At 69.5% G+C, this 55,523-nt stretch carries 56 protein-coding genes, 2 pseudogenes and 1 riboswitch; of the genes and pseudogenes, 23 read left to right on the top strand and 35 right to left on the bottom strand.

The annotated features are described in order from the left end of the window. The first annotated feature begins 104 nt into the window (after positions 1-104). Both ACWCP8_RS25845 and lnt read left to right on the top strand, forming a co-directional pair. The gene (locus tag ACWCP8_RS25845) at positions 105-602 is read left to right on the top strand and encodes a nuclear transport factor 2 family protein (protein WP_352268986.1); all 498 of its coding nucleotides are present in this window, start codon (positions 105-107) and stop codon (positions 600-602) included. A 104-nt stretch (positions 603-706) separates the two neighbouring features. Further along, positions 707-2,353 carry an apolipoprotein N-acyltransferase gene (gene lnt, locus ACWCP8_RS25840; RefSeq protein WP_352268985.1) on the top strand — a complete coding sequence of 549 codons (1,647 nt, stop codon included), beginning with the start codon at positions 707-709 and terminating at the stop codon, positions 2,351-2,353. A gap of 13 nt (positions 2,354-2,366) precedes the next feature. On the opposite strand, the gene ACWCP8_RS25835 is transcribed toward lnt, so the two are convergent. From ACWCP8_RS25835 to ACWCP8_RS25825, 3 genes are all read right to left on the bottom strand, one after another. After that, the gene (locus tag ACWCP8_RS25835; protein WP_352268984.1) at positions 2,367-2,714 is read right to left on the bottom strand and encodes a hypothetical protein; all 348 of its coding nucleotides are present in this window, start codon (positions 2,712-2,714) and stop codon (positions 2,367-2,369) included. A 165-nt stretch (positions 2,715-2,879) separates the two neighbouring features. Next, positions 2,880-3,779 carry a Gfo/Idh/MocA family protein gene (locus tag ACWCP8_RS25830; protein ID WP_326608391.1) on the bottom strand — a complete coding sequence of 300 codons (900 nt, stop codon included), beginning with the start codon at positions 3,777-3,779 and terminating at the stop codon, positions 2,880-2,882. A gap of 34 nt (positions 3,780-3,813) precedes the next feature. Next, a complete protein-coding gene (locus tag ACWCP8_RS25825) occupies positions 3,814-5,022 on the bottom strand; it encodes an FAD-dependent monooxygenase (protein WP_352268982.1) in 1,209 nt (402 codons plus the stop codon). A gap of 76 nt (positions 5,023-5,098) precedes the next feature. Between ACWCP8_RS25825 and ACWCP8_RS25820 the strand changes: the two genes are divergently transcribed. From ACWCP8_RS25820 to ACWCP8_RS25810, 3 genes are all read left to right on the top strand, one after another. After that, positions 5,099-5,743: a TetR/AcrR family transcriptional regulator gene (locus ACWCP8_RS25820; RefSeq protein ID WP_451118431.1), complete on the top strand. Its 645-nt coding sequence runs from the start codon at positions 5,099-5,101 to the stop codon at positions 5,741-5,743. Between the two features lie 40 nt (positions 5,744-5,783). Then, a complete protein-coding gene (locus tag ACWCP8_RS25815; RefSeq protein WP_352268980.1) occupies positions 5,784-6,296 on the top strand; it encodes a DinB family protein in 513 nt (170 codons plus the stop codon). Between the two features lie 173 nt (positions 6,297-6,469). After that, positions 6,470-6,925: a hypothetical protein gene (locus ACWCP8_RS25810; protein ID WP_451118428.1), complete on the top strand. Its 456-nt coding sequence runs from the start codon at positions 6,470-6,472 to the stop codon at positions 6,923-6,925. On the opposite strand, the gene ACWCP8_RS25805 is transcribed toward ACWCP8_RS25810, so the two are convergent. The 8 genes from ACWCP8_RS25805 to ACWCP8_RS25770 all read right to left on the bottom strand — a co-directional run bounded on the left by ACWCP8_RS25805 (position 6,913) and on the right by ACWCP8_RS25770 (position 13,723). Beyond that, positions 6,913-7,368: a hypothetical protein gene (locus ACWCP8_RS25805; RefSeq protein ID WP_052190127.1), complete on the bottom strand. Its 456-nt coding sequence runs from the start codon at positions 7,366-7,368 to the stop codon at positions 6,913-6,915. The two genes, ACWCP8_RS25810 and ACWCP8_RS25805, sit on opposite strands and share 13 nt — an antisense overlap. Positions 7,369-7,618: 250 nt before the next feature. Next, positions 7,619-8,302: a uracil-DNA glycosylase gene (locus ACWCP8_RS25800; protein WP_352268977.1), complete on the bottom strand. Its 684-nt coding sequence runs from the start codon at positions 8,300-8,302 to the stop codon at positions 7,619-7,621. A 77-nt stretch (positions 8,303-8,379) separates the two neighbouring features. Beyond that, the gene (locus ACWCP8_RS25795) at positions 8,380-9,960 is read right to left on the bottom strand and encodes an ABC transporter substrate-binding protein (protein WP_352269095.1); all 1,581 of its coding nucleotides are present in this window, start codon (positions 9,958-9,960) and stop codon (positions 8,380-8,382) included. Between the two features lie 118 nt (positions 9,961-10,078). Further along, the gene (locus tag ACWCP8_RS25790) at positions 10,079-10,834 is read right to left on the bottom strand and encodes an SDR family oxidoreductase (RefSeq protein WP_352268976.1); all 756 of its coding nucleotides are present in this window, start codon (positions 10,832-10,834) and stop codon (positions 10,079-10,081) included. A gap of 20 nt (positions 10,835-10,854) precedes the next feature. Beyond that, a complete protein-coding gene (fabG, locus tag ACWCP8_RS25785) occupies positions 10,855-11,616 on the bottom strand; it encodes a 3-oxoacyl-ACP reductase FabG (protein WP_352268975.1) in 762 nt (253 codons plus the stop codon). Between the two features lie 202 nt (positions 11,617-11,818). Then, on the bottom strand, positions 11,819-12,202 hold the full coding sequence (locus tag ACWCP8_RS25780; protein WP_352268974.1) for a DUF3037 domain-containing protein: 384 nt from the start codon (positions 12,200-12,202) through the stop codon (positions 11,819-11,821). After that, positions 12,199-13,113: a HipA family kinase gene (locus ACWCP8_RS25775; RefSeq protein WP_451118424.1), complete on the bottom strand. Its 915-nt coding sequence runs from the start codon at positions 13,111-13,113 to the stop codon at positions 12,199-12,201. The genes ACWCP8_RS25780 and ACWCP8_RS25775 overlap by 4 nt, the downstream gene beginning before the upstream one ends. A 76-nt stretch (positions 13,114-13,189) precedes the next feature. Beyond that, positions 13,190-13,723 carry a tyrosine-type recombinase/integrase gene (locus ACWCP8_RS25770; RefSeq protein WP_352272808.1) on the bottom strand — a complete coding sequence of 178 codons (534 nt, stop codon included), beginning with the start codon at positions 13,721-13,723 and terminating at the stop codon, positions 13,190-13,192. Between the two features lie 1,198 nt (positions 13,724-14,921). On the opposite strand from ACWCP8_RS25770, the gene ACWCP8_RS25765 reads away from it, so the two are divergent. Then, positions 14,922-15,407 carry a hypothetical protein gene (locus ACWCP8_RS25765; RefSeq protein WP_451118422.1) on the top strand — a complete coding sequence of 162 codons (486 nt, stop codon included), beginning with the start codon at positions 14,922-14,924 and terminating at the stop codon, positions 15,405-15,407. Between the two features lie 72 nt (positions 15,408-15,479). Then, a complete protein-coding gene (locus ACWCP8_RS25760; RefSeq protein ID WP_352272651.1) occupies positions 15,480-16,199 on the top strand; it encodes a hypothetical protein in 720 nt (239 codons plus the stop codon). Positions 16,200-16,338: 139 nt separating this feature from the next. Here ACWCP8_RS25760 and ACWCP8_RS25755 read toward each other — a convergent pair whose 3' ends face one another. Together ACWCP8_RS25755 and ACWCP8_RS25750 are read right to left on the bottom strand one after the other, a co-directional pair. Beyond that, on the bottom strand, positions 16,339-16,947 hold the full coding sequence (locus ACWCP8_RS25755; RefSeq protein WP_352272653.1) for a DJ-1/PfpI family protein: 609 nt from the start codon (positions 16,945-16,947) through the stop codon (positions 16,339-16,341). A 46-nt stretch (positions 16,948-16,993) separates the two neighbouring features. Further along, positions 16,994-17,470, bottom strand: a complete 477-nt coding sequence (locus tag ACWCP8_RS25750; RefSeq protein WP_451118419.1) for a winged helix-turn-helix transcriptional regulator — start codon at positions 17,468-17,470, stop codon at positions 16,994-16,996. Positions 17,471-17,612: 142 nt separating this feature from the next. Between ACWCP8_RS25750 and ACWCP8_RS25745 the strand changes: the two genes are divergently transcribed. The 3 genes from ACWCP8_RS25745 (at position 17,613) to ACWCP8_RS25735 (ending at position 20,343) form a co-directional block, all read left to right on the top strand. Then, positions 17,613-18,494, top strand: a complete 882-nt coding sequence (locus ACWCP8_RS25745; protein WP_352272657.1) for an alpha/beta hydrolase — start codon at positions 17,613-17,615, stop codon at positions 18,492-18,494. Between the two features lie 43 nt (positions 18,495-18,537). Then, the gene (locus ACWCP8_RS25740) at positions 18,538-19,374 is read left to right on the top strand and encodes an enoyl-CoA hydratase/isomerase family protein (protein WP_451118417.1); all 837 of its coding nucleotides are present in this window, start codon (positions 18,538-18,540) and stop codon (positions 19,372-19,374) included. A 144-nt stretch (positions 19,375-19,518) separates the two neighbouring features. After that, the gene (locus ACWCP8_RS25735) at positions 19,519-20,343 is read left to right on the top strand and encodes an MBL fold metallo-hydrolase (protein WP_352272760.1); all 825 of its coding nucleotides are present in this window, start codon (positions 19,519-19,521) and stop codon (positions 20,341-20,343) included. Between the two features lie 75 nt (positions 20,344-20,418). On the opposite strand, the gene ACWCP8_RS25730 is transcribed toward ACWCP8_RS25735, so the two are convergent. Together ACWCP8_RS25730 and ACWCP8_RS25725 are read right to left on the bottom strand one after the other, a co-directional pair. Continuing rightward, a complete protein-coding gene (locus tag ACWCP8_RS25730) occupies positions 20,419-20,586 on the bottom strand; it encodes a hypothetical protein (protein ID WP_451118414.1) in 168 nt (55 codons plus the stop codon). Positions 20,587-20,950: 364 nt separating this feature from the next. Beyond that, positions 20,951-21,076, bottom strand: a pseudogene (locus ACWCP8_RS25725) (HipA family kinase); the annotation flags it as partial. A 373-nt stretch (positions 21,077-21,449) separates the two neighbouring features. Here ACWCP8_RS25725 and ACWCP8_RS25720 point away from each other — a divergent pair. Together ACWCP8_RS25720 and ACWCP8_RS25715 are read left to right on the top strand one after the other, a co-directional pair. After that, a complete protein-coding gene (locus ACWCP8_RS25720) occupies positions 21,450-23,603 on the top strand; it encodes a prolyl oligopeptidase family serine peptidase (protein WP_451118412.1) in 2,154 nt (717 codons plus the stop codon). 65 nt (positions 23,604-23,668) lie between these two features. After that, complete coding sequence (locus tag ACWCP8_RS25715) at positions 23,669-24,136, top strand: Rieske (2Fe-2S) protein (RefSeq protein WP_451118410.1); 468 nt, start codon at positions 23,669-23,671, stop codon at positions 24,134-24,136. On the opposite strand, the gene ACWCP8_RS25710 is transcribed toward ACWCP8_RS25715, so the two are convergent. Continuing rightward, positions 24,120-24,773 carry a cysteine hydrolase gene (locus tag ACWCP8_RS25710; RefSeq protein ID WP_352271006.1) on the bottom strand — a complete coding sequence of 218 codons (654 nt, stop codon included), beginning with the start codon at positions 24,771-24,773 and terminating at the stop codon, positions 24,120-24,122. The genes ACWCP8_RS25715 and ACWCP8_RS25710 overlap by 17 nt on opposite strands. A gap of 136 nt (positions 24,774-24,909) precedes the next feature. Here ACWCP8_RS25710 and ACWCP8_RS25705 point away from each other — a divergent pair, with 136 nt between their 5' ends. Further along, entirely contained in the window at positions 24,910-25,380 is a 471-nt protein-coding gene (locus ACWCP8_RS25705; protein ID WP_352271004.1) for a pyridoxamine 5'-phosphate oxidase family protein, read from the top strand. Positions 25,381-25,440: 60 nt separating this feature from the next. Here the strand turns inward: ACWCP8_RS25705 and ACWCP8_RS25700 are convergent, their stop codons facing one another. Beyond that, positions 25,441-26,370 (bottom strand): LysR family transcriptional regulator, encoded by a 930-nt coding sequence (locus tag ACWCP8_RS25700; RefSeq protein ID WP_451118407.1) that lies wholly within the window; start codon positions 26,368-26,370, stop codon positions 25,441-25,443. 38 nt (positions 26,371-26,408) lie between these two features. Between ACWCP8_RS25700 and ACWCP8_RS25695 the strand changes: the two genes are divergently transcribed. Continuing rightward, complete coding sequence (locus ACWCP8_RS25695) at positions 26,409-27,488, top strand: DMT family transporter (RefSeq protein WP_451118405.1); 1,080 nt, start codon at positions 26,409-26,411, stop codon at positions 27,486-27,488. Positions 27,489-27,678: 190 nt separating this feature from the next. Here the strand turns inward: ACWCP8_RS25695 and ACWCP8_RS25690 are convergent, their stop codons facing one another. Next, positions 27,679-29,010: an aminotransferase class I/II-fold pyridoxal phosphate-dependent enzyme gene (locus tag ACWCP8_RS25690; protein ID WP_451118403.1), complete on the bottom strand. Its 1,332-nt coding sequence runs from the start codon at positions 29,008-29,010 to the stop codon at positions 27,679-27,681. 35 nt (positions 29,011-29,045) lie between these two features. On the opposite strand from ACWCP8_RS25690, the gene ACWCP8_RS25685 reads away from it, so the two are divergent. Beyond that, the gene (locus ACWCP8_RS25685) at positions 29,046-29,741 is read left to right on the top strand and encodes a pyridoxamine 5'-phosphate oxidase family protein (RefSeq protein ID WP_352270997.1); all 696 of its coding nucleotides are present in this window, start codon (positions 29,046-29,048) and stop codon (positions 29,739-29,741) included. 85 nt (positions 29,742-29,826) lie between these two features. On the opposite strand, the gene ACWCP8_RS25680 is transcribed toward ACWCP8_RS25685, so the two are convergent. The 3 genes from ACWCP8_RS25680 to ACWCP8_RS25670 form a co-directional block, all read right to left on the bottom strand. Further along, positions 29,827-30,783, bottom strand: coding sequence for a DMT family transporter (locus ACWCP8_RS25680; RefSeq protein WP_451118400.1), 957 nt, complete (start codon positions 30,781-30,783; stop codon positions 29,827-29,829). Between the two features lie 159 nt (positions 30,784-30,942). Beyond that, complete coding sequence (locus tag ACWCP8_RS25675; protein ID WP_352270994.1) at positions 30,943-31,998, bottom strand: EamA family transporter; 1,056 nt, start codon at positions 31,996-31,998, stop codon at positions 30,943-30,945. A gap of 81 nt (positions 31,999-32,079) precedes the next feature. Continuing rightward, on the bottom strand, positions 32,080-32,610 hold the full coding sequence (locus ACWCP8_RS25670; RefSeq protein WP_352270993.1) for a Clp protease N-terminal domain-containing protein: 531 nt from the start codon (positions 32,608-32,610) through the stop codon (positions 32,080-32,082). 245 nt (positions 32,611-32,855) lie between these two features. Between ACWCP8_RS25670 and ACWCP8_RS25665 the strand changes: the two genes are divergently transcribed. Both ACWCP8_RS25665 and ACWCP8_RS25660 read left to right on the top strand, forming a co-directional pair. Further along, complete coding sequence (locus ACWCP8_RS25665; protein ID WP_451118397.1) at positions 32,856-33,050, top strand: hypothetical protein; 195 nt, start codon at positions 32,856-32,858, stop codon at positions 33,048-33,050. A gap of 78 nt (positions 33,051-33,128) precedes the next feature. After that, on the top strand, positions 33,129-33,560 hold the full coding sequence (locus tag ACWCP8_RS25660; protein WP_352270989.1) for a type II toxin-antitoxin system Rv0910 family toxin: 432 nt from the start codon (positions 33,129-33,131) through the stop codon (positions 33,558-33,560). 67 nt (positions 33,561-33,627) lie between these two features. On the opposite strand, the gene ACWCP8_RS25655 is transcribed toward ACWCP8_RS25660, so the two are convergent. After that, the gene (locus tag ACWCP8_RS25655) at positions 33,628-34,245 is read right to left on the bottom strand and encodes a PadR family transcriptional regulator (protein ID WP_451118395.1); all 618 of its coding nucleotides are present in this window, start codon (positions 34,243-34,245) and stop codon (positions 33,628-33,630) included. A 129-nt stretch (positions 34,246-34,374) separates the two neighbouring features. Between ACWCP8_RS25655 and ACWCP8_RS25650 the strand changes: the two genes are divergently transcribed. Further along, entirely contained in the window at positions 34,375-35,196 is an 822-nt protein-coding gene (locus tag ACWCP8_RS25650) for a class I SAM-dependent methyltransferase (RefSeq protein ID WP_451118393.1), read from the top strand. An 86-nt stretch (positions 35,197-35,282) separates the two neighbouring features. Further along, on the top strand, positions 35,283-36,104 hold the full coding sequence (locus ACWCP8_RS25645; protein WP_352270985.1) for a PhzF family phenazine biosynthesis protein: 822 nt from the start codon (positions 35,283-35,285) through the stop codon (positions 36,102-36,104). Between the two features lie 58 nt (positions 36,105-36,162). Here the strand turns inward: ACWCP8_RS25645 and ACWCP8_RS25640 are convergent, their stop codons facing one another. Then, positions 36,163-36,942: a CPBP family intramembrane glutamic endopeptidase gene (locus tag ACWCP8_RS25640; protein WP_352270983.1), complete on the bottom strand. Its 780-nt coding sequence runs from the start codon at positions 36,940-36,942 to the stop codon at positions 36,163-36,165. 200 nt (positions 36,943-37,142) lie between these two features. Between ACWCP8_RS25640 and ACWCP8_RS25635 the strand changes: the two are divergent. Further along, a pseudogene (locus ACWCP8_RS25635) lies at positions 37,143-38,581 on the top strand (hypothetical protein). 73 nt (positions 38,582-38,654) lie between these two features. Here ACWCP8_RS25635 and ACWCP8_RS25630 read toward each other — a convergent pair. Further along, positions 38,655-40,163, bottom strand: coding sequence for a glutamate-cysteine ligase family protein (locus ACWCP8_RS25630; protein WP_451118390.1), 1,509 nt, complete (start codon positions 40,161-40,163; stop codon positions 38,655-38,657). A gap of 481 nt (positions 40,164-40,644) precedes the next feature. Here ACWCP8_RS25630 and ACWCP8_RS25625 point away from each other — a divergent pair, with 481 nt between their 5' ends. Both ACWCP8_RS25625 and ACWCP8_RS25620 read left to right on the top strand, forming a co-directional pair. Then, positions 40,645-41,238: a hypothetical protein gene (locus ACWCP8_RS25625; RefSeq protein WP_352270979.1), complete on the top strand. Its 594-nt coding sequence runs from the start codon at positions 40,645-40,647 to the stop codon at positions 41,236-41,238. Between the two features lie 320 nt (positions 41,239-41,558). Continuing rightward, positions 41,559-41,765 carry a DUF5999 family protein gene (locus ACWCP8_RS25620; RefSeq protein ID WP_326602416.1) on the top strand — a complete coding sequence of 69 codons (207 nt, stop codon included), beginning with the start codon at positions 41,559-41,561 and terminating at the stop codon, positions 41,763-41,765. 85 nt (positions 41,766-41,850) lie between these two features. Here ACWCP8_RS25620 and gcvP read toward each other — a convergent pair whose 3' ends face one another. Next, positions 41,851-44,736 carry an aminomethyl-transferring glycine dehydrogenase gene (gene gcvP / locus ACWCP8_RS25615; protein WP_451118388.1) on the bottom strand — a complete coding sequence of 962 codons (2,886 nt, stop codon included), beginning with the start codon at positions 44,734-44,736 and terminating at the stop codon, positions 41,851-41,853. Between the two features lie 194 nt (positions 44,737-44,930). Beyond that, positions 44,931-45,028, bottom strand: a riboswitch (glycine riboswitch). Positions 45,029-45,129: 101 nt separating this feature from the next. On the opposite strand from gcvP, the gene ACWCP8_RS25610 reads away from it, so the two are divergent. Beyond that, a complete protein-coding gene (locus tag ACWCP8_RS25610) occupies positions 45,130-45,510 on the top strand; it encodes a PRC-barrel domain-containing protein (RefSeq protein WP_352270975.1) in 381 nt (126 codons plus the stop codon). Here the strand turns inward: ACWCP8_RS25610 and ACWCP8_RS25605 are convergent. The 10 genes from ACWCP8_RS25605 to ACWCP8_RS25560 form a co-directional block, all read right to left on the bottom strand. Next, the gene (locus ACWCP8_RS25605) at positions 45,435-46,889 is read right to left on the bottom strand and encodes a DNA polymerase IV (RefSeq protein WP_352270974.1); all 1,455 of its coding nucleotides are present in this window, start codon (positions 46,887-46,889) and stop codon (positions 45,435-45,437) included. The genes ACWCP8_RS25610 and ACWCP8_RS25605 overlap by 76 nt on opposite strands. 57 nt (positions 46,890-46,946) lie before the next feature. Next, positions 46,947-47,564, bottom strand: a complete 618-nt coding sequence (locus tag ACWCP8_RS25600; protein WP_352270972.1) for a MerR family transcriptional regulator — start codon at positions 47,562-47,564, stop codon at positions 46,947-46,949. A 167-nt stretch (positions 47,565-47,731) separates the two neighbouring features. Beyond that, the gene (locus ACWCP8_RS25595; RefSeq protein ID WP_030921587.1) at positions 47,732-48,205 is read right to left on the bottom strand and encodes a bifunctional nuclease family protein; all 474 of its coding nucleotides are present in this window, start codon (positions 48,203-48,205) and stop codon (positions 47,732-47,734) included. 53 nt (positions 48,206-48,258) lie between these two features. After that, positions 48,259-49,005, bottom strand: a complete 747-nt coding sequence (ftsR, locus tag ACWCP8_RS25590; protein ID WP_451118385.1) for a transcriptional regulator FtsR — start codon at positions 49,003-49,005, stop codon at positions 48,259-48,261. A 17-nt stretch (positions 49,006-49,022) separates the two neighbouring features. After that, entirely contained in the window at positions 49,023-49,796 is a 774-nt protein-coding gene (locus ACWCP8_RS25585) for an FHA domain-containing protein (RefSeq protein ID WP_352270969.1), read from the bottom strand. A gap of 190 nt (positions 49,797-49,986) precedes the next feature. Next, complete coding sequence (locus tag ACWCP8_RS25580) at positions 49,987-50,775, bottom strand: DUF881 domain-containing protein (RefSeq protein WP_352270968.1); 789 nt, start codon at positions 50,773-50,775, stop codon at positions 49,987-49,989. A gap of 5 nt (positions 50,776-50,780) precedes the next feature. Then, positions 50,781-51,113 carry a small basic family protein gene (locus ACWCP8_RS25575; RefSeq protein ID WP_003970459.1) on the bottom strand — a complete coding sequence of 111 codons (333 nt, stop codon included), beginning with the start codon at positions 51,111-51,113 and terminating at the stop codon, positions 50,781-50,783. After that, on the bottom strand, positions 51,110-52,030 hold the full coding sequence (locus ACWCP8_RS25570; protein ID WP_352270966.1) for a DUF881 domain-containing protein: 921 nt from the start codon (positions 52,028-52,030) through the stop codon (positions 51,110-51,112). Before ACWCP8_RS25570 ends, ACWCP8_RS25575 begins: the two co-directional genes overlap by 4 nt. 98 nt (positions 52,031-52,128) lie before the next feature. Then, entirely contained in the window at positions 52,129-54,624 is a 2,496-nt protein-coding gene (locus ACWCP8_RS25565; RefSeq protein ID WP_352270965.1) for a mannose-1-phosphate guanyltransferase, read from the bottom strand. Between the two features lie 113 nt (positions 54,625-54,737). Next, positions 54,738-55,346: a CDP-alcohol phosphatidyltransferase family protein gene (locus tag ACWCP8_RS25560; RefSeq protein ID WP_030921569.1), complete on the bottom strand. Its 609-nt coding sequence runs from the start codon at positions 55,344-55,346 to the stop codon at positions 54,738-54,740. Positions 55,347-55,523 lie beyond the last annotated feature (177 nt).

Here is a 55,523-nt window from a genome sequence, read left to right as displayed (position 1 = left end):
CCGAGCTCCCGGTCCGGGGTTCCGGGCGACCGAATCATGGTCGGACACGGCGCCGCGCGTGCACAGCCCTTGGCGTCTGCGGTCGGCGGGCACACACTGGCCGGATGACGCAGCGCGTGGCTCTCGCGACCGTGATGGACCAGCTGTCCATCGACGCAGTGATCACCGGCTATGCGGTGGCGGTGGACGACGGCTCCTGGCAGGACTACCGGGACCTGTTCACCCCTGACGGCCGCGCCGACTACCGCAGCGCGGGCGGTGTCGAGGGGCCCGCCGCCGAGGTCGCGCACTGGCTCGCGGAGACGCTGCGGATCTTCCCCGTACGCCAGCACCTGATCGTCAACCGCCGGCTCGACCTCCAGGACCTGGGCGGCTACCCCGGTGATCGCGCCGATGTGCGGGCCGACTATCTGAACCCCATGCGGCTGGAGGGTGCGCAGGACGGCGGTGGCACCGCAGCCTCCGGCACCACCGCGCCGAACTTCGCCTCCGGCGGCCGGTACGCCTTCGGGCTGCTGCGTACGGACGTCGGCTGGCGGATCCGTACCGTAACCGTCCACGAGAAGTGGCGCAGCCTCTCCGGCTCCCTCGCACCGAGTTGAGCCACGCGGTCCCGCACCTGGCCTGGCCGCACCCGTTCCGCTCCCCCCACACTGGGTAAGGAGAAGGGCACCACTGCTCACCGGTCAGGTCGAGGAGGCGCGGTATGCGGATTCCGGTCGGTCGGCGTGAGCAGCGGGAGCGGCTGCTCCGGTCACCCTGGTGGCGCGGCGGTGGAGCCCTGTTCGCCGGGGCACTGCCCGCGCTCGCCTTCCCCGCCCCGTCGCTGTGGTGGTTCGCCTATGTCGCGCTGGTGCCCTGGCTGCTGCTGATCCGCTCGGCCGGTACCGCGCGCCGGGCGGCGCTCGACGGCTGGCTCGGCGGGACGGGCTACCTGCTCGCCGTGCACCAATGGCTGATGCCGAGTCTGCATGTGTTCATCGTCGTTCTCGCGGCGCTGCTCGGTCTGCTGTGGGCGCCCTGGGGCCTGCTGGTGTCCCGGATGCTCGGCGGCGCCCCGTCCGTCGCAGCGGCCGCGGCCGCCGTGATCGTGGTGCCCTCCGGCTGGCTGATCATCGAGCTGGCCCGCTCCTGGGAGGGTCTCGGCGGTCCCTGGGGACTCCTCGGCGCGAGCCAGTGGCAGGTGCCCGCCGCGCTCCGGGTGGCATCGGTCGGCGCCGTGTGGCTGGTGAGTCTTCTGGTGGTGGCGGTGAACACCGCGGTCACCCTGCTGTTCCTGACATCCGGCGCACGGACGGCCGCGGCGGTCGCCATCGTGGTGTGCGCGCTGGCCGTGGGCGGGATATGGACGTGGGCACCGCAGCCGGAGCAGTCGGGCGTGGCCCGGATCGCCGTCGTGCAACCGGGGATCGTCGCGGGGCCGAACAGCGTGGCGCTCCGCTTCGCGCGCAGCGAGCAGCTGACCCGCAAGCTGGCGGGCCGCGACGTCGATCTGGTGGTGTGGGGCGAGAGCAGTGTCGGCCAGGATCTGTCCCGGCAGCCGGCCCTGGCCGCGCGGATCGCGAAGCTCTCGCGCGAGGTCGGCGCGGATGTGCTGGTGAACGAGGACGCCCGGCACACCGGCGCGTCGGGCCGGACGGGGATCTTCAAGAGCGCGGTGCTGGTGGGACCGGACGGTCCGACGGGGGACCGCTACGACAAAATGCGTCTGGTGCCGTTCGGTGAGTACATCCCGGCCCGTTCGGTGCTCGGCTGGGTGACGTCGGTGGGCAAGGCGGCGGGCGAGGACCGGCTGCGCGGCACCCGGCAGGTGGTGATGTCCGTTCCCGAGCCGCCTCGCACGGACGGATCCACCGGGTCCCCCGACGAGGTCCGCGCCCCGGAGCACACTCTGCGGATCGGGCCGCTGGTCTGCTTCGAGTCGGCGTTCCCCGACATGAGCAGACAGCTGACCCGAGACGGGGCACAGCTGCTGATCGCCCAGTCGTCGACCTCTACGTTCCAGCACACCTGGGCGCCGGAGCAGCACGCCTCGCTCGGCGCACTGCGGGCCGCCGAGAACGGCCGCCCGATGGTGCATGCCACGCTCACCGGCATCAGCACGGCGTACGGCCCGCAGGGCGGGCGCGTCGGGACGCCGCTGGGCACGGATACGAGCGGGGCCGCCGTCTTCGACGTACCGCTGGCCAGTGGCAGCACCCTCTATGTGCGGCTGGGCGACTGGCCGGTACACGGCGCGCTGGCCGTGCTGGCGGCATTCTGCGCCTACGAGGGCGTCCGGTCACTGCGGCGGCGTAACCCGGTGGAACCGGTCGGTGCCGTGGGTCCGAAGGCCGAGCTACCCGGTCGCTGACCGGGCACTCACGTTACGACGGGCCGTTCACGGAAACGATCTGCCCCTGCGCGTCGACGGTGAGCGCGACGCGCTCGACCTTGTTCTTCACGGCGAGCACCATCCACACGGCGCCCCACAGGAAGCAGCTGAACACCATCAGGAGGGCGTGCAGCACGTGATTGAGCGGCTGCCCCCTGACCATCACGACCTGTGTCTCGACCCGGGACTCCACCCGCCAGCCTGTTGCGATCCGCTGATTGACCGCCCAGTCGAGGATCAGGCTGCGCTGTGTCGCATCGGGGGGCCGCCCGTCCGCCGAGTAGTAGCCGGGCGGTGGCTGGAGCGCACCCCATCCCTGTGGCTCGTCGTGGGGCTTCACGAGGTCACCTCCACGGGCCGGCGGTCCATTGCCCTCAGCCTGCCCCGGGCCCGTGCGGGACGCATCCGGAGCGGATCGAAACCCGTTCTGACCTGCGGATTCTGCTGTGTACGGTCCGCTGTGGCGCGGTGCACCAGGGGTTTGCGACCCTGATCCGTCGGCCCCCTAGGCGCAGTCCAGGTCACGCAGGATGCGCTCGCACAACTCGTGGGTCTCAAGAGCGTCCCGGGCGCTCAGCAGCTTTCCGGCCCGCACGGCGTCCAGGAAGGTCAGCACGCTCTGCTCGATACCGCGCTGACGGGCCACCGGCACCCAGTCGCCGCGTCGTCGTACGCTCGGCTGCCCCTTGTGGTCGATCACCTCCGCGAGGTTCACCACCTCGCGCTTGGAGTCCTGCCCTGAGACCTCGAGCCGCTCCTCCGTCGAGCCGCTGAGCCGGTTCATCGCACCGATGGCGGTGAACCCGTCGCCGGACAGCTGCAGCACGACATGGTGCATCAGCCCGTCGCGGATCCTGGCCCGTACGACGGTGTGCTCGACCGGACCCGGCACCAGAAAGCGCAGGGTGTCGACGACATGGATGAAGTCGTCGAGCACCATGGCCCGCGGTTCCTCGGGCAGACCCACCCGGTTCTTCTGCATCAGGATCAGTTCGCGGGGGTGCTCGATGCACTGCGCATAGCCGGGCGCCAGCCGCCGGTTGAAGCCGACTGCCAGGCTGACACCGCGCTCCTCGGCGAGGTGCACCAGCCGCTCGGAATCGGCGAGTTCGTAGGCGAGCGGCTTGTCGATGTACGTGGGAACACCCGCATCGAGCAGCCGGCCGGCGATCTCCGGGTGTACGGAGGTCGGGGCGTGGACGAACGCGGCGTCCAGGCCCTCGGCGATCAGCGAGTCGAGGTCGGTGTGGCGCTGCTCCGGCGGGATCCGGTGGGTCTCGGCGACGGCGGCCAGGGTGGCGGAGGTGCGGGTCTGCAGATGCAGTTCGACCCCGGGCAGGGTGGTGAGTACCGGCAGATATGCCTTCTGCGCGATGTCGCCGAGCCCGATGCAGCCGACCTTCACAGGGGTCTCCCTCTCGCCCATGACCCGCCCGTGGCTACCGCTGCGACATGGGCGGGTTCTTCGTCCCGGCAGCATACGTGTGCTGCGGCGGCCGCCAGTCGGCGATGCCGTCGAAGGTGCGCAGGACGAGGCCGGGCCCGAACCGGGAGACGGCGGACATCAGGGTGTCGCGCAGCGCGACGGCTGGGGGGCTGGTCAGGCGCATCAGCCGGGTCACCTGGGCGGCCTTGCGGACGATGCCGCCGGTACGCGGGACCCGGTCCGCGCTGTATGCGGCGAGGGCCGCCGCCAGGTCGCTGTCGGGCGCCGCGTGGTGGGCGAGCACGATGCCGTCCTCGATGGCCTGGTTGCCGCCCTGTCCGAGCGTGGGCGCCATGGCGTGGGCGCCGTCGCCGACCAGGACGGTGCGGCCCCGGTGGAACGCCGCCAGGGGGTCGATCAGATGGTGCACGTCGTTGCGGAGAATCCGGTCGGGTTCGACAGCGGCGATGATTCCGGGGATCGGGTCGTGCCAGCCGCCGAACCGGCGCAGCAGCTCGGCCTTCTCGTCGTCGGCCCGCGCTCCGGCCGGCGCGACCGCGGCCGCGTACGCGTAGATCCGGCCGTCCTTGAGCGGCTGGGTGCCCCAGAGTGCGCCACGGCCCCAGGTCTCGTGCGGGGCGAAGGGCTTCCCGGGCGCGGGGACGACGACGCGCCACGTGGTGAAGCCGGCGTACGACGGTCCGGGGTGCGCAGGGAAGAGCAGGGAGCGTACGGCCGAGTTGATGCCGTCGGCGCCGACGACGAGGTCGGCCTCGATGTTCCCGGCCGACGTTGCGACGACGGCCCGGGCGCCGCCCGCGGTGCCCGGGTCCACGAGTTCCGCCGCCGCCCCGGTACGGATAGCGGATGCGGGCAGTCCGGCGACGAGGACATCGATCAGGGTGGCGCGATGCACCAGGACGATCGGACCGCCGAACCGCTCGGTCGCGGCGGCGCTGTCGGTCCGGGCGAGCCAGCGGCCGTCCGGTTTGCGCATCCCGCCGTCGCCCTGCCAGGCGGCAAGGGCCCTGATCCGGTCACCGAGGCCGATCACGTCCAGGGCGCGCTGGGAGTTGGGCGCGAGGCCGATACCGGCGCCGACGGGCTCCAGGGAGGCGGCCCGCTCCATGACGGTGACCTGCCAGCCGCGCCGGTGCAGGGCCACGGCGGCGGTCAGGCCGCCGATCCCGCTGCCGATGACGACCGCATGGGGCTTGGCCATGACTCCTCCTCGAAACTACAGGTGTAGTGACGAACTCACCGTACTACAGGTGTAGTCACGGCGGTAGGTTGGTCCCATGGCCACAAGCACCACACGCGCCCCCGGCACCTCCCGGGCCGACCTGATCACCGATGCCGCCCTGGCGCTGCTCGCCGAGCGCGGAATGCGGGGGCTCACCCATCGCGCCGTGGACGAGCGCGCCGGGCTCCCCCAGGGCTCGACGTCCAACTACGCCCGCACCCGGCAGGCCCTGCTGGAAGCGACGGTGCGGCGACTGGCGGAGCGCGAGGCGCAGGTGCTCGCCCCGGGCGAACTCCCGGTGCCGGGCGGCGAACCGGACGGCCGAGCGGAGAGGGAAGCCACCGAGGGCCCGGACGCGCTGGTCGCCGGTCTCGCACTGGCCCTGCACCGGTATCTGACCCGCCACCCGGAGCTGCTGATCTGCCGGTACGAACTCGCCCTGGAAGCCACCCGGCGGCCGGAGCTGCGGGAGTTCTTCGACGCGACGGGCCGCCAGTTCCGCGAACCCCTGGTGGCGCTGATGACGGCGGCCGGTTCGGCCGAACCGGAGCGGCATGCCCTGTCTCTGGTGGCCTGGTGCGAAGGACTGATGTTCTCCTGTGCCGCAGGGTCGTACCACCGGTCCGTACCGACCGCGGCAGAGCTGCGCACCGGCTTCACCGAGCTGTTGCGCGGAATGCTGGGGTCCCGCGGGCGATAACGCCTGGCCTGGACATGATCACTGGTGAAGAATGACCGGCATGACGACGCCCGAACGCTCCGAACCCGCCATCGACGCCGCCGAACGCCCGATGCTTGAGGGCTGGCTCGACTATCACCGCGACACCCTTGCGCTGAAGTGTGCGGGCCTCACCGACGCCCAGCTGCGCGAGGCCTCCGTGCCGCCGTCGGAACTCAGCCTGCTCGGGCTCGTACGGCACATGGCGGAGGTGGAGCGCGGCTGGTTCCGTGAGGTCCTGGCCGGTGAGGACGTGAAGCCGATCTACGGAACCGACGAGGACCGGGACGGCGAGTTCCATCTCACCGAGGCGGACACCTGGGAGAAGGACGCGGCGATCTGGCAGGCGGAGATCGCGCGGGCCCGGGAGATCACCGCGAACGTCGGCCTCGACGACCTGTCGGTCGGCCTGAGCCGCAAGGGTGAGCGGTTCAATCTGCGGTGGATCTACACCCACATGATCGAGGAGTACGCGCGGCACAACGGCCACGCCGATCTGGTCCGGGAGCGGATCGACGGCTCGACCGGCGACTGATCCGGCCCGGCACCCGACCCGGAGCCGACTCGCGCCCGACCCGCGCCCTGGGCCTCGCCGCGCCGCGAGGAGCAACAACAGCCGGGCGTTGCGCTGACCGGGGGTCACTCGTGCGGGCCAATCATGACTTCCCCGCTCCCGCGATGTGCTGCCCGCACAGCAGAGTTGCCCAGGTGCAACGAACCAGAATCGCCGTGAAGCTCCTGGTCGGGGTGGCAGTCACTGCCGTGTCCGGCTGCGTGTCCGTGGAGCCCCAGCCGGGCCTTGCGCCCCGGCCCGCGACCAGCAGGCCCGTCCAGGACCTGGCCCCCCAGATCATCCGGCCACCGGTCCGGGACACGCTGGAGGCTCTGCCGGACCCGAAGCCCTCCGAGGCAGTATCCGGCCCGACCGCCGGAGCCCCCTCGGAAACCCGCCGCAGCGCGCCGCGCGCTCCGCAGCAAAGGCAGCATCCAGGCGTGACCGGGCTCTGGCCGGGTCACACGCCGCGCGCGGTGCCCGCACCGGTCCCTGCCCTGCCGTCCTCCCCCGCCACCGGAACGGACGTCTGCGCACTCGGGCGGGGATACGGCGGCTGGCCGGCGGGCAGCCCCCAGTCCCGGATCTGCGAAGACACCTACGGCCACTGATCCCACAGCCGCCGCTCCAGCCGCCCGATCGCCGCTCGGACCCCACCCCCGTACCCGTCGTCCATCCCGTCGTCCGCGAGCACGTCGGAGGCCTTCCGCGCCCGGTTCAGATGGATCCAGGCAGCTTCCGGGCGCTGGAGCTTCACATAGTCCGCCGCGAGGCTGAGATGCAGCGCGGGGTAGAAGGCCCGGACCGCGAGCGCATCCCGGTGCTCCGCCGCCCGCTCGTCAGTCAGCCCCTCTGCGGCGGTCAACGCCCTCAGGTCCCAGGCCAGTTCATCACCGGGATCGTCCTGCGTGTCTGCCATGTAGTGCGCGAGGGTGCAGCGGTGAAGGGCGTCGCCGTCCTCGCCGATTTCCGACCAGAGGGCGCCGAATCGGTTCCGGGCCTCTTCCCGGTCGCCACCGTGCAACAGCATGATCGCCTGGCCGATCCTGGTCATGACGGCGTCCCTCGACGCCTCCTGCTGCTGCTCCGTCACCGCGGTCTCCCTCGCGCCTGCCCAGCCGATCCCGGTCGGATCCGACCGCACCGGCCGCCGCGTCGCATCCGGTCGCTGCCTAGCGTCCGGTCACTGCGTCACACCCGATGGAGTCCGTTCGAATCCGGTCGGCTCGACGCTAGCCGCTGATGTGGGCAAACCCGCTCAGGCTCGGGCAAAGCGCCCGAGCCTGTCGGGCAGGTGCCTGCGGTCAGCCCAGGTCGGGGATGCGCCAGTCGATGGGCTGGTGCCCCTGTGCCGCAACGGCGCCATTGATCTGCGTGAACGGACGGGAGCCGAAGAACTTCTTCGCGGACAGCGGCGACGGGTGCGCGCCCTTGACCACCACATGGCGTTCCTCGTCGATCAGCGGGAGCTTCTTCTGCGCGTAGTTGCCCCAGAGAACGAAGACCGCCGGATCGGGCCGCGAGGCCACCGCGCGGATCACCGCGTCCGTGACCTTCTCCCAGCCCTTGCCCTTGTGCGAGTTGGCCTCGCCGGCGCGGACCGTCAGCACGGCGTTGAGCAGCAGGACGCCCTGCTCGGCCCACGGCATCAGATACCCGTTGTCCGGGACCGGCAGACCGAGCTCCTCCTTCATCTCCTTGTAGATGTTCCGCAAGGAGGGGGGCGTCCTGACGCCGGGCCGCACGGAGAAGCACAGCCCGTGCCCCTGCCCCTCGCCGTGGTAAGGGTCCTGGCCGAGTACCAGGACCTTCACCTTGTCGTACGGAGTGGCTTCCAGTGCGGCAAAGACCTGCTCGCGCGGCGGATAGACCGGCCCCTTCGCCCGCTCCTCCTCGACGAACTCGATGAGCTCCTTGAAGTACGGCTTCTGCAGCTCTTCGCCGAGAACGCCGCGCCAGGACTCGGGCAGCAGGTCGGTGTCGGTCACTTCAACAACCTCCGGTACGCAAATCGGTTCTTGACCAAGAACCTACCGGGGGCCACTGACAATCGACCGGGCAAGCCCTACCAGCTGGCCTTGCGGTACAACTCCCACATCTGCATGACCGTCTGCGGGTCCAGGGCGCGCTCGCCGCCGCCGATGTCCTCGCCCGCCGCCACGTACAGCTTGCCCTGCCACAGCGGCAGCAGCCGGACGTCGTCGACCAGGATCTTCTGGGCCCGCTCGAACTGCTTGCTGACCGCGCCCCGGTCGCTCTCCTGGCGGCTCTGCGGCAGCAGATGCTGGGTGATCTCGTTCTTCACGTACGGCATACCGGTGACGGTGTCCTTGCCCACGAAGGGGGCGATGAAGTTGTCCGGGTCCGGGAAGTCCGGGAACCAGCCGCGGCCGAAGACCGGGTAGTCGCCCTTGGTGAAACCCGCCTGGAACGTCTTCCACGGAGCGCTCTTCAGCGTGACCCTGAACAGCCCGGAGGCCTCCAGCTGTCGCTTCAGCTCATCGAACTCGGGGGCCGTCGAGGAGCCGTACCGGTCGGTGGTGAACCAGAACGTCATCGCGACGGGCTCGGTGATGCCCGCCTTGACGAGGATCTGCTTGGCCTTCTCCTGGTCCGGATCACCGAAGCTGTCGAAGAAGCTGGTGGTGTGGCCTGCGATGCCCTTGGGCACCATGGAGTACAGCGGCTCGGCAGTGCCCCGGTACACCTTGGCCACCAAGGCGTCCCGGTCCACGAGCTGGGCGATGGCCCGCCGGACGGCCGGGTTCCCGGCGGCCGGGTCCTCGGGGTTGAAGACCAGGAAGCGGATGTCGGCGCCGACGGTCTCGATGAGCTGCAGCTTGCTGTTCTTGTCCTTGTTGTCCTCGAACTTGACGACCTCCTCGGCGGTGAGGCCGCGGTACGTGGCGTCGATCTCGTCCTTCTGCAACGCGTCGACCATGGGGGCGGACCCCTTGAAGTACCGGATGATCACGGCATTGTTCTTGCGGTTGGCGAAGCCCTTGTAGCTCTGGTTCTTCACCAGCTCGGCCCTGTCCCCCGGCACGTACGTGTCCAGGAGGTAGGGGCCGGATCCGGTGACCTTGCCGTCCGTGCGAACCTGGTCCTTCGGATAGTCGCTGGGCGCCACCAGAGACATCGCGGGGGTGGCCAGGACGAACGGGAAGGTGGCGTCCGGCTTGTTGAGATGAAAGACGACCTTGTCGTCACCCACGGTCTCGACCCGGTCGAGCGAGCCGAGCAGGCCGACGGGGCCGCCCTTGACCTTGATGGTCAGGATCCGGTCGATGGAGTACTTCACGGCCTCGGCGTCGAGCTTCTCCCCGTTGGAGAACTTCAGCCCCTTCTTGACGGTGCAGCGGTACGCCGTGCTGGTCCGGTCGGTGAATGTGCAGGACTCCGCGGCATCGGGCTCGGGGCTCGTACTGCCGGTGGGGAAACTCACCAGGGTCTGGAAGACATTGCGCATCAGCTCCCAGGAGTTGTCCCACGCCGCCGCCGGATCGAGAGTGGAGGGCTCACTCGTGGTACCGACGACTATCTTCTGATCCGCTTCCGATCCATTGTCGGACAACAGACCGCAGCCGGCCAGCAGAGAAAGGGAAGCAAGGGCTGCAGCGGCCTGCAGCCTGGCCCGATAGAACACGTGCACGCTCCTCGATCAGCCATGGGTCGGCAGACCATACCGCAGCGCCCCGTCGGGTCAATCCATAGGCCCGACGGGGCACTTGAGGCAATCAGGGCCAAACCGGCGCAGGCTGTGCTCAGCCCACGCCCGCGTTCAGGAAGATGCCTCCGTCGACCACCAGCGTCTGTCCCGTGATCCAGTCGGACTGGTTCGACGTGAGGAACGCGGCGGCGCCACCGATGTCCTCGGGGACACCGAGCCGCCCGAGCGGATAGGCCGCGGCGGCTTCCGCCTCACGGCCCTCGTACAGCGCCGAGGCGAACCTGGTCTTCACCACCGCGGGGGCGATGGCGTTGACCCGCACGACCGGTGCGAACTCGTGCGCCAGCTGAAGGGTCAGATTGACCATGGCGGCCTTGCTCATGCCGTACGCGCCGATGAACGGCGAGGCGGAGACACCGGCGACCGAGGCGATATTGACGATCGCCCCGCCGTTCTCCTTCTGCCAGGCCTTCCAGGTCTGCTGGGCGAAGCCGAGCGCCGAGATCACATTGGTCTCGTAGACCTTGCGGGCAACGGCCAGGTCGAGCTCCGCCATCGGGCCGAAGACCGGGTTCGTACCGGCGTTGTTGACCAGGAAGTCGACGCGGCCGAACGCCTCCATGGTGCGCTCGACAGCCGCCGCCTGGTGCGCCTCGTCGTGCGCCTTGCCGGCGATGCCGATGACCCGGTCGGAGCCCAGCTTCTCGACGGCCTCCTTGAGTGCGTCCTCGCCGCGCCCGGTGATGCACACCCGGTCGCCGCGGGCGACGAGCGCCTCGGCGATCCCGTAGCCGATCCCCCGGCTCGCGCCCGTGATCAGCGCGACCTTCCCACTGTCCTGCACAGTCATGATCTCCGTTGCCCTTCGGGTCAGTTGAGCGGTCCGCCGGCGACGTACATGACCTGACCGGAGACGAAGCCGGCCTCCTCGCCCGTGAAGAAGGCGATGGCGTTGGCGATGTCCTCGGGGCGGCCGACGCGCTGCACGGGGATCTGAGTGGCTGCGGCGGCCTGGAACTCCTCGAAGCCCATGCCGACCCGGGCCGCGGTCTGCGCTGTCATCTCGGTGACGATGAAGCCGGGCGCGACAGCGTTGGCGGTGATGCCGAACTTGCCGAGCTCCTTGGCAAGGGTCTTGGTGAAGCCCTGCAGACCGGCCTTGACCGCGGAGTAGTTGGCCTGGCCACGGTTGCCGAGCGCCGAGGAGGAGGACAGCGAGACGATACGGCCGAACTTGGCGTCCACCATGTGCTTCTGGACGGCCTTGGCCATCAGGAACGCGCCCTTGAGGTGCACGTTCATCACGGTGTCCCAGTCGGACTCGCTCATCTTGAAGAGCAGGTTGTCACGGAGCACGCCCGCGTTGTTGACGAGGATCGTCGGGGCGCCGAGCTCGGCGGCGACACGCGCCACGGCGGCCTCCACCTGGGCGCTGTCCGACACGTCGCAGCCGACGGCGAGGGCGGTGCCCCCGTCAGCGGTGATCTTCTCGACGGTGTCCTTGCAGGCCGCCTCGTCGAGGTCGAGTACGGCGACGGCGCGGCCCTCGGCCGCCAGGCGTACCGCGGTGGCGGCGCCAATGCCCCGCGCCGCTCCCGTCACGATGGCGACGCGCTGCTCGGTGGTGGACATGCTTGGTTCTCCTCGCCCTTGGATCGCGGCTCAGCGGACGTCAGGAAGTTCCCGATAACTGAGCAACCGCTTAGTACCTTCAGCAGACGAGACGCTAGAAGCCCTGACACCCGGTGTCAACGGCCCACAGGGACAACAGCGCATGTCACACCCGTCGGCGCCGCGGCCCCGGTGGGCAGGGGCGGCGCCGACAGGTGCCGGATCACCGCACCAACAGGTCGAGAAGCCGCTCGACCTCGGCCTCCGGATCTGTGGTGAGACCGCTGTGCACGGCACTCGGCTGAACGACCGTGGAGCGCGGGGCGATCAGCCAGCGAAAGCGCCGGCCGGCATCGTCACAGGCGGCCTGTCCTGCCGCGTCGCCACCGTCGCAGACGCCCTCGACGGCCCGCAGCGCCGCCCGCACGCCGACCACGTCGGCGTGCGGGTCCAGGGCCTTCAGCTTGTTCTCGTCGAGATATGTACGGGCGGCGACGAAGGACTTGGCGCGGCAGTACACCAGCACACCCGCGTTGAAGCACTCACCGCGCTCGACCCGGGGCACGACGCGCAGCAGCGCGTACTCGAAGACATCGCGCTCGCTCACCGGCCGCCGTCCTTGCTGCTCTGCGTCGCGCCGGCCAGGTCCGAACCGGCCTGCTCGGCCGCGGCCTTCTCGGCCCGATCCTTCTTGGTGGGGTGCGGCCACGGTGCCAGGTGCTCGGTGAGCCACCCCGGCGCCTGGGACGGCTTGGTCTTCGTGGGCGCGTCCATCGAGATCCGGTCATGAATGGTGGCTGCGCGTGCCAGCAGCGGCTCCGCATAGGCGCGGCGCAGCGCGTCGGTCGTGTCGAAGCCTGGCTCGTCGACCAGCCACTCGTCGGGCACCTCGGCGGTCACCTCGGTCAGCAGCTGTTGGGTGACGAGCGGGGCGAGCTCCGCAGCCGCGGCCGCGATGTCCGGGCCGAAGGGCGCGAGAACATGGTCGGAGGCGTTGTACGGCTTGGCGGCCGATGCCTGTGCACCCGGCCAGTTGTGGTGCCAGATCATCGTGGCTCCGTGGTCGATGAGCCAGACATCGCTGTGCCAGACCAGCATGTTAGGGTTCCGCCACGATCGGTCGACATTGTTGATCAACGCATCGAACCAGACGATCTTCCCGGCCTCTGCCGGGTCCACCTGGTAGGCGAGCGGATCGAACCCGATCGAACCGGGCAGATAGTCCATTCCGAGATTCAGCCCGCCGCTCGCCTTGAGCAGCTCCTGCACCTCCTGGTCCGGCTCCGCGAGCCCGATGACCGGGTCGAGCTGGATCGTGACGAGTTCCGGGACCCGCAGTCCCAATCGTCGGCCGAGCTCCCCGCAGATGACCTCCGCGACGAGGGTCTTGCGGCCCTGCCCTGCGCCGGTGAACTTCATCACGTACGTACCGAGATCGTCGGCCTCGACGAGCCCCGGCAGCGAGCCGCCCTCACGCAAGGGCGTGACATAGCGGGTCGCGGTGACCTCTTTCAGCATTTTCCCAGGCCACCCATCTCTTCAACCTTGCAATCCACGGCCAACTTTGGAGGGACGTAGCAGCGGGAATCACCCGTCAACGGGCCTGGGGAGAATCTGGGGAGTTTCGGCTGGCCTGCCGATCTCCCCGCTCCCCGAGCAGTCCGTCGATGGCGGTGCGCCCCTTGCTTCCGGCCTCCGGCATGAAGTGAGCATAGTAACCGAGGGTGATCGCGGGCGAGGAGTGCCCGAGCCACCGCGCCAAGGTCACGACAGACTCTCCGGCCTCCAGCATGATCGAGGCATAGGTGTGCCGCAGCACGTGGAAGCCGTCCTTCGGGGCCGCCGCCCACTGCCAGGGTTTGGCTCCCTCGGCGCGCGGCGGGATGATGCCGGCCTCGGCCAGCGCGGGCTTCCAGGTGTAGGTGTTCCACGTGTTCACCGCGACGGCGTTGCCGAGTCGTGTGGTGAGCAGCAGGGAGAACTTCCTGCCCTGCCCCTCCGGCTTCCCCCACGGAAGCTCCACCTCCACCGGTGGGAAGGCTTCGACGTGGCGCTTCAGCTCCTCGGCCACCGAGGAGGGCATGTCGACGGTACGGGTCTTCTTCCCCTTCGGCAGGGCGAAGTACAACCTTCCACGGATCGCCTGTATTTGGCGGCGGACGTGGAGGACTCAGCGTGCCTACGACAACGGCGGTTTCGTCCCGCCGCTGCCCGCGACGACGGCGTTCCCTGGGGAGAATCCGCCCCGCTGGGGAGCGCGCGGGGAGGATCGACCACACAAGACGGCACGTTCCTGAAAGTCGCTGAAAGACTCATCTGCGCATGTCAGCTATGGGTGTTGCCGCATCACCGAAGGTCCACGCCCCCAGTTGGGCAACTTCAGTGCCCAAACTCCCTGCGGCCACTACCGGGGCGTCACCGACCAGGTCATCATGCCCAAGACCCCCGGTCGCTTCCGGGACGTCCTGCTCCCCCGTAGCAGCAGTGCACCTGTCTGCTGACCACGCCGACGGCGTGCCTCCTGGGGGGGGACGCCACCATCCAGCCTCTGCGTGTCAACAACGCTCGTGATCGACACTCCTCGTCGACGGCCCTCTCCGTCCTCGCGGTTCGCGCCCGCCGTCTGCCGCCGGGCGTCACCCGTCGGAAGGCATTTCCGGGCTTGCTTCGTCCGGACCGCTCTCTGCCGGGCAGGCATCCGGGGCACGGCGCCGCACTCGGTGCCGTGCCCGGTCCGGCAGGACTGCGAGGAGGACCAAGGATGCCGTCGGACACCCCGAACGACCCGGCTCGCCGTCTCCGGGAAGGCTCCGCCTACCGGCGGCAGTGGACCCTGCCGCGCCGCCCAGGCGCCCTTTCAGGGCGGAGCTCAAGGCGCTGAGCCTGCGCGCGGTGGTCCTGGTCACCGGTGTCCTCATCCTGCAGCTCGCGTTCATCCTGTCGTACATCGGCGCCTTCCACGCGCCCAAGCCGCACCACATCCGCTCGGGCGTCGTCGCCCCGGCGCAGATCGCCCCGCGGATCACCGCCGAGCTCAACGCCCTCCCCGGAATCCCCTTCCAAGCCCAGGTAGTGGCAAGCGAAGCGCAGGCCCGCCAGATGATCCTGCACCGGGACCTCGACGCCGCCGTCGTCATCATCCTGCGGGCCGGCAGGGACCGGCTCCTGGTCGCGTCAGCGGCCGGGCCGTCCGTCTCCACCGTCACCACGCAGATCGCGCAGGGCATCGAGCTGGGCAGGAACCGACAGATCACCGTCGTCGACCTGCGCGCGCCCAATCCCCAGGACGGCCGCGGGCTGCCTCCTTCTACCTGGTCATCGGCTGGATGGTCGGCTGCTACCTGTCCGGATCGATCCTGGGCATCGCGGGCGGCGCCCGCCCCGCCACCCTGGGGCGCACGTTCATCCGGCTCGGCGCCCTCGTTCCGTATGCGATCGCCTCCGGGCTCAGCGGTGCCCTGGTCGCAGGCACCATCCTCGGCGCCCTGCCCGGCCACCGCGCGTACCGCACCGAGCTGCCGGTGCTGGCCGACCTGCTGGCCGGCATCGAGACCCCGGTCCAGATCCTCTCCGGCCGCGACGGCCCGGTCGTACTTGGCGGTGTCCTCGTCGTGCACCCATTCGTTCAGAGGGCTCCCCAGCTTCAGCGGACCGCCGTTTCGCCGGTGCCGACGACCAGGCTGCGGAACCGCTGCGGGTGCCGCGAGGCCGTGACGGCGCGCAAGGAGGCGGTGGAGCGCCACAATGCGCTGGAGGCACCCAACTACGCGGCAAGCGTGGAACGCGCGGCGCTCCGAAGCCGTCAGCAGTGACCCCGCGGCCTGCACTCCCGAAAGTCCGACCTACAGCGTCAGGCCAGGGCCTGACGCAGGAGGCACCACAGCATGAGTTCCCTTCTTGACGAAGCCATCGAAGCCCACGGCGGAAAGGACCGCTGGCAGCGGTTCAACACGGTGCGGGCAACCCTCGTCAGCGGCGGCAACCTGTTCACCATCAAAGGTCTTCCGCAGGACGCGACGCCCCGTGAGATGACGGTGCAGCTCCATGAGGAGCACGCTTCCGTCGCCCCGTTCGGCGCTCCCGACCAGCGGACCGACTTTACGCCTGACCGTATCGCCATTGAGAGGACCGACAGATCGGTCGTCGCGGAGCGCTGGGCGCCTCGCAGGTCCTTCGACGGCCACGTTCTGGAGACGCCGTGGGACCCCCTGGACCGCGCGTACTTCAACGGGTACGCACTGTGGACGTACCTCACCACGCCTTTCCTTCTGGCCATGCCAGGAGTCGAGGTCGAGGAGATCGAGCCATGGCAGGAGTCCGGTGAAACCTGGCCGGGACTGCGCGCCACCTTCCCCGCCACGCTTGCCACGCACAGTACCGCCCAGGACTTCTACTTCGGCCCTGACCGGCTGCTGCGCCGACACGACTACCACGTCGACATCGCCGGCGGTTTCGCCGCCGCTCAGTACGTCTACGACATCGTCGAGGCCGACGGCATCCGCCTGCCGACCCGACGCCGGGCCTACCGCCGCGACAACGCCCTGCGGGCGATCACCAGCCAGATCATGGTGTCCATCGACCTGAGCGACATCAAATTCAGCTGACCGGGAGCCGCCTCCCGCGCACCGTCACCCAGGTCGGCACGGAATCCACCGTCGGCGCGGCCAACTCGCCCGGCGTGGTCCGCGCCCAGGCATGCCACAGCCGAAATGACAGCAACGGCGGGGCGGCAGGTCGCGGGCGTCAGTTCAGTGCAACCTCGCCCACGTGGACGGCGCGCATGGCGCGATCGACCGTCTGCCGGCTCTCGCCGACCGGAGCCACGTAGCCGATAACGTCGCGTGCGGCGACCTCCCCCAGCATGCGGGTGATCACCCAGGTGGCGAGGTACTGGGACGCAAGGCACCCGCCCGCCGTGGCGATGTTCCCCTCGGCGTGGAACGGCGCGTCCAGCACGGTGATGCCGCCGGCTTCCACGAAGGGACGGCTCTTCGAGTCCGTGCACGCCAGCATGCCATCCAGCAACCCCAGCCGGGCGAGCACCAGCGCGCCGGAGCACTGCGCACCGATCAGCTGTCGCGAGGGGTCGAGCGACAGCCTGGAGATCAACCGGTCGTCGGCGACGACCTCCCGCGCCTTCACGCCACTACCGATCAGCACGACCTCGGCTTCGGTGACGAACTCCATCGGGCGCTGCCCGTGCACCTCGACACGGTTCATCGACGTGACCACCGGCGTCGGCGTCGTGATGAAGGCTTCCAGGTTGTCCTTACGGCACCGGTTGATCAGCGCGGAGGCGATGAAGCTGTCGAGTTCGTTGAATCCGTCGAAGGTGACCATGGCTACCCGCATCACAACTCCTGTCAGATCGATCGCTGTCGGCGGGCGGTGATCAGCGTCAGGCTCCGAAGCGGCGGACTTCTACGTCGTCGGGGCCCAGGACACGCCCGTCATGGGCGCGCATCTCGAGGTGGGCCACTGGTAGACCGTCACGCCGGTCGACGATTCCGAGCCGTTCCTCGTCCGGGGCGAACAGGTTGCCCTCGCCCCATTGCCGCAACGCGACGAGCGGGACCCGCAGGGCCTTGCCCTTCTGCGTCAGCCGGTATTCGGTGTATGCGCTGCCGTCGGACGCGGGGGCGGTGGTCAGTACGCCATGCTCGACGAGCTTGGCCAGGCGGGCGCTGAGGATGTTCTTGGCGCAGCCGAGGCTGCGTTGGAACTCGCTGAACCTGGTCATGCCGGAGAGGGCGTCCCGGACGATGAGCAGCGACCACCAGTCGCCGATCTCGCCCAGCGACCGGGCGATGGGGCAGGAAGCCCCGCTGAGGTCCGTCTTTCGCACCGGCTTCCTCCCAACTAGTGGTTTCACCATTAAACCATGACCGTCCACTCACGGCCGGGCGGACTCTGCTCTCCGTTTGCGCACGTGGAGCGGGCGTGATACTGGTTTAATAGTGAAACCAGATGTGCTGGGTGGCGATGCACCTGGTGGCACTCTTCTCCTTGGAGGACTCGTGTCCGTCTCCACCGTCCAGATCCCGGGCGAAGGTGTCACGCTCGAAGCCCACCTGTTCCTGCCGGACGGGCCCGGCCCGCACCCGGCCGTGACCTTGGCCTGCGGCTTCGGGGGCGTGAAGGAAGGCGTCGAGCAGTTCGCCCGGGCCTTCCGGGACGCCGGCTTCGTCGCGATCGTCCATGACCACCGCGGTTTCGGCGGCAGTACCGGCTTGCGCGGCGACGTCAATCCGTGGCATCAGATCAGCGATTGGCGCCGGGTCATCTCGTACCTGGAAAGCCGTCCGGAGGTGGACGCCGACCGCATCGGCATCTGGGGAAGCAGCTACGCCGGCGGCCACACCTTCGTCCTCGCCGCCACCGACCGTCGGATCAAAGCCGTCGTCGCCCAGGTCCCCACCGTGGACGGGCGCGCCACCGGGCAGCGCAGGGTGTCGGGCCCGGCGCTGGTCGCGTTGGAGAAGCTGTTCGACGACGACGAGCGTGCCCAGCTGCGCGGCGAGCCGCCGGCGACTCGCGCCGTCGTCAGCGACGACCCGTCGATCCCCGCCTTCTACACCGACCCCGATGCCATTGCCTACTACACCCTGCCGATCGACGGGAAGGTGATGGACAACGTCGCGACCCTGCGCTCGATGCGGTGGGCTCGCATGTACACCCCAGGACAGTGGATCGACCAGATCGGTCCGACAACCCCGGTCATGATGCTCGTCGCCAAGCACGACCACGTCACCGGCACGGATCTGGTGCTGACGGCCTACGAGCGGGCGCTGCAGCCCAAACGACTCGTCCTGCTGGAGGGCGGTCACTTCGACCCGTACCACGCGCAGTTCGAGACGGCGTCGGGCGCCGCCCTGGAGTGGTTCCAGCAGAACCTGTGACCGCCTCCCCTGCTCCCAGCTCCCCTCACACCCAGGAGTCGCCATGAGTTTCACGTACGCGTCGATCCGGACCCGGCTGGAGTACGGCGTCCTGTTCGCCACACTCGACGCCGGCCCGCTCAATCTCATCGGAGTCGACCTGGTCCGTGACCTGGTCTCCCTCGTCGACGCTCTCTACACCGACCCCGGCGAAGTGCGCGTGGTCGTCGTCGACAGTGCCTCGCCCGACTACTTCTCCGCCCACGTCGACCTCACCGCGGTCCCGCAGTACACCGCGGAGGCGGCGAAGGCAGGCGGTCCTGGTGACGCCTCGCTCGGCATGTTCCTGCACAAGCTGGCACGGGTCCCGGTGATCACCATCGCCAAGGTGCGCGGCCGTGCCCGCGGGGGCGGCGACGAACTCGCCCTGGCCTGCGACATGATCTTCGCCTCGCGCGAGAACGCGGTCTTCGGCCAGTTCGAGTCCGGTACCGGTGCCCTCCCCGGCGCGGGCGGCGTCCAGCACCTGACCCGGCGGCTCGGCCGGCACCGGGCCATCGAAGCGATCGCCAGCGCCGAGGACTTCGATGCCGACCTCGCAGAACGTTACGGCTGGATCAACCGCGCGCTGCCCGACGCCGAACTGGACGGCTTCGTCGAACGCCTGGCCAAGCGCATCGCCGGCTTCCCGCCTGAGGGTGCCAAGGCGGCCAAGCGGGCTGTCAACGACCTCACGCTGGCGGAACCCACCGACGTCCGCTCCGACGCCGTCACGTTCCAGAGCCTGATCGCCCTGCCCGAGTCCCGCGAGCGTCTGGACTACCTGGCTGGCCGAGGCTTGCAGACGCCCGGTGAGCTCGAACGCGACCTCGGCAAGGCCGTGGCGGAGTTCCACCGCTGAGGCGCAAGCCCCCGCGTGCAGCCGGTCCGAGGCCAGGACCTGCCTCAGCAGGCAGTGGCCGGCCTCCGCGGCCCGCGCAGGCAACTGTCTCCCACTTGCAGGAGGGGCCACGGCCCACGCCGACCCCGAGAGGAAACGAACGACATGACATCCACACTGAGCGTCAACGTCTTCACCGCGCCGGAGAAGGCCGTGGTGGGTGAGCGGCCCCGGCCCTTCGGGCCACCGATGGCATGGGATCCGACCACCTCGACCCTGATCTTCGGCAGGAACGACGCCGTCCTCGTCGACACGCTCACCACCGTTGCCGAGGCTGAGGCACTCGCCAACTGGGTTGCCCTGCACCATCGCAATCTCACGACGATCTACATCACCCACGGTCACATCGACCACTACGCGGGGCTCAGCGTGCTGCTGGAGCGATTCCCCGACGCCCGGGCCATCGCCACCCCGAAGTCGGTGGAGTTGATGCGCGCGCAGTCCCCGCGGCTGTCGACCTACCGCAAGCTCTGGCCCGGGCAGCTTCCGGCGACGATCACTCTGCCCGAGCCCTACGACGGCGACGTCTTCACCTTGGAAGACCACGATCTTCGCATCATCGAACAGGGCCGCACCGACTCCGTCGACAGCACCTCTCTGCACGTGCCTGCGATCGACCTCGTCGTCAGCGGGGACGTCCTCTACAACCAGTGCCACATGTTCGTCGGCGCCACCACACCGGAGAGCCGGCAGGAGTGGATCGCCGCACTGGACCGCCTGGCGGCACTGAACCCGAAGACCGCCGTCGCCGGCCACAAGAAGCCCGGCGCCCCGGACGGACCCGAGATCATCGACGCGACGAAGCGCTACCTCGTCGACTTCGGCCGGGTCCAGGAAGAAACGTCAAGCGACCGCGAACTCTACGATGCCATGACCGAGCTGTACCCCGACTGGGTCAGCCACCAGGCGTGGTTGATGTTCGGTCTGTAACCCGCGGATCAACAGGTCCGCCAGCCGGCCGGGCTAGGCCGGCCACTCCACGCACACCGCACCACACCGAGGCCGTTACTGCGCGGCGCCCCGGCGTGACGGCTTCGCCGCGGTGTTCTTACGGCGGCGGGCCTGCTGCTCCCGGCGCTCGATCCTCTCGCCGATCTTCTCGGCGGCGGTGCGCAGGACGGCGAGTTCGGCGGGGTCGAGCACGTCGAAGGCGAGGTCGCGCACCCGGGCCACGTGTCCTGGAGCGGCTTCGGTGAGATGGGCGTGGCCGGCGTCGGTCAGGATCGCGTGGGTGTAACGGCCGTTGGCGGGGTCGGGTTCACGGCGGACGAACCCCCGGCGTTCCGATTCCCGGGCAACCGAACACGGTGGAGCTGACCGGCAAAGCACCCCCGCCAACAGCAGTCACTCAGCGTGCCTACGACAGCGGCGGTTTTCGCCCCGCCGCTGCCCGCGATGACTGGGGAGAATCTGGGGAGAATCCGCCCCGCTGGGGAGCGCGCGGGGAGGATCGGCCACACAAGACGGCACGTTCCTGAAAGTCGCTGAAAGACTCATCTGCGCATGTCAGCTATGGGTGTTGCCGCATCACCGCAGGTCCACGCCCCCAGCTGGGCAACTTCATGACGTAGGTGCCGAAATCGTCGGCCTCGACAAGTCCGGGCAGGGATCCGCCCTCCCGTAGGGGTGTGACGTAGCGGGTCGCGGTGACTTCTGTGAGCATTTTCCCAGGCTATCGGGCCCGACATCCTGTCTTCACGAGCAACGGGTGCGGACCCAAGCCCCCCCCTTCCACCAGAACCTGGCACGAACCGTGGGGAGAACCTGGCGTTTCGGCCCCGGACTTCGCTCTCCTGCTGCCCGGCGGACCTTCGGCCGACGCCGCCGGCAGCCGCGCGCCTCGTTGATCACGCAGGACGTGATGGTGGTCCCGCCGAGGGCAGGGGTGATCGTCACCGAGCCCGATCCGCCGACACGACGGTCAGCCCGGTGCCGTCGCCCACGGCACCGAACGTCACACCCATGCCTGAACGGATTTCGCAGCCGATCGAAGCAGCTGTCGAGAGCAGCCGATCACCACCAGGAGGAACACCGCAATGACGACGAACGAAGCCGCCGGGACCAACTCCGACGGTCTGCCGCTCCAGTCCGCCCGTACCAGGCGCTTCTCGCTCGGAGTGCCCCGGCAGTTCACTGTCTCACCCGACGGCGAACGGGTGCTGTTCATAAGGACCACGGGCGGCACCGACCCGGTGAGCCGGTTGTGGCTGTACGAGGACGGCGCGGAGCGGATGCTCGTCGACCCGGCGGCCGTGCGGAACGACGACGGGGACGGCGGCGCGGTGCCTCAGGAGGAACTGACACGCCGGGAGCGGGCCCGCGAGATGTCGTCGGGGGTGGTGTCGTACGCGACGGACGCGGACGTCCGGATCGCTGCTTTCGCACTCCAGGGTGAGTTGTGGGTGGTGCGGACGGACGGCACCGCCCCGAGCCGGATCGCCACCGCCGGCCCGGTGGTCGATCCGCGGCCTTCGCCCGACGGCACCTTGATCGCGTACGTATGCGCGGGCGCGCTGCGGCTCGTACGGAGCGACGGGACGGACGACCGCTCGGCGGCCACCCCGGAGGAGCCGGAGCATGTCACGTACGGGCTCTCCGACCACGTGTCGGCCGAGTCGCTCGGACGACAGCGCGGCTATTGGTGGTCGCCGTCCGGCGATGCGCTGCTGGTGGCGCGGGTCGACACGTCCATGGTGCGGCGCAGGTACCTCAGCGATCCGGCCGATCCGGAGCGGCCGCCGCGCGTGATCGCATACCCGGCCGCGGGCACGGCGAACGCGGAGGTGTCGCTGCACCTCGTGCGGGTGTCGGGCGAACGGGTCGCGGTCCGGCTGCCCGCGGCGGCCGGACCGGACCACCCCGGGGGGACGTGGACGGACCCGGCGTTCGAGTACGTCGCGACGGCCGACTGGGACATGCGCGGGCCCGTGGTCTCGGTGCAGACGCGCGACCAGCGTTCGGTGTACGTCCTGGCAGTGGATCCGGCCACGGGAGAGACCCTGCCCCTGCACCGCGCCCATGACCGCGCATGGGTCGCACTCCGGACGGGAACGCCGCTGCGCCTTCCGTCCGGGGCGCTCGTCGTTCCCGCGCAGCCGGGCGGCGACACCCAGGGGCTGGAAATCGGCGGCCGTACGACACCGCCGGGACTGGAGGTCCGTGAGGTCGTCGGCGCCATCGGCGAGCGGGTGTTCTTCACCGCGAGCGAGGAGCCGACTGAGATCCATGTCTGGTCGTACGCGGCCGGGGCGCCCGGGGACGCTCCCCTGCGCCTGACCGAGGTGCCCGGCGTGCACACGGCCGCGTTGGGCGGCCCCACGGTCGTGCTGGACAGCCGGACTCCGGAGGGACAGACGGTGACCGTGCTGCGCGACGGCGCACGCGTGGGACGGATCGCGGTCCTCGCCGAAACTCCCGTGGTCACCCCGCGGCCACTCGCGCTGAAGCTCGGGGTGCGGGAGCTCCGCAGCAGCCTGTATCTGCCATCGTGGCACCGACCGGGTGACGGCCCGCTGCCCGTGTTGCTCAGCCCTTACGCGGGCCACGGACTTCAGCTGGTCCTGCCGGTGCGCAGCTGGTGGGCCGCAGCCGCCCAGTGGTTCGCCGAGCAGGGGTTCGCGGTGCTGGTGACGGACGGTCGCGGCACTCCGGGGCGGGGCGAGGCCTGGGAGAAGTCGGTGCGGGGCGACCGGCTGACCGCTGTCCTGGAGGATCAGATCGACGCGCTGCACGCAGCGGCGGCACGGTACCCGCAGTTGGACCTGGGGCGGGTGGCGATGCGTGGATGGTCGTTCGGCGGCTATCTCGCGGCCGCGGCCGTGCTGCGTCACCCGGAGGTCTTCTACGCGGCCGTCGCGGGTGCGGCGCCGACCGACCGGCGGCTGTACGACACCCATTGGGAGGAACGGTTTCTCGGCCATCCGGACGTGGAGCCGGAGACGTACGAGCGCAATTCGCTGCTCTCCGAGGCGCACCGGCTGACGCGGCCGCTCATGCTGGTGCATGGATGTGCCGATGACAATGTCGCCGTCGCCCACATGCTGCGGTTCTCCGCGGCCCTGCTGGCCGCGGGGCGGCCGCACACCGTGCTGCCGCTCTCCGGAACGAGCCATCTGGTCACGCAGGAGGAGACGGCGAGCAACCTGTTGGTGCTGGAGCGGGACTTCCTCAAGAAGTCCCTGAGCCATTGAACACGAGGGCCCGGCGGCGCGTACCCCTGGTCGAAGTCATGAACACCGCGGAAGGGAAAGCCAGCATGAGCGCATCGCAGGAGCACGAGGTCCGTCTCGGGCGTCGCACCGTTGTCGCAGGCGTCGGTGCGGTCGGGGTGGCTGCCGTACTCACCGCGTGCGGAGGCTCGAAGGACTCGGGCGGCTCGGATGCCGTCGAGCCGGCCAAGGGTGCGATCGGCGATGGCCCCACCGGCAATGGCGGGAACCTCCTCGGGAAGACCGCGGACATCCCGGAGGGCGGCGGGAAGATCTTCGCCGACGAGGGTGTTGTGGTGACGCAGCCGAAGGCCGGGGAGTTCAAGGCGTTCTCGTCGAAGTGCACCCATAGGGGATGCGCGGTGACGAGTGTCTCGGACGGCACCATCAACTGCCCCTGCCACGGCAGCAAGTTCGACGCGGCGACGGGCGATGTGTCGGGCGGCCCCGCCACCGAGCCACTGCCCGCCGCGACGATCACGGTCGAGGGCGACTCGATCATGCTCGCGTCGTAGCCCTTCGGGGGCTCTGCCAGCAGCCCAGCACCTCCCGCGTGGTGGTGACGGTGGCAACGAGCGCGAGCGTGTTGCGGATCATCGCGGGGGTGTAGTCGGATGGCACCCCCGCGATGGCATCGGACGGCACGACCGCCGTGTAGCCGAGATTCACCGTGTCGAAGACGGCATTGGGGATGGCGACGTTGGCGGAGACCCCGACGACGACGAGCGTGCGGCAGCCGAGATTGCGCAGCAGGGCGTCCACGTCCGTGCCGGCGATGGGTGACAGGCCGTGGAGTCGGCGCACGACGATGTCCTCGTCCGCCACCTCGATGGGTGCAGCGATCCTGACCGCCGTGGTGCCGGAGTGCTGTTGTACGGGCAGTCGGGCGGCGGCCCGGAAGAGGCGGGCGTTGCGGTTGGCGCCGCGGCCGTCGGGGCGTCGTTCGGCGACCGCGTGCAGCACCTGGACTCCGGCCTCGTGGGCGGCGGCGACCAGTCGGGCGATGTTGTGCAGGACGCCGGAGGTCAGGGCTTCCTTGGCGAGTTCGGGCAGTGCGCTGTCCGGTCCCACGACACCCTGCTGGCACTCGACCGTCAGCAGGACGGTGGTGGCAGGATGGAGCTGCTCGGCAAGCTGTTCCCTGGGCGGCACGGCTGCCCCTCTCGGTAACTCGAGGTGACGGACCTCTCCTGACGGGCCGGGCGCGCGAGGCTAACGGCCATTGCGCCAGGAGGGAAGAGGCTCCATGATTTCTGACACATGGTCAGCCAGCCGAAGGAGGCGTCCCATGACCGTCATCCAGCGACGGGGCCGTCGGATCATGATGACGGAGGCAGAACGCGACACCTACCTCGCGGAGCAGCGCACCTGCCGGGTCGCCACCGTCTCCTCGGACGGCCGCCCGCACATCGGCGCACTCTGGTTCGTCTGGGACGGTGCGTCGCTGTGGCTGTACTCGATCACCCGGAGCCTGCGCTCGTCCCAGCTGCGCCACGACCCGAGGATGGCTGTGGTCGTCGACGACGGCGCGGAGTACGGCGAGCTGCGCGGCGTCGAGCTGTCCGGCGAGGCGGTCTTCGTCGGTGAGGCCCCGCGCACGGGCGAGGACTGCCCCGAATTGGTGGGGCCGGAGAGGCTGTTCGCGGCAAAGTACTTCGGAATGGACGTCATGCCGCACGACGGACGACACGCGTGGCTGCGGCTCACTCCGCAGACGGTCACATCGTGGGACTTCCGGAAGCTGGCGGACCTGAGCTGAGGTGCCGGCACCACCGCCGCCCCTGTCTCCCTGACGTGGGCGCGGTGCGTCCTGCCCGGGTCAGCCCCCGCCGTCGCCGTTCACCGGTGCGTCCAGATCCCGGCCCGCCGCCCGCAGCGCCATGACTGCTGCCCTGATCGACGGGCGGCGGTCCGCGTCCGTCCGCCACACGGCGTGCACATGTCGCCTCATCTTCTGCCGTACGGGCACGAGCCGCACTCCGTCCGGCACCACCCCCCGGCCCAGCCGGGGCGCCACACAGACGCCCACCCCGGCGGCGATCAGCGCGAGCTGGGTGTGGTGCTCGCCCGCGAGATGGGCGATGCGCGGTTCGATGCCCTTCGAACGCAGAGTGAACATCAGCCAGTCGTGGCAGAACTCGCCTTCCGGCCAGGAGATCCAGTCGTCGTCGGCGAAGTCCTCCAGATCGACCTCCGCCCGTCCCGCGAGCGGGTGGTCGGCCGGCATCGCTATGTCCGGCGCGTCGTCGAGCAGTTCGGCCATGGTGAGACCGCCGGGAACCGGCAGCCTCTTGTTGCTCCAGTCGAGCACCACCGCCAGGTCGAAATCTCCCCGCAGCACGGCTCGGATTCCGGCCTCGGGTTCCAATTCCGCTGTACGTACCCTCAGTTCGGGGTGGTCCGCGTGCAGTGAGGCAAGCGTGGCGGGGAACAGTCCGCGCGCCGCGGTCGGAAAGGCCGCCAGTCGGACCTCACCCACCACCTCGCCGCGCTGGGCCTCGATGTCGGACTGGGCCAGTTCCACCTGGGACAGGATCTTCGCGGCATGGCCGGCGAGCAGCTTTCCCGCGTCGGTGAGCCGGACCCCGCGGCCGTTCTTGGCGAGGAGCTGCTGCCCCACCTCGCGTTCCAGTTTCGCCAGCTGCTGGGAGACCGCTGACGTGGTGACATGCAGGTCGTCGGCCGCGCCACGGACCGAACCGAACCGGGCGAGGGCGTCCAGGGTCCGCAAGCGCTCCAAGTTCAACATGTAAGCAATGCTACGCGCACGCTCACACAAAGTCTCACTTGTCCTACGCGGTTGAATTCGTCATTGTTGCTGTCATGACCGCCGCTGCCGTGACCACCGATCCCGATCCCGCGCCGAGCACCGCCACCGTGCCACCCGCCCCGACCCGGACAGCCTCCACCGCGGCCTCCGCTGCGGCCTCCACCCCGGTCTCCGCTCCTGCCGCCACCTCCGCCCGCCGCCCCGCACTGGACTGGCGGATCCGCTTCGGGGCGCTCTCGCTCATCTGGGGCTTCAGCTTTCTCCTGATCAAGGTCGGCACCGAGGGGTACGCCCCGTTCCAGGTCACCCTCGGCCGCCTGCTCTCGGGTACGGCAGTGCTCGCCGTCGCCATGGTGGTGCGCCGCGAGCGGCTGCCGCGCACCGCCCGCACCTGGGGCCATCTCGCCGTCGCGGCGTTCTTCCTCAACGCACTGCCGTTCTCGCTCTTCGCCTACTCCGAACTGACCATCCCGTCGACGCTGGCCGGCATCTGCAACGCCACCTCGCCGCTGTGGGGCATGGCGCTGTCGCTCGTCGCGCTCTCCGAAGACCGACCGACCCGTCGCCGCGTGGCCGGCCTCGGTCTCGGCTTCCTCGGCGTGCTGACCGTGCTGGGCGCCTGGCAGGGCTTCTCCGGACTGGACTTCAGCGGAACGGCGATGGCACTCCTCGCCTCCCTCAGCTATCCGATCGGCTGGATCTACGTCCGCCGGACACTGGCGGGCAGCGGCTCGTCCACCCTTGCCCTGACCGGCAGCCAGCTCTTCCTCGGCACGGTGCAGATCGCGCTGGTCACCCCGCTGTTCACGTCGGCGCCCGACGGCTTCCCGCTGCTGCCGACGCTCGCCGTCGTCGCCCTGGGGGCGCTCGGTACGGGACTTGCGGTGCTGCTGCAGTACGGGCTGGTCGAGGAGGTCGGCCCGACGACCGCACAGATGGTCACGTACTTCATTCCGGTCATCGCCACTGCGGCCGGGGTCGCCGTGCTCGGCGAGCAGCTGAGCTGGAACACCCCGGTCGGCGCGCTGATCGTCCTGGCAGGAGCCGCCCTCACCCAGAGCAGGGCCCGTACACCCAAGCCCGCACCACGCTCCTGAGGGCTGTCCGCTGATCTCTGGTGGATCATCAGTGCGTGGCGTCAGGTGCGGTGCATCGCACGGCGTAGGGGCGTCCTCGTACGAGACGTATTCGGGTGTTCCGACGACGCAGTGAGGTGCTGTGGCTGTCGTCGTGCGCCCGCCAGGGACTACTGACAGCCCTCGGGGCCGGTCATCGTGAGAGCCCGCCTCAGCCGTAGCTCATCGGCCGGGGCGGTTCCGCCGCTGCCGCCACCGCGTCGGCCAGCGGCGCGATGTCGGCCGGGGTGAGCGATGACACGGTGAGCCGGATCCCCTGCGGCGCGACGACCCGGAACCGCGCCCCCGGCGCCACCGCCCAGCCCGCGTTCAGCAGCCGGGCCACGGCTCCGGTCTCATCGCTCACCGGCACCCACACATTCATGCCGCTGCGGCCGTGCGCCTCGACGCCCCGTTCCATCAGCGCCTGGACGAGCGCGTCGCGTCGCTCCCCGTACGCCCGGGCGACCGCGTCGGAGTCCACCGCACCCGTCGTGAGCAGATGCACCACGGCCCGCTGCAGCAGCCTGCTGACCCAGCCGGGCCCCAGCTGCTGCCGCCCCAGGACCCGGTCGACCGTGACCGCGTCCCCCGTCAGCGTCGCCACCCGCAGATCGGGTCCGTACGCCTTGGCGACCGACCGGACGAACACCCACCGGTCCGTGGCACCCGCCAGCGGGTGCAGCGGCAGATCGACGATGGCGTGCCCGTGGTCGTCCTCGATCAGCAGCGCTCCGCGGTGGCCGGCAAGGACACTCCGCAGCTCCTCCGCCCGCGCGGCCCCGATTGCGGCGCCCGTCGGGTTCTGCGCGCGGTCGGTGACGACGAGCGCGCGGGCACCGGCGTTCAGCGCGCGCTCGACCTCGTCGGGCAGTGGGCCCTCGTCGTCGAGGGCGATCGGCACGGGACGCAGCCCCAGCGCCGGTACGAGGTCGAGCAGGGCGCCCCAGCCGGGATCCTCGAGTGCGACCGCGTCACCGGGCTTGAGGTGGGCGACCAGCACCCGCTCGATCGCGTCCAGGGATCCGGACGCGACGGCCACGGGCCCGGCCGGCACACCGTCGGCGTCGAGAGCGGCACGCACCAGAGCCTCGAATTCCGGATCCACGGGAGCCTCCCCGTACATTCCGGGCCGTTTCGCGTACGCGCGCGCGGCCGCCGCGAACGCCCCGTCCAGCGGCGGCAGCAACGCCGGGTCCGGGTTCCCCTCCCCCAGATCCCGCACGCCGGGCGGCGCCTCGACCCTGAGCGAGCCGCGCACCGTACTGGCGGGGCGCAGACGCACCCGGCTCCCCCTGCGCCCGGCCGTCTCGATCACCCCGCGCTCGCGCAGGGTGCGGTACGCGGCCGCCACCGTATTGGGATTGACCTCCAGGCGGGCCGCCAACTCCCGCATGGGCGGCAGTACCTGCCCCGGCGCAAGGTCACCCGACCCGACCGCACGCTCCACACTCGCCGCAATTTCCGATGCACGTCGCCCGACGATCCGATACTCTTCTAGCACAAACAGGATTATGCACTAGTGCAATGGAGTTGGCAATGCCGGACACCGCACCGCCGCAGACCACGGGCCCGGAGGCAGCAGCCCCGTACGAACCGACCGAGCGGACCGTCCCGACCCGTTCCCGGGAGCGCGCCTCGTACGACCGGGAGCTGGTCCATTCGATACTCGACGAGGCGTATCTCTGCCATCTCGGCTTCGTCCGCGACGGCGCGCCGGTCGTCCTGCCGACGCTGTTCGGCCGGATCGGTGAGCGGCTGTACGTACACGGTTCGACGGGCTCCCGGCCGCTCCGGGCGGCCGGCCAGGCGGACCCCGGCCTGCCGATCTGTCTCACGGTGACGCATGTCGACGGTCTTGTGCTGGCCCGTTCCGCCTTCCACCACTCGATCAACTACCGCTCCGTGGTGGTCCATGGCGTCGCTCGTACGGTCACCGACCCGCAGGAGCGGCGCACCGCGCTCGACGCGATCGTCGACCATGTCGTTCCGGGCAGGACCGCCGACTCCCGTCCGGCCAACGAGAAGGAGCTCGCCGCGACGGCCGTGATCAGGCTCGATCTCGACGAGGTCTCCGCGAAGGTGCGGACCGGCGGCCCGAACGACGAGCCGGACGATCTCGCGCTGCCGCACTGGGCGGGCGTAGTGCCGCTGGCCCGCGGCTACCGTGCGCCGCAGCCGTCGGACGATCTCGATCCGGCCATCGGCGTGCCCGACTATCTGACTGTTCTCTGACCGCGTTCCGGGGGTGCGGGCCCCCTACGAGGGGGACCCGCACCCCCGGACGACCGGACGACGGTCCGCGGTCAAGCGGTCGGCGTCAGGCCGGAACGGCCGCCCGACGGCGGGCGTTCGACGCACTTCGCGTCTCGGCAACGGCGAGCCCCGCCACCGCCGTGAGCAGCAGCAGTGTGCCGACGACCGTCGCCGCGGTGAGCTGCTCACGGAGCACGGCAACGGCGATCACTGCGGCGCTCACCGGTTCGAGCAGCATGATCACGGACACGGTCGCGGCCCGCACCGCCGCCGCGCCCGCGAAGTAGAGCGCGTAGGCGAGCGCGGTCGGGACAGCTGCCACGTACACCAGCAGCCACACCACCTGGGCGGCGTCCGCGGTGTGCGGGACGAGCCCTTCGGCTGCCGCCGTCGGCAGCAGCCCGAGTGCCCCGATCCCGAACGCCCAGGCACTGGTGGCGAGCGCGTCGGAGCCACCGCCGTCGCGGCCGAGCCACCGGGTCAGCAGGGTGATGGCGGCGTAACCGGCAGCGGAGAGCAGCGCCAGCGAGACCCCGGCCGGCCGCACCGTACCGCCGTCACCGCCGAGCACCAGCACGGCGAGCCCGGCGAGCGCGCCCACCACTGCGGCGAGTCCGCCGCCGCCCAGCCGCTCCCCCATGGTCAGCCGCGCACCTACCGCGATGAGCACGGGCCCCGCGCCCAGCGTGACCACGGTCCCGACCGCGAGGCCGGTTGCCTCCACGGCCGCGAAGTACGCGCTCTGGAACACGGTGAGGCCGACACCGGTCCCGAGGATGCGCAGCAGCCGGCGTCGCCGTGACTCGGCGGGGGCGGGGGTACGCCGGGGCCGCAGGACGAGCGCGGCAAGGAGCAGCACCAGGCCGCCCACGCAGCGCCAGAACGAGAGGGCGAGAGGGCCGAGATCGCTGACCCGGAAGATCAGCGAAGCGGCAGCCCCCGCGGTACCCCAGGCCACTCCGGCAACGATCAGATAGAACAGGCTCCGCCCGACGGGCAGGTCGGCAGCAGGATTCGACACGTGACTTCTCCACAAAAAAGACAGGACGATGATCGCTCGGCTCCGCACGCGGGCAGCGACGATCCGCTCGGGGACTGCCCGAGCCCGGTCTTCGTCAGGAGTGGCCGCCCGCGCTAGGCGACAGGCGGCGGAAGTACGGTCGAGTGCATGATCGGCACATTACGTGGCGGCACGCTCGGCGGACAACTCCTCCTCGGCCGTCGCCGCACGGCCCCCACCCCGCGCCACACCGCGGTCCTCATACTCCCCCTGGCCCCGCGCCTCACCCGGCCCCGAAGCGACGGGCCCGGAAGGCGCCTTCGGCGTCGACGACTGGGCGATGAACGCACCTATCAACACCAAGGAACCGCCGATGAGCTGGGGCGCGGAAAGATGTTCGCCGAGCAGGACCCAGGCGAGCACGGTCGCGATGACCGCCTCGAGACAGGCGACGACACCGGCCACCGCCGGGGAGAGCAGCCGCACCGAGATCACACCGGTGACGTAGGCGATCACGGTGGCGAGCAGCACGATCCAGACGAGCAGCAGCCACGCGGGCACATCCGTCCCGTTCATGGCCGCGCTGCCGCCGAGCAGGGACCAATCCATGCCCCAGGGCCGTGCGATCACGGTGAGGACGACCGCGCCGATCAGCAGTCCGTAGGCGATGACGCCCACCGGATGCGGAGGCTCCGCGCCCGCCGCACTGTCCTGACTCCCCTGGTCGGAGAGGACGAAGTAGCCGACCTGACAGCACGCGGCGCCGAGGGCCAGCAGCAGCCCGACGGCGTCGAAGCTCAGCCCGGACCACACCTCGACCACACAGGCGAGGCCCCCGACCGCGAGGACGACGCCGACCGCGGCGGCCCGGGTGACCGGACGGCGCTGGACGAACCGGACCCAGCCGAGGACGAGCGCGGGCGCCAGGTACTCGACGAGCAGCGCCACGCCGACGGGGATACGGGAGATCGCGGCGAAGTAGCAGGCCTGGACACCCGCGACGGCGAGCAGTCCGAAGCCCAGCAGCAGCACCGGCCGACTGCGTACGAGATCTCGGTGGCGCCAGGCCACGGGCAGCATGACGAGAGCGGCGCCGGCCACCCGTAGCCACACCACATGGAGCGGGTCGAGCCCCGCCTCGATCAGCGGCTTGGCCGCTACCCCGGAACCACCGAATGCGAACGCCGAGGCCAGGGCTAGTCCCAGGCCGGCGCTCCTCTCCTGAGACGCGTGCATCGGGACATCATGACAGCTGGCGTCAGGACCGTCACCATGGTCACCACTGTCATGCGCGTCATACGGATCACGGCCCCGACGTCAGCTCTGCCGGGAGGCCTTCGCGATCCGGCCCGCGAGCAGCGCCGCGTCGACACCGGCGCGTTCCAGCACCTCGACGGCCCGGCACTCCTGGTCCGCCGCCAGCGCGGCGAGCAGATCAAGACCACCGGCCCGTGGGTCACCGCGCCGTTCCGCCCGCGCGCACGCACCTTCCATCGCGGAGACGGCCGACGGCGACCAGCCGACCACCCCCGTCTCCGGCACCATGGGCAGCGCACCGGAGTCCTCCACGGCGCCCTGCCAGCGGAGCCCGTAACCGATGGAGCGCTGCACGAGGTAGCCGAGCACCTTGGCGAGCTGCGGCCCACCGTCGAAGGCCGAACGGACCTCCGGGTCCGCCTCGATGAGGGAGTGCAGCAGATGGGCCGTGTCGATCTCCCGGTCGCCGTCACGCAGTGCGCGCCTGCGCGCGCCTGTCACCACCGAGGCCAGCTCCACAGCGAGGATGGCGTCGAGCTCAGCACGGTTCGATGCGGGCTGCTGAGGGATCCGCGGCGTCCGGTTTTGCACACCTCTCACCCCATCAGTCCAGTGGTGCGCGAGCATCCCCGGAGGGGCCCATTTTCGTATCCCACCGAAGTTGGGCACATCAGAGCGGTTCCTCCTCCTTACGGATGAGATCGCGCCATTGATGGATGCGATCCCGGGAGGCGGCGCGCGCCGCCTTGCCTTGCACTCCCGGAGCAACCGAGGGCCACCCCTTACACGTCCCTCACGCGACACAACTTCTGCGACGGCCGGATGGGAGTTCCGGAGTGTCATGGATGGTCGCCCTGCCGGCGATCGACGGCCGGGAGTACGTCTACCGGGTCCACGCGCCCGGCAACGCCCTGCCCGCCGACCCGTTCTGGGCGGCGTTCCACTGCCAGGACGACGGCCCGCACCCGCGCGTGTTCGACCGCTTCGACGCGACGCTGATCCGGCGGGCAGGCCGGGCCCAACATATCTGACGGTTCATCAGCATTGAATGTTCTCGCCACTGCGGCTACGTTCCGCGACACCGTAACCCGACGAGAAGGGGTGGTCGCATGGCCGAAGTCAGTGCCGAAGCGCGTATCGAAGCGCCGGCCGAGAAGATCTGGGCCCAGCTGACGGACTTCACCGCGTACGGCCAGTGGAATGCCACCCACACCAGCTTCCCCAAGGGCGGCCCGGCCGCGCTCGAACTCGCGGCCACCTACGAGGAGAACATGAAGCTCATGGGCTTCCCCGCCGAAGTGACCTGGACGGTGGCGGAGCTGCAGACCGCACGGCTGCTGACCACCAAGGGCAAGGGCCCCATGGGCGTCAATCTGGCCATGCGCTACTCGCTGACACCCGACGGCGATGCCACCACGGTCCGCATCGACGGAGAGTTCACCGGCGCCGCGGTCTCCCTCATGGCAGGCAAGCTCAAGGACTCGGCGACCGCCGCGCTCGCCGAGTCGCTCCGCAAGCTGAGCGGGCTCGTCGCCGCCTGACCGCCACCGGACGGACGAAGGAGCCCTGCGGCCGAGCCGCGGGGCCCCTCGCACCGCACCCGTCGGGTCAGTCCTCGTCGGCAAGGATGAGATAGAGCTTCTTACGGGCGTCGTTTATCACCGACAGCGCCTTCTGGCGCTGGTCGGCCGAGCCGGTCTTCCAGACCTGGCCGAACGCCTCCATCAGACCGAAGCCGGCCTGCCGGATCTCGTTCACGCTCTCCCAGTCGACCCCGCGCCCGGCCTCCTCCCAGGGCGCCTCGGGCCCGGACTCCGCCTCGGTGCGGCCGCTGTCGGTGAGCGTGAACAGCTTCTTGCCGCCCTCGCTCGCACTGACGATCAGGCCCTCGTCCTCCAGCAGCTGAAGGGTCGGGTAGACCGAGCCGGGGCTGGGACGCCAGGCCCCGCCGCTGCGCTCGCCGATCTCCTGGATCATCTCGTAACCGTGCATCGGCCGGTCCTTCAGCAGCGCCAGGATCGAAGCGCGGACGTCGCCGCGCCGCGCCCTTCCCCGGCCGCCCCCACGACCGCGGCCCCCGCCGAAGGGGCCGCCGCCGAACGGACCGCCACCGAAGGGCGGACCGAACTGCCCGAAGGCGCGGCGCCCCTCGAAGTCGCCCCGACCTTGATGACCGGGCCCGCAGTGTCCATGTCCGTGCCCATGCTCGTGTCCATGTGAACGCATCGCTACGCTCCTTCCATCGTTGATCTGTCGCGATGCGTCAACGATATATCGGAACCGGTCGTACGGCAATCGCTTCGGAAGGGCCTTGCATACTTGCCCCGAGACGGCACAGGACGAAGGCGATGCGACATGACTGCACCCGGCCCGGAGCACGGGCACGGCCCGGACCACGGCTACCTGCTCGACAACCGGCAGTCCGAGGCAGGCATCCGCTTCGGCGCCCTCGCCGAACTCTTCGACCCGGTGACCTTCCGGCATGTCGACCGGCTCGGGATCACCGCAGGCATGCGGTGCTGGGAGGTCGGAGCCGGTGGCTCCTCCGTTCCCGCAGGGCTATCCGCGCGAGTCGGTCCGACCGGCGCGGTGGTCGCGACGGACATCGATGTGTCGTGGGCGCAGGGCGCCGCTGACGAAGTCGTCGAGGTGCTGCACCACGATGTCGCCGCCGATCCCCCGCCTCCCGGAGGCTTCGACCTGGTCCATGCCCGGCTGGTCCTGGTGCACGTCACCGACCGTGCCGAGGCGCTGCGCCGCATGATTCGGGCGCTGCGTCCCGGTGGTGTACTCCTTCTGGAGGACGCCGACCCCGGGTTGCAACCGCTGCTGTGCCCCGACGAGTCGGGCCCCGAACAGCGCCTCGCCAATCGTCTCCGGTCGGGCTTCCGTGAACTCATGGCGGCCCGCGGTGCAGACCTCACCTACGGCCGGACCTTGCCCCGGCTGCTGCGCGAGGCGGGTATGGCCGATGTGCAGGCCGACGCGTACTTCCCGATCACCTCACCGGCGTGCACCGTCCTTGAGGCCGCCACCGTGCGCCAGATCCGCGACCGGCTCGTGACGTCCGGTCTCGCCACCGACGAGGAGATCGACCGGCATCTGAAGAACGTCGCCACCGGACGCCTCGATCTGGCCACCGCTCCGCTCGTCTCCGCGTGGGGACGCCGGCCGTAACGCCCCGGGGTGGCTCCCGGCATCCCGAGCCGCTGACCTGGAATTGGCCTTGGTCCGCCGCCATCCAGGACCTCTACGGTCATCCCATGAGGATCCGAATCGTCGACGCGTTCACCGACCGCCCCTTCACCGGCAACCCCGCAGCCGTCCTGCTCCTGGACTCCGACGCCTTCCCCGAAGCCGACCGGCTCCAGGAAGTCGCCCTGGAGATGAACCTCTCCGAGACCGCCTTCGCGCACCCTCTGCCTCCGGGCGGAGAGGCGGACTGGGCGCTGCGCTGGTTCACCCCTGCCACCGAGGTGGACATGTGCGGGCACGCCACCCTCGCCACAGCCCACGTCCTGCACACGACCGGAACGGCCGGCGGAACTGTGCGCTTCGCCGCCCGCTGCGGCATCCTCACCGCCACCGCCCACCCGGACGGTTCACTCACACTCGACTTCCCCACCGCCCCGCTCACCCCGGCCTCCGCCCCGGCCGGACTGGCCGTCGCCCTGGGCGCGGAACCGCTGACCGTCCATGACACCGGCGCCCACATCGGCGACCTGCTCGTCGAACTGGCCGACGAGGAGTCCGTGCGCGGACTGACCCCGGACTTCGCCGGGCTGGCCTCCTGCTCACGGCGCGGCATCATCGCCACGGCCGCCGCCGAGGACCCGTCCCGTGGCTACGACTACGTCTCCCGCGGCTTCTTCCCCCGGGTCGGAATCGACGAGGACCCGGTCACCGGCAGCGCCCACACCGCCCTGGCCCCCTTCTGGTCGGCCCGGTTCGGCCGTGACGAGCTGACCGGCCTGCAGGCCTCCGCCCGTTCCGGCCTCGTCCGCACGTCGCTGCGCGGCGACCGCACACTGCTGACGGGCAGCGCGGTGACAGTCGTCGACGGAGAACTGCTGACCACCTTCTGACCGACGGGAGAGGGGCGTACGCGGTGATCCGTACGCCTCCTCCTTCTGCACCACCCGCTCACGGCGTCGGCAGCCACCCCACTTTCCCGGCCAGCAGCGCGTACCCGACGAACGCCCCGATGTCGAGCAGCGCATGCGCCACGACCAGCGGGCCCACGCGCCCCCATCGCCGGTACAGCAGCACGAAGACGACGCCCATCACCATGTTGCCGACGAACCCGCCGATCCCCTGGTACAGGTGATACGAGCCGCGCAGCACCGAACTCGCCACCAGGGCGGCCATCGGAGTCCACCCCAACTGCCCGAGTCTGCGCAGCAGATACCCGACGACGATCACTTCCTCCACCACGGAGTTCTGCAGCGCGGAGAGGATCAGGACCGGATACTTCCACCACACGCCGGGAAGCGACTCCGGAACCACCGTGAGGTTGAACCCGGCGGCCCGCGCCAGCAGATAGAAGGCGAGGCCTGCGCTGCCGATGGCCGCCGCGATCAACACGCCGCGCCCCAGGTCCGACCTGGGCCTGGTCCGGTCGAAGCCGATGACGCGCAGGCTCGCCCCCTCCCTGATCAGCAGATGCGCCACCAGCGCGACAGGGACCAGCGCTGTGGCGATAGCGAAGAGCTGCCAGGCGAGATCCAGCCAGGGGCGTCCCGGAGCGTACGAGCTGTTGAGCGTCGCGGCCTGCTCCTTCAAAGCCCCCGGTTTCGTCAGCGATCCGACAAAGCTGATCAGGGCAGACACCCCGCTGGCACCCAGCGACAGAGCCAGCACCAGCACCGTTTCGGACCGCAGGATCCGTCGCGACACATCCTCTTGAGAGAAAGAATCAGCCACGCGCTCCTCCTCCACCTGTACACCCGCCTTCAGTTGTGCATTCGCATCTCATCCCGCTCCCCGTCCCACCAGGGTCTCGAATGCAGGTACGAAGATCATGCTCGACTGGCCGGGGGGGTGACCACCACCGGTGATGGTGCGGTCCCACTTTTCCTTGTTCATCCTCAAGGAGGGGCACCACCGACATGGGACGCCACAGCTTGCCCGATGACTACGCGACGCGACCAAACGGGGGCAGCTCTCCGCCACGTCGCCGCCGCACCGTCGCCATCGCCACCATGCTCGTCCTCGCTGTGGCGGCAGATACGGCAGTTGCTGCGCACGGTGGCCTGCTGTCGTCCTCCAAGTCCTGCGAGGGGTCCGCGGTAGGGCTTTCCATGATGACCTCCCCCGACATCGCCCCCCGCCGTGCGTGCAGTCGCCGACAAGGCGCGCAAGGACCAGGTCAGGTCCGACGGGCGCTGCCTCCACGTCCAGGTCGTCGCCCGCGATTCGTACAAGGTCGCCGATGCGCTCTCCGCCGGCACCCGCACCACGGACTACCAGATCTGGCTGCCCGACTCCGATCTCTGCCTGGACCGTGCCAAGGGCACGGTCGAGGGCATCCCGATCACTCCCGGAGACTCCTTTCCGACGGTGACACCCAGGTGCTCGAAACGCCGGCGCAGGACGACTCGGGCGCCGAGGGCGGCAATCCGCAGCGCAACCAGGCGGTGCTGCTCTCCGAGCAGGGGGCGTTCGCCCACAACACCGGCTCGACCGGCGGCGGAAGTCTCGATCTCTTCTACCCGAAGGACGGCACCCCGCTGCTCAACTACCCGTACACACTGGTCAACGAGACGAAGCTGAGCACCGACGGGAGCCTGGCCGCGCCGCGGTTCATGACACCGCTCAGCGAGGACGACCGCGCAGCACACCCTGGAGAAGCACGGCTTCAGGGCGACCGACGGGACGACCGGGCAGGCGCTGGTCACATCGGCCGGCGGCAAGGCACCCCAGCCGTACACCACTTCATCCGCCACTCCCCCGGCCACCGAGGCCGTCCAGGAGACGCTCGGCATGTGGACGATCACGGTGCAGAGCGCACGGCTGACCGCGGTTGTCGGCCCTCGGCCGGTTCACCCCGAACGACGAGATCGGTCTGTGGGAGTTCGCCACCACGCTCGAAGGCGCCCAGGACTACCGCAAGCTGGTGCCGACCGCCCGGCTCGGCGACCCCGTGAAGGGCGGCGGCACCGACCGCGAGAAGCATGCCGCGGCCTTCTCCGCACTCCAGCCGCTACCGAATGGCGCCACCGGTCTGTACGACACCACGCCGGCCGCCTGCAAGGCGGCGCAGTCGGCCCATGTGAAGGGCAAGTTCAACGCCGTCGTGATCCTCGCCCACGGCTCGAACCAGGATGACCGCTCCATCTCCCGCAGCGCCCTGATCGCGGAGCTCAAGGGGCTCGCCGACCCGGAGCGCACGGTACCGCTCCTCGCCATCGCGGTCGGCCCCGGGGCCGACCGCGATGAGGTGGACGAGATGGCCAGGGTGACGGGCGGCGACTACCAGGTCACCGACCCGGCCGAGATCCAGACCATGATTCTGCAGGCCGTGATGACAGCCGGACAGAACGGCCGCGCCGCCCAGGAATAGCCGGCGCGCGGCCGGGAACGGCATCGAACAGCGCGCACGGGGCTCACCGGGTGGAGAGGCGAGCCACGCCGGGCTAAGGGCTGTCCGGGAAGCCGACCGGCCAGGTGTGCACCGGCTCGCCACTGTGCATCAGCTCGGCATACCGGCGCGTCGTCGCCCCGAGCGCCGCGTCCCGTGCCAGCCCGGCGTCCAGCCCCCGGTGGTACGTGTCCGCCTGCCAGGAAGCCCCGTTCACCCGCCGCTTGCAGCGCTCCTCGATGACCCCGAGGTAGTGGTCGCGGTCCACGGGCTCGATGTTCCAGGCATCGAGCCCCGCCGCGGCGAGCGGCAGCAGTTCGTCCCGTACGAGCTCGACGGCCGGCACCCGAGTCAGCCCGCCCGACCGGCCCGGCCGGGGCCAGATCAGCTCGGCGTCGATGCCCCGGCGGCAGGCGGTGTCGAAGTTCTCGGCCGCGGCGGCGAACGGCAGCCTGGTCCACACCGGGCGGGACTCCTCGGCGAGCGCCCGCACCAGGCCGTAGTAGAGCGCGGCGTTGGCCATCACATCGGTCACGGTGGGCCCGGCGGGCAGGACGCGGTTCTCGACGCGGAGATGGGGTACGCCGTCGGCCAGTCCGTACACCGGCCGGTTCCAGCGGTAGACCGTACCGTTGTGCAGCACGAGTTCCTGGAGCGCCGGCACCCCTCCCTCGTCGAGGACCTGCAGCGGGTCCTCCTCGTCACAGATCGGCAGCAGCGGCGGGAAGTAGCGCAGATTCTCCTCGAAGAGCTCGTACGCGGAACTGATCCACCGCTCGCCGAACCAGGTCCGCGGGCGCACTCCCTGGTTCTGCAGTTCGGGCGGCCTGGTGTCGGTGGCCTGTTGGAAGAGCGGCGGGCGGGACTCCCGCCACAGCTCCCTGCCGAACAGGAAGGGCGAGTTGGCGCCCAGGGCGATCTGAACGGCGGCGACGGCCTGCGCCGCGTTCCACACGTCCGCGAACCGTGCCGGGGTCACCTGCAGATGCAGCTGGACCGAGGTACAGGCCGCTTCGGGCGTAATCGAGGTGGAGGTACAGACCAATCGTTCGACGCCTTCGATATCGAGCGCGAAATCCTCGCCGCGTGCCGCCACCATTTGATCGTTCAGCAGCACGTAGCGGTCTCCGTCCGAGAGGTTCGCCGAGACCAGGTCCCGATGATCAAGAGTCGGCAGTATTCCGATCATCATGATGCCGGCGGCGACCTCTCCAGCCTTCCGGTGGGCATATCCGAGGCCGGTCCTGAGCTCCTCGGCCAGTTGATCGAATACGCGTCCGTCCAGGCGGTGCGGGACTATGTTTACTTCCAAATTGAACATCCCGAGTTCGGTCTGGAAATCACGGCTCGCGATCCGCTCCAGCACCTCCGCATTCATCATCCTCGGCAGGCCGTCCGCACCTGCCAGATTCAGCTCGATCTCCATGCCCATGAGGTTGCGCGGGCGGTCGAACCTCCGCTCCGCCAGGAGCCTCCCCAGCCCCTCCAGGCACAGGTGGAGCTTCCTCCGGTACCTCTGCCGATCGGACAGGTCAAAGGCGCCCGCCACGACCTTCTCCCCCATCGAAGCGTCCCTCCTCAAGTGGGCAGCCCGCGGCCCAGGCCGCTCGCGTCACGGTCGTAATGCCCAGGGCAGGTGATCGATAACGCCCCCACGGACAGCGCGGACCCACTAATCTGAGTGCGGCCGCCGGAGGCACATTCCGAGGGCATGAACCACTCCGCAGTTCCCACCGTGCGGCGGTGGTGAAATCGTGGACGTGTTTCGGCCGACCGCGGCCGGGAAAAAACACCAGGCAGCAGCTGCGCCACACACACCGAATCAGCAGGTTCTCCGCATAATAAAGTCCGGATACCGCCTTGCCGGCAATACCTGAGGCGGCTAGCGGAAACACCGTGTGAACACCTGTCGTATAAACTCCGCGGACGAGGCAGAGAGTTGACGCACCGGCCCAGTCACCGGCCCCCTCTGGCCCCGCACGCCGACAGCGCCGTCTGCCCCCGCCCACGCATCACCGTGTCTCCGAAGTGAGAGGCGACCCACTATGCCGCTGCACGTACCTCCGGCTCCCGCGCCCGCCCTGCGCAGCGTCCTCGCGGCACTCGGTTCACCCACCGCAGTCCGCGAGGCCCGCACCCCGGCTCTCCGGTCCGTCCAGGGACCGCTGAGCCCCGAACTCCCGCTCCCCGTCCATGTGCTGGACCGGATCGGCCCGAGCGGGCTCGCACCACGCACCAGCCTGGCCGCGTGGCGCTTCCTTATCCGCAGCTCGGAGCGCGCCGTCGCCGCGGCGGACACCATGCTCACCCCGGACGGGTGGACCTTCTCGCACTTCTTCGAGGGTCCGTACATCGCCTCGACCGAACTCGCCCTGCGCCAGGCTGAGACGCTGACACCGCGCTATCAGCCGCGCCTTCTCTCCATTCCCGAGCTCTACATGCTGACACTGTGGCTGCACGAGGACATCGAGGCCGACGCGTCCGACGGAGCCCTCGCCCCTACCGACCTTCTGGTACCGCTGGCTCCCGCCCCACCGGGTATCGCGGCACACCGCCCGCACCGGGTCGCCGATCTACTCCCCGTGATGACGCTGCGTATCACCCCTGGCCCCGGTCCCCTGCTCGGTTCACCGGCCTGACCACAGCCCGCCTCCGGCCCGCAGTACTGTGCCCCGTCGCCGTTTCCGGTGGCGGGGCACACTACTGCTCGGACGCACCCGGAGGCCATCCGGACTAGTCTGGTCCGGCCACCCCGAACCACCCGAAGGGACAGTGCAGTTGTGTTGAACCGTCCGGCCGGGTGATGCGTCATGGGAGTAGGAGAAGTGCTGCCGCGAAATCCCTGCGGATTGACGCCCGTGGGGCAACACTGGGACCGGACCGATTGATACGGGGGGCGGCCATGAACACCTCATCAAGCCGCAGGACACTCACCACAACGCAGCGAAAGAACCCACCCATGTGCCAGCACCAGCCACCCTGCCCGACCGCCGACTCAGCCGACCGGGAGGCTGCCCGTCTGATGGCTCACCACCCGGAACAGGGCTGGAGCCTGCTGTGCAACGGCGTCCTGCTCTTCGAGGACACCGGTGAGCTGCTCCCGGACGGGCAGATCATCGCCCCGCACCGGCCGCTGGAAACCGGCCAGGTGATGAAGGCCGCCTGACCGCGGCCCGTACGAACGGGGGCCGGCCCGGAGAAGATCTCCGCACCGGCCCCGACGCATGTCCGCGTCACACCCGACGGGTGGGTCAGTTGTCGTACTCGTCCAGCGGCGGGCAGGAGCAGACGAGGTTACGGTCACCGAACGCGCCGTCGATCCGGCGCACCGGCGGCCAGTACTTGTCGGCGGCCGAGACCCCGGCCGGGAAGACGGCCTCCTCGCGGCTGTAGCCGTGCTTCCACTCCCCGCCGAGCATGGCGGCCGTGTGCGGGGCGTTGGTGAGCGGGTTGTCGTCCGCGCTCCACTCGCCGGAGGCGACCTTCTCGACCTCGTGGCGAATGGCGATCATCGTGTCGCAGAACCGGTCGAGCTCGGCGAGGTCCTCGCTCTCGGTCGGCTCGATCATCAGCGTCCCGGCCACCGGGAAGGACATGGTCGGCGCGTGGAATCCGTAGTCGACCAGGCGCTTGGCGATGTCGTCGACGCTGACACCGGTCGCCTTGGAGATCGGCCGCAGATCCACGATGCACTCGTGCGCGACGAGTCCGGCCGGGCCGGTGTAAAGGATCGGGTAGTGCGGTTCCAGACGCTTGGCGATGTAGTTGGCGGCGAGTACGGCGACCTGCGTCGCACGCTTCAGGCCCTCGCCGCCCATCAGACGTACGTACGCCCACGAGATCGGCAGAATGCCGGCCGAACCCCACGGAGCGGCCGAGATCGGTCCGACACCGGTCTCGGGACCCGCGGCGGGCTGCAGCGGGTGGTTCGGCAGGTACGGCGCAAGGTGCGCGCGGACGCCGACCGGGCCGACACCCGGGCCGCCGCCGCCGTGCGGGATGCAGAAGGTCTTGTGCAGGTTGAGGTGCGAGACATCGCCGCCGAACCGGCCCGGCTTGGCAAGGCCGACGAGCGCGTTGAGGTTGGCCCCGTCGACGTACACCTGACCTCCCGCGTCGTGCACCTCGGCGCAGATGTCGGCGACGTGCTCCTCGAACACACCGTGCGTCGACGGGTACGTGATCATGAGTACGGCCAGCTCGTCACGGTACTGCTGGATCTTGGCGCGGAGGTCCTCGATGTCGACCTCGCCGTCGTCGGCAGTCCTCACCACGACGACCTTCATGCCCGCCATCACGGCGCTCGCGGCATTGGTGCCGTGCGCGGAGGACGGGATGAGGCAGACGGTCCGCTGATCGTCGCCGTTGGCCCGGTGGTATGCGCGCACGGCCAGCAGACCTGCGAACTCGCCCTGCGAGCCCGCGTTCGGCTGAATGGAGACCGCGTCGTATCCGGTGACCTCGGCGAGACGCTCCTCCAGCTCACGGATGAGCGTGAGGAAACCCTCCGCCTGCTCGGCCGGCGCGAACGGGTGGAGCGCACCGAACTCGGGCCAGGTGATCGACTCCATCTCGGCGGTCGCGTTCAGCTTCATGGTGCAGGAGCCGAGCGGAATCATGCCGCGGTCCAGCGCGTAGTCACGGTCGGCGAGCTTGCGCAGGTAGCGGAGCATCGCGGTCTCGGAACGGTGCTGGTGGAAGACCGGGTGGGTGAGGAAGTCGTTTGTGCGCAGCAGGGACTCGGGCAGCGCGTCGACGGCCACGCCGTCCAGCGCCTCGATGTCGCCGTCGGTGCCGAAGGCGGCCCACACGGCGGCGATCTGCGTACGGGTGGTGGTCTCGTCGCAGGCGAGGGAGACCAGGTCGGCGTCGACGAACCGCAGGTTGACGCCGCGCTCACGGGCGTCGGCGACGACCTCGGCGGCCCTGCCCGGGACGCGCACGGTGAGCGTGTCGAAGTAGGAGTCGGTCTCGACGTCGATGGAGGCAGCCCGCAGGCCCTCGGCCAGGATCGCGGCGTAGCGGTGCGTGCGCCGCGCGATCGTCCGCAGTCCGTCGGGGCCGTGGTAGACGGCGTACATCCCGGCCATGACGGCGAGCAGCACCTGAGCGGTACAGATGTTGCTGGTGGCCTTCTCGCGGCGGATGTGCTGCTCACGGGTCTGCAGGGCGAGGCGGTACGCCTTGTTGCCGTCCGCATCGACAGAGACACCGACGAGGCGGCCGGGCAGGCTGCGGGCGAACTTCTCGCGCACGGCCATGAAGCCCGCGTGCGGTCCGCCGAAGCCCATCGGCACACCGAAGCGCTGCGTGGTGCCGACGGCGATGTCCGCGCCGAGGTCACCGGGCGAGGTGAGGAGGGTCAGGGCCAGCAGATCGGCGGCGACGGTGACGATGGCGCCGAGCTCATGGGCCTGCTCGATGACGGGCTTGATGTCCCGGACGGCGCCGGAGGCTCCCGGGTACTGGAGCAGCACGCCGAAGACACCGCGCTCGGCGATGTCGGCGGGGATGCCCTCGCTGAGGTCGGCGACGACCACCTCGACACCGGTCGGCTCGGCGCGGGTCTCTATCACGGCGACGGTCTGCGGCAGGGTGTCTGCGTCGACCAGGAAGACGCCGTTCTTGACCTTGCCGACGCGCCGCGCGAGCGCCATGGCCTCGGCGGCCGCAGTGCCCTCGTCGAGCAGCGAGGCGCCGGAGGTGGGCAGCCCGGTCAGCTCGGCGACCATCGTCTGGAAGTTGAGGAGGGCCTCGAGTCGGCCCTGCGAGATCTCCGGCTGGTACGGCGTGTAGGCCGTGTACCAGGCGGGGTTCTCCATGACGTTGCGAAGGATCACCGGCGGGGTGAAGGTGCCGTAGTAGCCGAGCCCGATCATCGGGGCGAGGACCTGGTTGCGGTCGGCGAGGGAGCGCAGCTCGGCCAGGACCTCGGCCTCGGTGCGGGCCGTCGGCAGCTGCAGCGCCTCTGTGCTCTTGATGACATCGGGCACTGCGGCCGCGGTCAGGTCGTCGAGCGAGCCGTAACCGACCTGGGCGAGCATCTTCGCCTGCGCCTCGTCATCGGGTCCGATGTGGCGATGTTCGAAGGGGATGCCCTGCTCCAGCTGGGAGAGCGGGGTGCGACGGGGGGTCATGGTGGAGGCCTCCTGGTCTGTCACGACCTGCGAGGGGCACCGCGGCGCGGGTGCCCGGACGGCCTCCCCCTCTGTCATCTCAACCTGAGAGCTTCACCGGTCCGCCCTGCGGCGTACCGACTTTCACCGTCGGTGAGGAAGGGATCCGTTCCGGCGTCAGCCGCCACGAAACCCGCCCTGCTTTCCAGAGTGACCTCGTCCGTGCGGTACGGGGGCCTGAGAGATTCCGGGGAGGATTTGCTCCTTCGGCGCCTGCCGGATTTGCTCCGGAGGGCTCTCCCGCACGGGGTCAGCGGCCATAGCCAGCCTACCAGCGGGGTTCGTCTCAGAAGTCTCGAGTGGCCGAAGCCCCGGATCTGCACTTTCGTAGTGCCTGTGGAGTAGCCGCGACCAATGGGAGGGACCGTGCAGACCGACATCGATCCGCGCAGCCTGATCGGCCGCAAGGCGTTCGACCGCAAGGGCACCAAGATAGGCACCATCGACGAGGTGTATCTCGACGACGCGACCGGTGTCCCCGAGTGGGCCGCCGTGCGTACCGGACTGTTCAGCAGGGACGCCTTCGTCCCGCTGGAGCCCAGCGAATTCGTCGACGATTCGCTCCGAATCCCCTTCGACCGCGCGCTGATCAAGGACGCACCCGACTTCGGCGTGGGCCGCCATCTCTCGCCGGAACAGGAGCTTCAGCTCTACCGGCACTACGGTCTGGACTCGCCGCCCGAGGAGCCGGGACCGGACCGCTCCTTCGGCAGGCTGGCCGGCCAGGACGAATAGTCCACGGGGTCGCGCACCAGTGGCAGCGGGTCCGCGGGCCGCAGATTCGGATCGTCGATACGGAACGTGCGCACCCGGCCGGGCGGCGACTCGGGTTCCTCGAACCGCACCGTCACCCGGCCCACCCCGCTGCCCTGCACCCACCCATGGCCATAGGTGTCATGGCGTACGTCGTGCCCGGCGGGCCACCGCCGGGCCGCGAGCTGCTCGGGGGTCTCCTGCTCCGGTGCACCGGACACCGACTCGTCCCCGTGCTCACCAGGGACCAGGTCGTCTGCAGCCGGGTCGTCGAGCGCGGCACGCTCACCGGCCGCCTGCGCGAAGAGGTCTTCCTGGGTGTAGTCGGCGAGCCCCGTGACACCCACCCCGAGGAGCCGTACGCCTCCGGTGGTGTCCACGGCCTCCAGGAGCCGCGCAGCCGCCTCTCTGACCACCGCGGGGTCGTCCGTGGGCCCCCGCAGCGTCTCGGACCGCGTGAGCGTCGAGAAGTCGTACCTGCGGACCTTCAGCACCACGGTCCGTCCCGACCGCTCCGCGGCCCGCAGCCGCTGGACACACCGGTCGGCCAGCCGGTCGACCTCCGTCCTGACCCGGACCCGGTCGTGCAGGTCCATGTCGAAGGTGTCCTCGACCGAGACCGACTTCGCGTCGCGCTCCGCGACGACGGGGCGGTTGTCGTACCCGAGGGCCATGCGGTGCAGTGAGACGCCGTGAGCCTTGCCGAGCAGCCGTACGAGCTCCGCCTCACCCGCCTCGGCCAGGTCGTCGACCGTGGTCATCCCCGCGCGTCGCAGGTGGTCCCCGGTGGCCGGTCCGACGCCGGGCAGGATCCGCACGGACATGGGCGCGAGCAGCTCGCGCTCGGTGCCCGGCTCGATGAGCATCAGCCCGTTGGGCTTGGCCTCCTCCGAGGCGATCTTGGCCAGCATCTTCGAGCCCGCGAGGCCCACCGAGCCGGTGAGGCCGGTGACGGCTCTGATGGCGTCACGCAACTGTTCACCGACGGCCCGCGCCGAGGCCGAGTCGTCGGCCACCCCGCCGGCCTCCAGATCGACAAAGGCCTCGTCCAGACTGAGCGGCTCCACCAGGGGTGAGAGCCGCCCGAGCAGCTCCATCACCTGGTCGCTCACCGTCCGGTACAGCATGAAGCGTGGCACCAGGTAGGCGGCGTTGGGTGCCAGGCGCCGGGCCTGGGCCGTCGGCATCGCCGAGTGCACCCCGAACCGCCGGGCCTCGTACGACGCGGTGGCGACGACCCCGCGCGGCCCCAGCCCACCCACTACGACCGGCTTGCCGCGCAGGCTGGGCTTCGCCGCCTGCTCCGCAGAGGCGTAGAAGGCATCCATGTCGAGATGGAGGATGGTGGGCGCGGCTCTCACATCAATCGATGCTGCCCTACGGCACTGACAATCGCGGCACCCCGGATCGGCACGCGGTCAGACAGCGCGGTTGCGCCGCCGGGCAAGCTCGTCGGTGGGGTTGTTGCCGACCAACGTCTCACCCGTGTCCACCCGCTCGCCGTGCAACTGCGACAGGGCGGCGTCGACGTCGCGCCACACCACGCCGACGGCGATACCGAAGACCCCCTGGCCCCCCTGGAGCAGATCCACTACCTCGTCGGGCGAGGAGCACTCGTAGACCGTCGCACCGTCGCTCATGAGTGTCATCCGCTCCAGATCCTGGAACCCCCGGGCGCGCAGATGCTGGACCGTGGTGCGGATGTTCTGCAGTGCCACACCGGTGTCCAGGAAGCGCTTCACGATCTTCAGCAGGACGACGTCCCTGAAGCTGTAGAGGCGCTGTGTGCCCGATCCGTAGGCGGGACGCACGCTCGGCTCGACGAGCCCCGTGCGGGCCCAGTAGTCGAGCTGCCGATAGGTGATCCCTGCCGCCGCGCACGCCGTCGGCCCGCGATATCCGATGTCCTCGGCCGAAGCCGCGCCGTCCCCTGCCATCGCCGCCGGTTGAACCGGTTGCCTGATGGAGTGGCCGGCTGTACTTCCGTGCTGCAGATACGGCCCACCCGCTGCCGTACCGTCGCCGCTGTTTCTCACGCCGACCTCCATCCTTGACCTGCCATCTCGAAGGTAGGCAGTCACTCGGGGTGCGTCAACGATCGCCACACTCGGCACGCCGGGTGATAATCACCCTGAGGGTGGTTTCCCGTGTCTCATTCCCGGGAATGGCTTGCCGGATGCGCTGAGGCACCTCCGCAGGACGGTCACTGGCTGTTGGTACCGAAGTCCTCCGGTGAGATCTGGTCGAGGAACTCCCGGAACTTCTCGACCTCGTCCTCCTGCTCGTCCGGGATGGCGATACCCGCGTCGTCGAGCACCCCGTCACTGCCGTAGATCGGCGTGCCGGTGCGCAGCGCGAGCGCTATGGCGTCGGACGGACGCGCGCTCACCTCGACCCCGCCGGCGAAGACCAGCTCCGCGTAGAAGACCCCTTCCCGCAGGTCCGTGATACGGACCTCGGTGAGCTCCTGGCCGAGGGCCTCGAGCACATCCTTGAAGAGATCATGGGTCAGCGGCCTGGCCGGAGCCATGCCCTGCTGGGCGAAGGCGATCGCGGTCGCCTCACCAGGACCGATCCAAATGGGGAGGTACCGGTCGCCTCCCACTTCACGCAGGAGCACGATCGGTTGGTTGGAGGGCATTTCCACCCGGACACCCACAACGTCGAGCTCGTTCACACAGCAACCCTAGGACGTGCTCGGCAGGTTTGGGTAGTCGGGCTCCCCCGTGATCAGTGGAGCTGGATCCGCAGAGCGGTCTGCACGAAGGCCGAATGAAGCCGTACGGACAGCTCCGCGAGCTCCTTCGCCGTGGCCTCCGCATGCGCTCTGGTCTGCGGATTCCGGTGCCGGCGCAGGGGAGCGACCACCTGCTCGATCAGCCCGGCCTCACGCTCCGCAGCCCCTCGCATGGCCCGCAGATGACGCGGTTCGAGACCGAATCGACCCAGATCCGCCACAAGTTTGGCCACGGTCACCGTCTCGGCGTCGTAGCCGCCTTCCGCCGTCGGAGCGACAAGGCCGTACGACTCCCACTCCTCGAGCTCGCTCTCGCTCGCCTCGGCGGCGGCCAGCAGCTCCGCGCGCCCGATCCGCGCCGCGGTCGCCCGCCCGGACTCGGCGTCCCAGGAAGAACCGTCGGTCAGGTCCCGCTGCCCGCCCGCGGACGGCAGGGAGGCCTGTTCACCGCGGGCGAGGGCGTCCAGGTGCTCCCGGATGACCTTCAGCGGGAGATAGTGGTCCCGCTGCATCCGCAGCACCTGCGCCAGCCGCTCGACGTCGTCGGGCCGGAACTTCCGGTATCCGGAAGGCGTCCGCTGCGGCTCGACGAGCCCCTCGGCCTCCAGAAAGCGAATCTTGGAGATGGTGACTTCGGGAAATTCGTCCCGCAGCTGCAGGAGCACCGCGCCGATACTCATCGCACGGTCGTCGGCGGTGGCGGTGCCGTGACCGGCACCGCCCGTCGGTGTTCTCAGCATGGACCTTCCCTGACGGGTCAGATGCCCCGCTGGCTTGCGTAGAAGACCAGCCGGTACTTCCCGATCTGCACCTCGTCGCCGTTGGACAGCGCGACGGAATCGATGCGCTCACGATTGACGTACGTGCCATTGAGACTGCCGACGTCCTCGACCGTGAAGCTGCCGTCGGGGCTCCGGCGGAACTCCACATGACGGCGCGAGACCGTCACGTCGTCGAGGAAGATGTCGCTCTGCGGGTGGCGGCCGGCCGTGGTCAGCTCGCTGTCCAGCAGGAAGCGGCTGCCGGAGTTCGGACCACGGCGCACCACCAGGAGCGCCGAGCCGAGCGGCAGGGCGTCGACGGCGGCCTGTGCCTCGGGAGAGAGGGACGGCACGGACGTCTGGCCCGTAGCCTCCGCCTCGTACGCCTCGAGACCGGAGATGGAAATGGTCGAGGTCGTCTCCGAGGGGCGCTCGGACGGAGCACCACCCCTCAGCGGCGCACCACAGTTGGAGCAGAAACGACTGGCCTCGGCGTTGCGATGACCGCACCTCGTACAGACCGGCATGGACGCAGACCTTCCACCCGTACTTGAGGTCGATGGATCTCCGAAACCTATGCGGCCCGCACCGGCAGGGTCAACAGACGACGCGCCGGAACCACCCGAAATGTCACCGCCCGAACCCGTCACCTCGTCGCGGAAGAGCGGGCGCTCCGTGCCCTGCTCATCGGCCTGGCCGTGGCGCGGTGCGCGATGGCGGGCAGCTTCATCGCGTGCGCTCTTGCCGAACAACTTCCCAAACAACTTCACGGGCGATTCCCCTTGACCGAAATAGACCCGCCCGTGGGGCAGGACGAACCCTGAATGAACACACCTGCCGACCCGGACATCTTCACAACGTCCGTAGCCACTCGACAGTTTCCACCACGCGTCACCATTACGATGCGGCGACCCCCCGCAACCTCGTGCCTGTGTCCTTCGACCCCCGTACCCGCCGGCCTCACTGCGAGGACGACCGAGCGTAGTCAGGCCGCTTCGCCGGTCGCAAGGCATCCACGACGATGTCGTCAGCCTGTGCCACATGCACGGTGGCCTGCTCCTTCTCCAGCGTCTGCACGACGCCGCCGGGGATGTTCAGCGCCGGCTCCAGGTCCTGCGGCTTACCGATGACCTGGAAGACGTACGGCGCGGAGATGCGCCGGCCGTCGACCCTGATGTCACCGCCGTCACCGGAGAAGTACGTATTGGCAACCACCCTCACCCCGTTGACCTCGATCGCCTCAGCACCGGCCGCACGCAGCTCCTGGAGTGCGTCGAGCAGCATGTCCGGCTCCACCGCGCCGCCCGGGTCGTTGATCGTCAGCGTGATCCCGGGCCCGTGTGCCGCCACGGTGCCCGCGAGGATACCGAGTTGCCGCTCCTTTTCCACGGTCTGCTTACGCGCTTCCTCGGCCTGGTCCGAGCTGTTCTCGAGCTCCGTTCGCTGATCGCCCAGACGCTGCTTCTCGTCTTCAAGACGCTGCGTACGGTCGTCGAGTTCATCGAGAATGCGAACCAGGTCCTCCTGGCGCGCGCCGCGCAGTGCGCTGTTGTCGCTGTTCGACCGCACCTGGATCGCCAGCCCCAGGCCGAGGACGAACAGCAGCAGCGCCACGATGAGTTGAGCCCGGGTCACCCGGGGCGGCCACACGGCGGCGATCAGCCGCCGCCGCCCGGTGAGTTCCTCGGGGGCGCCGGCCGGCGGCTCGCCGGTGCGCTCGGTGTCTCTGGGAAATTCTTCGTCGCTCATCGGCTTCAGGCCCGGAAGACGTGCCGGCGGATCGCCGCGGCGTTGGAGAAGATCCGGATGCCGAGCACGACCACCACACCGGTGGAGAGCTGGGCCCCCACGCCCAGCTTGTCGCCCAGGAACACGATCAGGGCGGCCACGACGACGTTCGAGAGGAACGACACCACGAAGACCTTGTCGACGAAGATGCCGTCGAGCATGGCCCGCAGACCGCCGAAGACCGCGTCCAGCGCAGCCACGACAGCGATCGGAAGATAGGGCTCGACCACCGCCGGCACCTCGGGCCGGACCAACAGTCCGACCACGACTCCCACGACGAGGCCCAGTACGGCGATCACGATGTGCCCTTCCCTGTGTCTGCCGCACCACTGCCGGTGTCTGCGGCCTTCGGCTCTGCTGTTCGTACGATCAGGCTCGGAGCGGCCGGGAGGCGCACCTGCTCCTGGACGGAGATGCTGGTCCTGATGGAGAACGTGTCCTTCAGCGCCTGCAGATACTGGCCGTCGGCACTGTCTTGGAACGCGGTACTGAGCCGCTTCCCGTCCCCCACCGCAAGCACCGTGTACGGCGGCACGAGCGGTCTGTTGTCGACCAGTATGGCGTCGCCCGCGGCACGGATGGCCGACAGGGCTGTCAGCCGTTGCCCGTTGATGGCGATCGCTTCCGCCCCGGACTGCCACAGACCGTTGACGACGCGCTGCAGGTCCCGGTCGCGCACCCGCCCCGTATCGGCGAAACCGCTGGTCTCGCGCGGTCCGCCACCGCCCTGATCGGTGTCCTTCGCATCGTCGACGACGAGCTTCACACCGGGCCCCTGCACCGCGGTCGCCCCGGAGAGCAGCGCCACCAGCTCGCCCTGGTCCCCACCATGCTTTTCCAACGCTTTACGTTGACGCTCGCTCACGTCGCCACGCAACTTGTCCACCTGGGACTCGAGACCGTCGGCCGCCGATGTCTCGGCATCGATACGGTCGATGAGCTCCTCGCGCTCCTTGGCAAGCACGGGCGCCGAGACACGCGCCTCCGCGGCGCCGAGGGTGACCACCAGAGCAGCGAGCACAAGACCCGCCGCGAGGGCCAGCTTCGCCCTCAGCGTGCGGGGCATGCCCGCGGTCCCGTCGGCCTTGCGGCGCGCGGTGGCCTCGGCGTAACCGTCGTCCAGGCTGTGGTCCATCACATTGGTCAGCAGCGACATGGACGCGTCGGGGCGTGCGGAGGGTGAGGCCGTACTCCGATCGGGGGGCTGCTGCGACATGCCGCACATCGTCGCACGTCGCAGCAGCTGCCGCCGAATGGCCCCACCCATGCGTCGGGAGGCGCCGCACAGCACCTCCCGACGCACTCAGGAAAACGTCAGTGACCTGCGCTGTCCACGACCGTCGACCACTCGTCGAGCAGCGCCTGTGCCGATGCGTCGTCGGGGCCCTCCGCCCACAAATGGGTGACGGCCTCGGCCGGGTCCGGAAGCACCATCACCCAACGACCGTCCGCCTCGACGACCCGCACACCGTCGGTGGTGTCGACGTCCCGGTCGCCGGCGGCCTCCACCACACGACGCATGACCAGCCCCTTGACGGCCCACGGCGTGGCCAGATCGCGGCGCAGGACATGCGCACGGGGGATGCGGGCGTCGATCTGGCTGAGCGTGAGCTGCGTCCTCGCGACGAGCCCGATGAGCCGTACGAAAGCGGCCGAGCCGTCGAAGACGCTGCTGAATTCGGGAACGATGAAGCCACCGCGCCCGTCCCCACCGAAGATGGTGCCTTCCTGCCGCCCCACGCGCGTCAGATCGTCGGGCGACGTCGTCGTCCACTCCACCTGTGTGCCGTGGTACGCGGCCACCTGTTCGGCGACTCGCGTCGTCGTCACCGGCAGGGCCACGCGCCCGCTGCGCCGCTCGGCGGCCACCAGGTCGAGCATCACCAGCAGTGCCCGGTCGTCCTCCACGATCCGGCCGCGCTCGTCGACCAGGGAGAGCCGCTCGCCGACCGGGTCGAAACGCACGCCGAACGCGGCCCGCGCCGAGGAGACGATCTCCCCGAGCCGCACCAGCCCGGACCTCCGGGTGTCGGCGGACTCGGTGGGCCGTGATTCGTCGAGACCGGGGTTGATCGTCAGCGCGTCCACACCGAGCCGCCCGAGCAGACTGGGCAGCACGAGCCCGGCGCTGCCGTTGGACGCGTCCACGACAACCTTGAGCCCTGCGGAGGCGATCCCGGTGGTGTCCACATTGCGCAGCAGCGATCCGGTGTAGGAGTCGAAGACGCTGGACGGGAAGTGCAGATCTCCGATCTCTCCCGGGAAGGCCCGTCGGTACTCCTGACGTGCGTAGACCCGGTCCAGCTTGCGCTGGCGCGCCTGGGACAGATCCGCTCCCCGCTCGTCGAAGAACATGATGTCCACCGAGTCGGGCACTCCGGGCGAGGTCCGGATCATGATCCCACCGGCGCTGCCCCGGGCGGTCTGCTGACGCGCGACCGGCAGCGGTACGTTCTCCAGGTCCCGCACGTCGATGGCGCTGGCCTGCAGCGCCGAGATGACCGCTCGCTTCAGCGCACGGGCGCCTCGGGAGTGGTCGCGGGCGGTGGTGACGGTCGACCCCTTCTTGAGAGTGGTGGCGTACGCACCGGCCAGCCGCACAGCGAGCTCCGGTGTGATTTCCACGTTCAGGATTCCCGAGACACCGCGGGCGCCGAAGAGATGAGCCTGCCCGCGCGACTCCCAGATCACCGACGTATTGACAAAGGCGCCGGCCTCGATGGTCTTGAACGGGTAGACCCGGACATTGCCCTGAATGATCGATTCCTCACCGACCAGGCACTCGTCCCCGATGACCGCACCGTCCTCGATGCGGGCCGCCCGCATGATGTCGGTGTTCTTGCCGACCACACATCCGCGCAAATTGCAGTGCTGACCGATGTAGACATTGTCGTGAATCACTGCCCGATGCAGGAACGCACCCGTCTTGACGACGACGTTCGAACCGACGACCGTGTGCTCACGAAGCTCGGCCCCGGCCTCGATCTTCGCGTAGTCCCCGATGTACACGGGCCCCCGCAGCACCGCGTCGGGATGCACCTCGGCGCCTTCCGCGACCCATACACCGGGCGAGATCTCGAAGCCGTCGATCTCGACGTCGACCTTGCGCTCAAGGACATCGGCCTGGGCCTTCACATAGCTCTCGTGCGTGCCCACGTCCTCCCAGTAGCCCTCGGCGACATAGCCGTAGATCGGCTTGCCTTCCTTCATGAGCTGAGGGAAGACATCACCGGACCAGTCCACCGAGACATCGGCCTCGACGTAGTCGAAGACCTCGGGCTCCATCACATAGATGCCCGTGTTGACCGTGTCCGAGAAGACCTGACCCCAGGTGGGCTTCTCCAGGAAACGCTCGACCTGGCCCCCCTCGTCGACAATCGTGATTCCGAATTCCAGCGGATTCGGAACCCGGGTCAGACACACCGTGACGAGCCCGCCCTTTTCCTTGTGGAAGGCGATGAGATCGGTGAGGTCGAAGTCGGTGAGAGCATCACCGGAAATGACGAGGAAGGTGTCGTCCTTCAACGCCTCTTCGGCGTTCTTCACGCTCCCCGCGGTACCTAGAGGTTTCTCCTCGTTGGCATAAGTGAGCTCCATCCCGAGCTCTTCGCCGTCTCCGAAGTAGTTCTTGACGAGAGAGGCGAGAAACTGGACGGTCACGACGGTCTCATTGAGCCCATGCCGCTTGAGCAGCCGCAGCACATGCTCCATGATCGGCCGATTGGCAACAGGCAGGAGAGGCTTGGGCATGCTCGAGGTCATGGGGCGAAGGCGGGTGCCTTCACCACCAGCCATCACAACGGCCTTCATGTCGGAAACGTCCTCCTTGAAGAGACGACGGTCTAGCCGACTTCACCCGTCAGGGCAACATCTGAGACTTCACCGCGGACCGGCCACACTGCGCGGCACCGCATCAAACGAGCTCAATCGGCTACTACATCCGCCTTGACGAGCCGGCGGACCTGAACCACGTAGAGGATTCCTGCCCACCAATAGAGCGTTGTACCCCATCCTGCGAACGCCCATCCGAAAATGGCGGCCAGCGATCCAAGCCAACCACTTGCGTCACTGAGCAGCAACAAGGGGAAGGCGTACATCAGGTTGAACGTAGCCGCCTTCCCCAGGAAGTTCACCTGGGGCGGCGGATAGCCGTGGCGTCGGAGGATTCCCACCATGACGAGAAGCATCAACTCACGTGCCAGGAGCGCCGCGGTGAGCCAGAGCGGAAGGATCTCACGCCAAGTCAGTCCGACAAGGGTCGAAAGGATGTACAGCCGGTCGGCAGCCGGATCCAGGAGGCGCCCGAGGCTACTGATCTGGTTCCACCGGCGGGCGAGCTTGCCGTCGAGGTAATCACTGATCCCGCTGAACATCAATACCAGCAGCGCCCAGCCATCGCTCTTGGGGCCGCCGAACTCGGGGCGAAGAATCAGCCACAGGAAGAGCGGTACCCCGACAAGGCGAGCCATGCTGAGGATGTTAGGGATGGTGAGGACCCGGTCCGTCTGAACTCGAGTCTCCTGGACCTCCACCCGGGGGCCTCCTGTGAAAGAACGTGCCAATGATGCCCCCTGACCCTACCCGCAGCCACTGCCGGCAGATGCACGGGGGTAGCGGCCGGCCCGTAAACGCAGAAAAGCCCCGCACCAGAGGTGCGGGGCTTTCCCGGAATAATTGTTCGGCGGCGTCCTACTCTCCCACAGGGTCCC

The organism is Streptomyces sp. NPDC002206 (assembly GCF_053593595.1).
This window is presented reverse-complemented; position numbering and strand designations above follow the sequence as displayed.

Excerpts from the sequence above, each read along its gene's own strand:
- ACWCP8_RS25610 (WP_352270975.1), top strand. The coding sequence starts at position 45,130 with ATGGGAGGGACCGTGCAGACCGACATCGATCCGCGCAGCCTGATCGGC.
- ACWCP8_RS25650 (WP_451118393.1), top strand. The coding sequence starts at position 34,375 with ATGACTGCACCCGGCCCGGAGCACGGGCACGGCCCGGACCACGGCTAC.
- ACWCP8_RS25675 (WP_352270994.1), bottom strand. The coding sequence starts at position 31,998 with ATGCACGCGTCTCAGGAGAGGAGCGCCGGCCTGGGACTAGCCCTGGCC.
- ACWCP8_RS25565 (WP_352270965.1), bottom strand. The coding sequence starts at position 54,624 with ATGAAGGCCGTTGTGATGGCTGGTGGTGAAGGCACCCGCCTTCGCCCC.
- fabG (WP_352268975.1), bottom strand. The coding sequence starts at position 11,616 with ATGTCCACCACCGAGCAGCGCGTCGCCATCGTGACGGGAGCGGCGCGG.
- ACWCP8_RS25700 (WP_451118407.1), bottom strand. The coding sequence starts at position 26,370 with ATGTTGAACTTGGAGCGCTTGCGGACCCTGGACGCCCTCGCCCGGTTC.
- lnt (WP_352268985.1), top strand. The coding sequence starts at position 707 with ATGCGGATTCCGGTCGGTCGGCGTGAGCAGCGGGAGCGGCTGCTCCGG.
- ACWCP8_RS25660 (WP_352270989.1), top strand. The coding sequence starts at position 33,129 with ATGGCCGAAGTCAGTGCCGAAGCGCGTATCGAAGCGCCGGCCGAGAAG.
- ACWCP8_RS25740 (WP_451118417.1), top strand. The coding sequence starts at position 18,538 with ATGAGTTTCACGTACGCGTCGATCCGGACCCGGCTGGAGTACGGCGTC.
- ACWCP8_RS25750 (WP_451118419.1), bottom strand. The coding sequence starts at position 17,470 with ATGGTGAAACCACTAGTTGGGAGGAAGCCGGTGCGAAAGACGGACCTC.
- ACWCP8_RS25735 (WP_352272760.1), top strand. The coding sequence starts at position 19,519 with ATGACATCCACACTGAGCGTCAACGTCTTCACCGCGCCGGAGAAGGCC.
- ACWCP8_RS25645 (WP_352270985.1), top strand. The coding sequence starts at position 35,283 with ATGAGGATCCGAATCGTCGACGCGTTCACCGACCGCCCCTTCACCGGC.
- ACWCP8_RS25720 (WP_451118412.1), top strand. The coding sequence starts at position 21,450 with ATGACGACGAACGAAGCCGCCGGGACCAACTCCGACGGTCTGCCGCTC.
- gcvP (WP_451118388.1), bottom strand. The coding sequence starts at position 44,736 with ATGACCCCCCGTCGCACCCCGCTCTCCCAGCTGGAGCAGGGCATCCCC.
- ACWCP8_RS25765 (WP_451118422.1), top strand. The coding sequence starts at position 14,922 with ATGGTCGGCTGCTACCTGTCCGGATCGATCCTGGGCATCGCGGGCGGC.
- ACWCP8_RS25820 (WP_451118431.1), top strand. The coding sequence starts at position 5,099 with ATGGCCACAAGCACCACACGCGCCCCCGGCACCTCCCGGGCCGACCTG.
- ACWCP8_RS25580 (WP_352270968.1), bottom strand. The coding sequence starts at position 50,775 with ATGAGCGACGAAGAATTTCCCAGAGACACCGAGCGCACCGGCGAGCCG.
- ACWCP8_RS25620 (WP_326602416.1), top strand. The coding sequence starts at position 41,559 with ATGTGCCAGCACCAGCCACCCTGCCCGACCGCCGACTCAGCCGACCGG.
- ACWCP8_RS25715 (WP_451118410.1), top strand. The coding sequence starts at position 23,669 with ATGAGCGCATCGCAGGAGCACGAGGTCCGTCTCGGGCGTCGCACCGTT.
- ACWCP8_RS25755 (WP_352272653.1), bottom strand. The coding sequence starts at position 16,947 with ATGCGGGTAGCCATGGTCACCTTCGACGGATTCAACGAACTCGACAGC.
- ACWCP8_RS25655 (WP_451118395.1), bottom strand. The coding sequence starts at position 34,245 with ATGCGTTCACATGGACACGAGCATGGGCACGGACATGGACACTGCGGG.
- ACWCP8_RS25760 (WP_352272651.1), top strand. The coding sequence starts at position 15,480 with ATGAGTTCCCTTCTTGACGAAGCCATCGAAGCCCACGGCGGAAAGGAC.
- ACWCP8_RS25815 (WP_352268980.1), top strand. The coding sequence starts at position 5,784 with ATGACGACGCCCGAACGCTCCGAACCCGCCATCGACGCCGCCGAACGC.
- ACWCP8_RS25630 (WP_451118390.1), bottom strand. The coding sequence starts at position 40,163 with ATGGGGGAGAAGGTCGTGGCGGGCGCCTTTGACCTGTCCGATCGGCAG.
- ACWCP8_RS25790 (WP_352268976.1), bottom strand. The coding sequence starts at position 10,834 with ATGACTGTGCAGGACAGTGGGAAGGTCGCGCTGATCACGGGCGCGAGC.
- ACWCP8_RS25685 (WP_352270997.1), top strand. The coding sequence starts at position 29,046 with ATGCCGGACACCGCACCGCCGCAGACCACGGGCCCGGAGGCAGCAGCC.
- ACWCP8_RS25775 (WP_451118424.1), bottom strand. The coding sequence starts at position 13,113 with ATGCTGAAAGAGGTCACCGCGACCCGCTATGTCACGCCCTTGCGTGAG.
- ACWCP8_RS25845 (WP_352268986.1), top strand. The coding sequence starts at position 105 with ATGACGCAGCGCGTGGCTCTCGCGACCGTGATGGACCAGCTGTCCATC.
- ACWCP8_RS25805 (WP_052190127.1), bottom strand. The coding sequence starts at position 7,368 with ATGACCAGGATCGGCCAGGCGATCATGCTGTTGCACGGTGGCGACCGG.
- ACWCP8_RS25705 (WP_352271004.1), top strand. The coding sequence starts at position 24,910 with ATGACCGTCATCCAGCGACGGGGCCGTCGGATCATGATGACGGAGGCA.
- ACWCP8_RS25570 (WP_352270966.1), bottom strand. The coding sequence starts at position 52,030 with ATGTCGCAGCAGCCCCCCGATCGGAGTACGGCCTCACCCTCCGCACGC.
- ACWCP8_RS25825 (WP_352268982.1), bottom strand. The coding sequence starts at position 5,022 with ATGGCCAAGCCCCATGCGGTCGTCATCGGCAGCGGGATCGGCGGCCTG.
- ftsR (WP_451118385.1), bottom strand. The coding sequence starts at position 49,005 with ATGCTGAGAACACCGACGGGCGGTGCCGGTCACGGCACCGCCACCGCC.
- ACWCP8_RS25625 (WP_352270979.1), top strand. The coding sequence starts at position 40,645 with ATGCCGCTGCACGTACCTCCGGCTCCCGCGCCCGCCCTGCGCAGCGTC.